The organism is Burkholderia sp. MSMB1498 (assembly GCF_001526245.1).
In the GTDB taxonomy this organism is placed as follows: domain Bacteria; phylum Pseudomonadota; class Gammaproteobacteria; order Burkholderiales; family Burkholderiaceae; genus Burkholderia; species Burkholderia savannae.
Window position 1 is genome coordinate 1 of the sequence record NZ_LOYJ01000066.1, and the last position, 57,671, is coordinate 57,671.

Below are 57,671 nucleotides of genomic sequence, written 5' to 3' on the forward strand. Positions count from 1 at the left end.
GCGTCCAACGCGTCCAACGCGTCCAACGCGTCCAACGCGTCCAACGCGTCCAACGCGTCCAACGCGTCCAACGCGTCGACAGCGGCGGCCGCAAAGAATTTCGCGTCCGCGCAAATTCCCGGCAAGCGCGGCGCGCTCGCCGCATCGGCCGCAAGCGCGCCGCACGCGTGCACCGCCGCCCGGCGCGATGCGTTCTGGCTCGTCTTGCTCTACGGCCTGCCCGGCTTCGGCTACATCATCACCGCGACCTTCCTGCCGGTGATCGCCCGCGCCGCGTTGCCCGCGCACTCGCCGTGGCCCGATCTGTTCTGGCCGACGTTCGGCGCGGCGCTGATCGTCGGCGCGCTGGTCGGCGCGCGGCTGCCGAGCCGCTGGGACAATCGCCTGCTGCTCGCGGTTTGCTGCGCGGTGCAGGCGGCCGGCGTCGCGCTCGGCATCGTCTGGCCGACGGCGCCCGGATTCGCGTTCGGCAGCGCGCTCGTCGGCTTGCCGTTCACCGCGATCACGCTGTTCGCGATGCGCGAAGCGCGCCGCTTGCGCGGCGAGCGCGCGGCGGGCCTGATGGGGTATGCGACCGCGTCGTATGGCGTCGGACAGATTGCCGGGCCGCTGGCGGCCGCGCCGCTCGCCGCGCGCGCGGGAACCTTTTCGCCGGCGCTCTGGCTCGCGTCGGCGGTGCTGCTCGTCGGGGCGGCGGGGTTTGCAGCGGTAGCGGCGAGTTCGCGCGCGACGACGCACGGCCGCGACGTCGCATGAGCGCGCGACTGGCGATGGCGCGATGAAGCGGTTGCGGGCGTTCGAGCACGCCTGCTGCATCGACGCGCTCGACGTGCTCGACGTGCATCGTGCGTTGCGTCGTTGGGAGCGCGCGCCGCGTGCATTGCCGAGCGTCGCCTTTCCCGCGTCGAATGCGCGGCCTCCGCCTCTGCCGCCTCTGCCGCCTCCTCCGCCTCCTCCGTCTCCTCCGTCTCCGCCGCCTCTGCCGCCTCCTCCGTCTCCTCCGTCTCCTCCGTCTCCTCCGTCTCCTCCGTCTCCGCCGCCGCGCCGCGGTGCTGCACGATTTTTTGTCGAGCCGCGTCGCGACGGTCCGTGTTGAGGCATCGTCGCTTGCCGCTTGCCGCTTGCCGCTTGCCGCTTGCCGCTTGCCGCTTGCCGCGCATGGCGCGCGCATCCTGCGCATCGACCGGAGCGCGCCGCGCGCGCCGAATGACCGCCGCAATCGATCGTCATCGAGCTTGCGCGCCCACGCGGCGCGTTCCGCCGCTTCCACTTTTCTCGATGCGCTCGCCGCGCATCCAACGAGCATCCGACGCGCATCCGACGAACGTGCGTCGCAGGCCGCGGCGAATTGCGAATATCGTGAAAGCACGGACTGCCGGCCGTCGGCCGCTATGCAATAATCAATTCACCAGTGCGTGCTAGTCCTTTGCGCGCCGCGCAACGGGCCCCTGGCATAACGACTGCCTTGGAGGTGCACTGTGTCTCGTCAAACGCTTGGCCGCGCCCTGATTCACGCTGCAGCGATCGGGGCGGTGCTTGCGGGCTTTGCCTGCCTGCAGCCGACGGAGATCGCAGCGGGCACGTTGCCGCAAACCCTGAAGGCGAAGCGGATCGCGCAGACGGGCCCTGCGGGGCCGATCGATTTCCCCACGCTCGTCGAGCGTTACGGGCCCGCCGTCGTGAACGTGAGCGTGCCGGCGCAGGAGCCGCAGATGTCGGCGTCCGGCCTCGAGGCGCTCGACCCCGACGATCCGTTCTTCGCGTACTTCAAGCTCTCCGCGATGCAACCGCCGACGTCCCAGGACAACGCGCCGCGCGCGATGGCGGGCGCGGGGTCCGGTTTCATCGTCAGCCCGGACGGCATCATCCTCACGACCGCCTACGTGGTCGGGCAGGCGACCGAGGTGACGGTCCGCCTCGTCGATCGGCGCGAGTTCAAGGCGCGCGTGGTGGCGCTCGACGACCAGAGCGACGTGGCCGTGCTGCAGATCGATGCGACGAAGCTGCCGACGGTGCGGCTCGGCGACTCGTCGCGGGTGCGCGTCGGCGAGCCGGTGCTGACGATCGGCGCGCCGGACGGCGCCGCGAACACGGTGACGACGGGCATCGTCAGCGCGACGTCGCGCACGCTGCCGGACGGCGGCAGCTTCCCGTTCTTTCAGACCGACGTGACCGGCAATCTCGACAATTCGGGCGGCCCGGTGTTCAACCGCGCCGGCGAGGTGATCGGCATCGATGTGCAGATCTACGGGAGCGGCGACCGCAATCCGGGCGTGACGTTTGCGATTCCGATCAATCTGGCGGTGAAGGTGCGCACGCAGGCGATGCAGGCGCAACAACAGGCTCAGCTGCAGGCGCGGCAACAGGCCCAGCAGCAGGCCCAGCAGCAGGCCCAGCAGCCGCAGTACGCGGCGCAGCAGAACGGGCTCGGCGTCGACGTGCAGGACGTCGGCCCGGGGCTCGCGGCGGCGTTCGGTTTGCCGCGGTCGGCGGGCGCGCTCGTCAACGCGGTCGAGCCGGGGTCGCCCGGGGCGGCGATCGGTTTGAAGCCGGGCGACGTGATCGTGCAGGTTGGCGACAGGCCGGTCGGCCGTTCGTCCGAGTTCGCCGGCGACGTGGCGGCGCTGCCGCCCGGCGCAAGCACGCCGATCAGGCTGGTGCGCAACCGCGCGCCGATGACGCTGAGGCTCGGATCGGGCCCGGCGGCGGGCGCGGCGGCCGCCGGTTCGTCGGGCAGCGCGAGCGCCGGCCGAAGCGAAGCGGGCGGCGCGGATCGCCTCGGCCTGACGATGCATCCGCTGACGGACGACGAGCGCCGCTCGACGGGGTTGCCGGTCGGGATGGTGGTCGACGCGGTGCGCGGACCGGCGGCGAACGCGGGCATCCAGCCGGGCGACGTCGTGCTGGAGTTCAACGACACGCTGATCGAGACGCCGGACATGGTGCCTGCGTTGGAGGCGAAGGCGGGAAAGGTGGTCGCGGTGCTGATACAGCGCGGCGGCGAGCGCAAATTCGTGTCGGTCAAGGCGAGGTAGCGCCGATGCGGGGAGTGCGTGCCGCGCCGGGCGCGTCTCGATCGTCCAAACTCGCTAGAATTGGGCCTTCCCGACCCAAAAAAACGGCAGGACTCGCGCGCCGCGCCCGACGTATCCGAGCGAGCGGGCAAAGCCGCCGGCCGATCCCCGACAAATGACCACCGCAGACTACCGATTCTGTCCTCGCTGCGCGCGAGCGCTCACCGAGCGCGTCGATTCCATCGAGGAGGGCGGCCGCGTGCGCCGCGCGTGTCCCGACGAAACCTGCGGCTATGTCCATTGGAACAATCCGGTGCCCGTCGTCGCGGCGATCGTCGAATACGAAGGCAAGATCCTGCTCGCGCGCAACGCCGCGTGGCCCGAAGGCGTGTTCGCGCTCATCACCGGCTTCCTCGAGCGCGGCGAAACGCCCGAGGCGGGCATCGCCCGCGAAGTGCGCGAGGAGACGTCGCTCGACGCGGAATCGGTGAAGCTCGTCGGCGTTTATGAGTTCATTCGCAAGAACGAATTGATCATCGCGTATCACGTGCGCGCGAATGGGACGATTCGCCTGTCGCCGGAGTTGCTCGAATACCGGCTCGTCGATCCGCCGATGCTGCGGCCGTGGCGCGCCGGCACCGGCCAGGCGCTCGCCGACTGGATGCGCGCGCGCGGCCTCGACTTCGAAATCGTCGAGTTCCCCGGCCAGTAACGAAGCACGGAAACGGATTGGGCGCCGCGGCGGGCAAGCGGGGGCAGGCGACGAACAAGCCACGGACAAGCGGGGAACAAGCCACGAACAAGCCACGAACAAGCGGGCCGCGCCGGCGCGGCCCGCCGCCCCGGGCGGTCGGCGTCAGCCGGCGCGCGCCGCCTGCACCGCCGTGCCGTAGCACAGCACCTCGGTCACGCCCGACGCGATCTCGGTCGCGTCGTAGCGCATCCCGATGATCGCGTTGCCGCCCATCTGCCGCGCTTCTTCGACCATCCGCTCGTAGGCCTCCCGCCGCGCGCGCTCGCACAGCGACGTGTAGAGCGAGATGTTGCCGCCGAACAGCGTTTGAATCGACGCGCCGAACGTGCCGACGATCGAGCGCGAGCGCACGACGATGCCGCGCGCGACGCCGAGCGAGCGTTCGATCCGGTAGCCCGGAATGTCGAAAGCGGTCGTGATGAGCTGCGGATCTGCCATGATGTTTCCTCTTCGATGTGAAAATAACCTTGCGCCGCGCCTCTTGGAATTTGCCGCAATCTATGCTTTTCTGTGCGGCACGCCCCGCGTGCGCCGCGCCCGGCGTCGCATGTTCGCCCGGACGAAGGCCGCTTGTCCAGCGCCGGGCGGCGCATCGGCCGCGCGCGAACGTGCCGCCCGGCGATTCGAACGAGCGCGACCGAAGGAGACTTCCCGTGGCCTACATTTATTACCTGACGCACATTCATCTCGGCGACGACGCGCTCGCGATGCTCAAGGCCGAATGCGCGCGAAGCGGCATCGCGCGCCCGCTCGTCGTGACGGACAAGGGCGTCGCGGCGGCGGGGCTCGTCGATCGCGCGCTGGACGCGCTCGGGGCGGGCGCGCTGCCCGTGTTCGACGATACTCCGTCGAATCCGACCGAAGCCGCCGTGCTCGCCGCCGCGGCGCGCTACCGCGACGAAGGCTGCGACGGGCTCGTCGCGGTCGGCGGCGGCTCGGCGATCGATCTCGCGAAAGGCGTCGCGATCGCGGCGACGCATCCGCTGCCGCTCGCGCGATACGCGACGATCGAAGGCGGCAGCGAGCGGATCACCGCGGCCGTCGCGCCCCTCGTCGCGGTGCCGACGACCTCGGGCACGGGCAGCGAGGTCGCGCGCGGCGCGATCCTGATCCTCACCGACGGCCGCAAGCTCGGTTTCCATTCGTGGCACCTGCTGCCGAAGGCGGCGATCTGCGATCCGTCGCTGACGCTCGGCCTGCCGCCCGGCCTCACGGCCGCGACCGGCATGGACGCGATCGCGCACTGCATCGAAACGTTCCTCGCGCCGGCGTTCAACCCGCCCGCCGACGGCATCGCGCTCGACGGCCTCGAGCGCGCGTGGGCGCACATCGAGCGCGCGACGCACGACGGCGGCGACCGCGCCGCGCGTCTTGCGATGATGAGCGCGTCGATGCAGGGCGCGATGGCGTTCCAGAAGGGGCTCGGCTGCGTGCATTCGCTGTCGCACCCGTTGGGCGGCGTGAAGGTGAACGGCAAGACGTCGCTGCATCACGGCACGCTGAACGCGGTCGTGCTGCCCGCGGTGCTGCGTTTCAACGAAAGCGCGGCGAGCGTGGTCGCCGAGCGCCGCTATGCGCGGATGCGCCGCGTGATGAATCTGCCCGAGCGCGCGGATCTGCCGCAGGCGCTGCACGACATGACCGCGCGCCTCGGCCTGCCGACGGGACTCCGGCAAATGGGCGTCGACGAGCGCGTGTTCGAGCAGGTGATCGAAGGCGCGCTCGTCGATCATTGCCACAAGACGAATCCGCGCGTCGCGACGGCGGACGACTACCGGCGCATGCTCGTCGAATCGCTGTGACGGCGCCGCGCGCGGTTTCGCCGGCATCTTCTGCGGCGTGTCCGCGGTTGCGTTCGTCAGCGCGTTCGTCAGCGCGTTCACCGGCGATTCCGGGCGACGCGGCGACGCCGCCCGATCGCGCAGCCGCCGCCTCGCCGTCGCGCCGCCTCGCCGCCTCGCCGTCGCGCCGCCGTGCGGCCATCCTCAACCCATCGTCAAGCAACCGTCCTTTCGCATCGCGCCGACATGTCCTCAGCCAAACCCGTTCCGCTGCCGCGCAGCGCCTACCGCCATTTCCTGCCGATCACGACGCGCTGGATGGACAACGACGTCTACGGGCACGTGAACAACGTCGTCTACTACAGCTACTTCGACACGGTCGTCAACGAATACCTGATCCGCCGCGGCGTGCTTGACGTCGAGCACGGCGAGACGATCGGCCTCGTGGTCGAGACGCAGTGCAACTACTTCGCGCCGCTCGTGTTTCCGCAGCGCGTCGAAGCGGGGCTGCGGGTCGCGCGGCTCGGCTCGTCGAGCGTGCGCTACGAGGTCGGCCTGTTCGCCGACGGCGACGCGTCGGCCGCCGCGCAAGGGCATTTCGTGCACGTGTACGTCGATCGCGCGACGCGCCGTCCGGTGCCGCTGCCCGAGCCGTTGCGCGCCGCGCTCGCGCCGCTTGCCGCGCCGCAGGCGGCCTGACGCGGTGCAGTCGATCGTCGTCAATCTGCTGAACGGCCTGAGCTACGGGCTGTTGCTGTTCATGCTGTGCGCGGGGCTCACGCTGATCTTCAGCATGCTGGGCGTGCTGAACTTCGCGCATGCGAGCTTCTACATGCTCGGCGCGTATGCCGGCTACGCGATTGCCGCGCGCACGAGTTTCTGGGTCGCGCTCGTCGCCGCGCCGCTCGTCGTCGGCGCGCTCGGCGCGTTGTGCGAACGCGCGCTGCTGCGGCGGGTGAGGGCGAGCGGCCATCTCGACGAATTGCTGCTCACGTTCGGGCTCGCGTATCTGATCGCCGAGGGCGTGAAGCTCGTCTGGGGGCTCGCGCCGCTCGCCGCGCCCGTGCCCGCCGCGCTCGACGGCGCCGCGTTCGCCGTCGACGGCGCGGTGTTTCCGCGCTATCGCGTGTTCATGATGATCGTGTCGGTCGCGATGCTCGGCGCGTCGTGGGCGATGCTGCGCGTGTCGCAGACGGGGCTCGTCGTGCGCGCGGCGCTCACGCATCGTGCGGCGGTCGAGGCGCTCGGCCACGACGTGCCGCGCGTGATGACGCTCGTGTTCGGCGCGGGCACGGCGCTCGCCGCGCTCGCGGGCGTGATCGGCGCGCCGCTCGCGGTGATCGAGCCCGCGATGGCGCAGACGCTCGGCTCGGTCGTGTTCGCGGTGATCGTGATCGGCGGGCTCGGCTCGCTCGCGGGCGCGCTCGTCGCGTCGCTCGCGGTCGGTTGCGCGCAGACGTTCGCGACGGCGAGCCGCGCGTCGCTCGGCGACGCGGGCGAATGGGCGGGCATCGCGTTGCCCGACGCGTGGCGCGCGCTGACGCTCGCGCCGCTCGCGCCGCTGATTCCGTATCTGCTGCTCGTCGCGGTGCTCGCGTGCCGCGCGCGCGGCCTGCTCGGCGAGCGCGACGATGTCTAGCGCGGCCGTGCGAAGCCGTCTGGCCGCCGCGCTGCCGTGGCTCGCGCTCGTCGCGCTGCTCGCCGCGCCCGCGCTCGCGTGGCCGCGCGGCTGGGTGCTCGGCTATCTCGCGCAGACGGCCGCGATGATCGTGCTCGCGCTGTCGTACAACCTGCTGCTCGGCACGACGGGACTGCTGTCGTTCGGGCATGCGGCGTTCGCCGGGCTCGGCGCGTTCGCCGCCGCGCACGGGTTCAATCGCTACGGCCTGCCGCTGCCGCTCGTGCCGCTCGCCGGCGGCGTCGCGGGCGCGGGCTTCGGCGCGCTGTTCGGCTTCATCGCGACGCGGCGCGCGGGCACCGCGTTCGCGATGATCACGCTCGGGCTCGGCGAGCTCGTCGCGGCCGCCGCGTGGAGCGTGCCCGACTGGTTCGGCGGCGCGGGCGGCGTGTCGATCGACCGGGCGAGCGGCCCCGCGCTCGGCGCGTGGGATTTCGGCAAGCCGGCGCAGGCGTATGCGCTGATCGCGATCTGGTGCGTCGTCGCGGCGGCCGCGATGCGCGCGCTCGTGCGCACGCCGCTCGCGCGGCTCGCGAACGCGGTGCGCGACAACCCGGCGCGCGTCGCCGCGCTCGGCACCGATCCGCGCCGCGTACGCTACGCGATGGCGATCGCGGCGGCGTTTTTCGCGGGCGTGTCGGGCGCGCTGACGCTGATCGACGTCGAGGTCGCCACGTCGGAGAGCGTCGGCATGCTGCGCTCGGGCGCGGTGCTGTTCGCGGCCGTGATCGGCGGTGCGACGAGCTTCTTCGGGCCCGCCGTCGGCGCGGTGCTGCTGACGTTCTTCAGCGTGTTCGTCGCGAGCGTGTCGCGCGCGTGGCTGCTGTATCTGGGGCTGCTGTTCGTCGCGGTCGTGCTGGCGGCGCCGGGCGGCGCGAGCGGCTGGCCGCGCGCGCGGCGCGAGGCGCGGCGGCGCGGCGGCGCGCGCTTCGACTGGCGGCGCGAGCTGCTCGGCGCGCTCGCGGCGCTCGCGGGCGGCGTCGCGATCGTGTTCGTCGTCGAGCTCGCGTATGCGCTGCGGTTCGCGCAAGACGACGCACGGCGCGCCGTCATCGGGCTCTGGCGGTTCGATGCAGGCGCGCCGCTCGGCTGGGCGGTCGCGGCGGCCGCGGCGGCGATCGGCGCGGGGTTCGCGCAGGCGGCGCGGCGGCGCGGCGCGAATCGTGCTCGTGCGGATCTCGCGGATCGCTCCGATCGCGTGATTCGCGCGAATGCCTCGGATGATTCGAATGCTCGGGACATCGATGCGGCCGGCGCGCCCGGCATGCCGTACGCGAGCGGCGCAGCCGGCGCAGGCGGCAAGGCGAGCGCGCTTGCGCCCCGTGCGGCGGTTGCCTCCGACGACGCAGCCGCGCTCGCAGCCCGCGCCTCGGCCGCCGCGGCCGATCCCGAGCGCGCGAGCGCCCACGCGGCGACCGCGCCTGCCGCGTTGCGCCTGACGAACGTCGGCAAGTCGTTCGGCGCGACGCCGGTTCTCGTCGGCGTCGATCTGACGATCCGCGCCGGCGAGCGCCATGCGTTGATCGGCCCGAACGGCGCCGGCAAGTCGACGCTCTTCAACCTGATCGCGGGCGCGCTCGCGCCGACGCATGGCCGCATCGAGCTGAACGGCACCGATCTCGGGCGGCGCGGCCCGCATGCGGTCGCGCGCCTCGGGCTCGCGCGCAGCTTCCAGCAGACGAGCGTGTTCGCGCGGATGAGCGTCTACGACAACCTGCGCTGCGCGGCGCTCCACGCGCCGCGGCAGCGCCGCCGCTGGCGCAACCGGCTCGCGGGCGCCGCCGAGATCGATCGCGCCGCCGACGCCGCGCTCGCGTCGATCGGCCTCGCCGCGCACCGCGACGCGCTCGCGGGCAGCCTGAGCTACGCGGAGCAGCGCGCGCTCGACGTGGGCCTCGCGCTCGCGAGCGGCGCGTCGGTGTTCCTGTTCGACGAGCCGACGGCCGGCATGAGCCGCGAGCAGGCGCGGCGCACGATCGCGCTGATCCGGCGCGCGACGGCGGGCAGGACGGTGCTGATGATCGAGCACGACATGGACGCGGTGTTCGGCTTCGCCGATCGCGTATCGGTGCTCGTGCGCGGCGAGCTCGTCGCGACCGGCGCGCCCGCGGCGATTCGCGCGAACGCGGCCGTGCGCGCCGCGTATCTCGGCGAGGCGTTCGAGCGATGAGCGCGCTGCTCGAACTGCGCGGCGTGCGTGCCGGATACGGCGCGCTGCCGGTGCTCGACGGCGTCGACCTGCGGATCGCGGCGGGCGAGGCCGTCGCGCTCGTCGGCCGCAACGGCTCGGGCCGCTCGACGCTCGCGAAGGCGGTCATCGGAATCGTGCGGGCGGCGGGGACGGTGCGCGTCGACGGCGTCGACGTCGCGGGCGCGCCGCCGTTCGAGATCGCGCGGCGCGGCGTCGGCTACGTCGCCGAGAGCCGCGACGTGTTTGCGTTGCTGAGCGTCGAGGACAATCTGCGGCTCGGCTTGCGCGGCATGTCCGGCGCGGCTGCGCGCGCGGCGCTCGCCGACGCGCGCCGGCGCTATCCGATGCTCGCCGAGCGCTGGCGGACGAAGGCGGGCGTGCTGTCGGGCGGCGAGCAGCAGATGCTCGCGCTCGCGCGCGCGCTGATCGGCGCGCCGCGCGTGCTGATCGTCGACGAGCCGGCCGAAGGGCTCGCGCCGCTCGCGGTCGAGCAGGTGCGCGCGTGTCTTGCCGACGCGAAGGCGCAAGGCGTCGCGCTGCTCCTGATCGAGCAGCGGATGCAGCTCGCGCCCGCGCTCGCGTCGCGCGTCGCGGTGATGGGGCGGGGGAGAATCGTCTACGACGGCGCGGCGAATGCGCTCGATGCGGGAATCGTCGAGCGTTGGCTGAGCGTCGGTTGACGGGCGGCGGGGCGGACGGCCGCGTCGAACTCGCGAGCGGTGCGCCGATCTTGCGGCGCGGGCGGCGATCGCGCGCCGGCTGGCCGCCAAATGGTCGCCGATTGGCCGCTGATTGGTCGCCGATTGGTCGCCGATTGGTCTCCGGCCGGCCACCGAATGTCCACCGAATGGCCGCCCGGCAGCCGCCGCGGTTTCGCCGTCACCGCCCGCCGCTCAGCAGCCACTCGTGCGCCGGATCGTTCTTGAAGTGCCACACGCGGCTCGGCCCGGCCATCACGTTCAGGTAGTACGACTCGTACCCGTATGGCACGACGACCGGGTGATAGCCGCGCGGCACCAGCACGACGTCGTGATCGCAGACGGCCATCGATTCGTCGATGTCGCGCGAATCGGTGTACACGCGCTGGAACACGAAGCCCTGCGGCGGATGCACGCGGTGGTAGTACGTCTCTTCGAGCGCGCTTTCGGCGGGCGCGTTGTCGGTGTCGTGCTTGTGCGGCGGATAGCTCGACGAATGCCCGGACGGCGTGCGCACCTCGACGACGAGGAGCGACTCGGCGGGCTCGGTCTGCGGCAGGATATCGCAGACGTAGCGCGTGTTCGCGCCGCTGCCGCGCACCGAGCGCCGCATCTGCGACGGCTTGATGAGCCGCGCCGGATAGCGTCCGGCCGCGGGCGCGCTCGCGACGCCGAGCTCCGCGTCGCGCGACGCGCGCACGGCGACGGATCGCATCGGCGGCAGGTACAGCGCGTACGGCGCGACGCCGTCGAACACGCTGTCGCGCGAGCCGAGCCCGGTCCAGCGGGTGCCGTCGTCCGCCTCGACGTCGACGGTGCCCGTCAGCACGACGATGCACATCTCGCGCGCGGCCTCGGCGAGCGCGAGCGCCTCGCCCGCCTTCAGCCGATACGCGGCGAAGCCGACGTGCTTCCAGTGCGCCGATTCCGGCGTGACGCGCGCGATCGACGCGCCGTCGGCCGCGCCCTTCACGAGCAGACTCATTTAAGCGGCCTCCTGGTCGACGGGATCGACGGGATCGACGGGCGGGAGCGGCGCGTCCACGAGCGCGCGCAGCGTCCGATAGCCCTTTTGCGCGTACGCGTAGCTCGGCGCGACGGCCGGGTCCTGCTCGGCCTCGACGACGAGCCAGCCGCGATAGCCGTGGCGCTTCAGCATGCCGACGATCGTCGGGAAATCGATCGCGCCGTCGCCCGGCACCGTGAACGCGCCGGCGATCACCGCGTCGAGGAAGCTCCAGTCGCGGTTGCGCGCGAGCCTGATCACGGCCGGGCGCACGTCCTTGCAATGGACGTGGCACACGCGGCCGATGTGCTTCGCGAGCTCGGCGACCGGATCGCCGCCGCCGAACGTCATGTGCCCGGCGTCGAACAGGAGGCCCACCGCGTCGCTCGTGCTCGCCATCAGCCGGTCGACGTCGGCCGGGGATTCGACGTATGCGCCCATGTGATGGTGATAGCCGAGCCGCACGCCCTGCGAGCGCGTGTAGCGCGCGAACGCGTCGACGCGTTCGGCGTACGCGTCCCAGCGCGCGTCGTCGACGAAGCGCGGGCGCTGGTAGAGCGGCGCGGGCGAGCCCTGGATCGTGCCCGCCACTTCGCCGTAGACCATCACGCTCGCGCCGTTTTTCGCGAGCAGCTCCAGGTGCGGGCCGACCGCGTCGATCTCTTCCTGCACGCCGCGCTCGGCGAGCCGGCCCGAATGCCAGCCGGACACGAGCGACAGATCGTACTGCGCGAGCAGCGCCTTCAGCGCCTGCGGCTCGCGCGGAAACTTGTTGCCGAGCTCGAAGCCTTCATAGCCGATCTCGCGGCCCTCGGTCAGCGCGACGGACAGCGGCGTCTCGCCGCCGAGCGACGGCAAGTCGTCGTTCATCCACGACAGCGGATTGATGCCGATACGGATCTCGGGTGTGCTCATGTCGATGATTCCGGGGTAGAGGTCGAAGGCGAAGCGGGGGCCACGCCGGCGCGCGCGGCGAGCCGCCGCTCGTAGTTCGCGCGCGCGTCGCGCACCGCGTCGCGCGGCGACACTTCGGGCACCGCGACTTCCCACCACCAGCCGCCGTCGGGCGTCGTGCGGGCGGGGTCGGTGTCGATGCAGATCACGTATGTGCGATCGGACGCGCGGGCGCGCGCCATCGCCGCTTCGAGCGCGGCGACGTCCGCGACGTGCTCCGCGTGCGCGCCCAACGCGCGCGCGTGCGCGGCGAAATCGATGCGCGGCGCGCCGAGCGGGCCCTGCACGCAGTCGTCGAACAGGTTGTTGAACGGCGCGCCGCCGCACGCTTGCTGCAGCCGGTTGATGCAGCCGTAGCCGCGGTTGTCGAGCACGACGACGACGAGCTTCGCGCCGAGCATCACCGACGTCGCGATCTCGCTGTTCATCATCAGATAGCTGCCGTCGCCGACCATCACGATCACTTCGCGCGCGGGTCTGGCGAGCTTCGCGCCGAGGCCGCCCGCGATCTCGTAACCCATGCACGAATAGCCGTATTCGACGTGATAGCCGCCCGGCGCCGCCGCGCGCCAGAGCTTGTGCAGCTCGGCGGGCAGCGTGCCCGCGGCGCACACGGCGATGTCGCGCACGGCCGAGTCGGGCGCCGAGCGCTGCACCGCGCCGATCACGTCGGCGTCGTACGGCAGCGCGCCCGCGCGCTGCGGCGCGTGCGTGAGCGCGTTCACCGCGTCGCGCCATTCGCTCGCGAGCGAGCGCGCGCGGGCCGTCCACGCGGCGTCGGCGCGCCAGCCTTCGAGGCGCGCGCCGAGCGCGTCGAGCGCGAGCCGCGCGTCGGCCTGCACGATCGACGCGCGGTGTTTCAGCGCATCGAATGCGTTCGCGTTGATGCCGACGACGCGCGCCTGCGCGAACAGCGTGTTCGAGCCCGTCGTGAAATCCTGCAGCCGCGTGCCGAGCGCGATCACGCAGTCGGCATCGTTCGCGAGCGCGTTCGCGGCGGGCGAGCCCGTCACGCCGACGGCGCCCGCGTTCAGCGGATGATCCCACGGCAGCGCGCTCTTGCCGGCCTGCGTCTCGCCCACCGGAATGCCGTGCCGCTCGGCGAACGCGGCGAGCGCGGCCGCGCCGCCCTCGCTGTACAGCGCGCCGCCGCCCGCGACGATGAACGGGCGCTTCGCCGCGCGCAATTGCGCGAGCGCCGCGTCGAGCTCCGCTTCGACGGGCGCGGGCGCATGGAACGTGACGACGCGCGGCGCGAAGAACTCGGCCGGATAGTCATACGCCATCGCCTGCACGTCCTGCGGCAACGCGAGCGTGACCGGGCCGCAGAGCGCCGCGTCGGTCAGCACGCGCAGCGCGCGCGGCAGCGCGCTCAGCAACTGGGCCGGGTGCACGATCCGGTCGAAATAGCGCGACACGGCCTTGAACGCGTCGTTCGCCGAAAGCCCGCCGTCGTGGAAATCCTCGATCTGCTGCAGCACCGGGTCCGGCGCGCGCGACACGAACACGTCGCCCGGCAGCAGCAGCACCGGCAGCCGGTTCACGTGCGCGAGCGCCGCCGCCGTGACGAGGTTCGTCGCGCCGGGGCCGATCGACGTCGTCACGGCCATCATCCGGCGGCGCAAGTGCGCCTTCGCGTAGGCGATCGCGCTGTGCGCCATCGCCTGCTCGTTGTGCGCGCGGTAGGTCGGCAACGCGTCGCGGTGCTGATGGAGCGCCTCGCCGAGGCCGGCGACGTTGCCGTGCCCGAAGATCGCGAACACGCCGCCGAAGAGGGGCGCGCCGCCGTCGGCCAGGCCGCCGCCGCCGCCGCCGTCGTCGTTCGCCGCGACGCGCTGCGCGGCCAGATACCGCACGAGCGCCTGCGCGGCGGTCAGCCGGATCGTGCCGCGCGCGTTCGCGGCCGGATCGCCGATGATGTCGTTCACGCTGGAATCCCGTCGGGTTTCGTCATCCGTTGCTCTGCGATTCATGCGCAGGCTCCTAGGCGGCCGCGCGCCGCGCGGCCGCGTGCCCGTCGCGCGCGCCGCTTTGCGCGCGCGCCGCGCGCCACGCGCCGATCAGCGTCTCGAACGTCCGCCGCACGCGCGCGATCAGCTCGGCGTCGCCGATCTCGCCGGCGAGCCACGCGCGGCTCGGCTCGTGGAAGATCGTGCGGCCGACCGTGAAGCCGCGGCACGTGGCGGACGCGGCCGCCGCCTTGAAGCCGTCGACGAGCTCGTCGACGGGCGCGGACAGGCCGAGCAGCACGACGCCGCGGCAGTGCGGATCGCGCTCGGCGATCAGCGCGTCGATCGCCTGCCATTGCGCGGCGTCGAGCGGCGCGAGCTTCCACCATTCCGGCTGGATGCCGAGGTTGTACAGGCGCTTGAGCGCGCGGTGCACGGTGTCGGCCGCCTGCGGCAGATCCGCGCGGCGCGGCGGGATCACTTCGAGCAGCAGCTCGTGGCCGCTCGCCTGCACCGCGTCGTACAGCGCGCGCAGCTGCGTTTCCTGCTCGATCCGCTGCTCGGCGGTTTCGTCCGGATGGTATTGAACGAGGCACTTCGCGACGTGCTCCTGCGGCCACGACACGAGCGTCGTGCCGATCGAGCGGCCGTGATCGAATTCGAGCGGCAGCGATCCGGGCAGCTCGACCGGGCGGCCGATCCACCAGCCGCGGCCCGTCGCGTCGTTGAGCGCGTCCTGGCCGTAGCGGTCGTCGATCAGCACGCCGATCCGGCCGGCGAGCCCGAGCTGCGCCTGCGTCTGCGCGACCGCCTCGACGAACAGGCGCTTGAGCGCTTCGATGCGCGCGACGCTCGCGCCCGTTTGCCGCGCGAGCTCGAAGAACTGATTGCGATGATCGAACGCGAAGCCGAGCACCTCGTCGCGCGGCGTGCGCGCGGGCGTCACGCGGTGCAGCCGCGCGAGCGTCGGATCGAGGTCGGGGCGGCGCATCCGCGCCGGATCGCGCTTCGCCTCGCCGAGGAAATGCGCGAGCTCGGCGGGCGTCGGCATCGCGGGCGAGCAGCCGTGCCGGGACACGACGAGCGCGCCGCACGCGTTCGCCGCGCGCGCCGCCTCGGCGAACGGCCGCCCGCGCAGCCATTGCGACAGGAAGCCCGACGCGAACGCGTCGCCCGCGCCGAGCACGTTCATCACCTCGACTTCGACGCCGCGGATGATCGGCAGCGCGTCGAGCGTCGCGGGCACGTCGCCGTCGACGATCGAGCAGCCGAGCGGCCCGCGCTTGACGACGAGCGCAGCGCACGTCACCGCGCGCACCATCGCGAGCGCGTCGAGCAGCGCGTCCTTGCCGCCCGCGATGCGGAATTCCTCCTCGGTGCCGATCACGACGTCGAACAGCGGCAAGATCCGCTGCAGGTGCGCGGTCACGCCTTCGTTCGCGACGAAGCGCGTCTCGCCGTCGGCCTTGTCCGTCAGGCCCCACAGCACGGGGCGATAGTCGATGTCGAGCACCGTGCGCACCTGGTTGCGGCGTGCGTAGTCGAGCGCGCGGCGGCTCGCGCGCATCACCCGCTCGGTCGAGAAGTGCGTGCCGGTGATGAGAAGCGCCTTCGACGACGCGATGAACGCCTCGTCGAAGTCGCTTTCGTCGAGCGCCATGTCCGCGCAGTTCTCGCGATGGAAAATGAGCGGAAACGTGTCGCGATCTTTCAGGCCGAGCAGCACGAGCGCGGTGAGGCGCTCGGGATCGGTGCGCAGGCGGCTCGTGTCGCAGCCTTCGCGCGCGAGCGTCTCGAGCACGAAACGGCCCAGGTGATCGTGGCCCACGCGCGAGAGCATCGCCGATTTGAGGCCGAGCCGCGCGCAGCCGAACGCGATGTTGCCCGACGAGCCGCCGAGATATTTCGCGAAGCTCGACGCATCCTCGAGCCGCGCGCCGATCTGCTGCGCGTAGAGATCGACGGCGACGCGGCCGATGCAGATCACGTCGAGCGGGCGATTCTGCGAAAGGGGGAGAGTAGGGAAAGTCATCGCGAGTCCTGGATCAAATGGTCGCGCCGTCGAGTTCGGCGATCATCTTCTGCATCTCGGCGCCGCCCGCCATCATGTCGAGCACCTCGTTCTTGCTGATCGTGTCCTTCGTGAACGTGCCGAGCGAGCGGCCGCGGTTGAGCAGCGTGAACGAATCGCCGATCGGGTACGCGTGATGCACGTTGTGCGTGATGAAGATCACCGAGATCCCTTTCGCGCGCGCGGTGTGGATCAGCTTCAGCACGTTGAAGCTCTGCTTGACGCCGAGCGCGGCGGTCGGCTCGTCGAGGATCAGCACGCGCGCGCCGAAGTGGATCGCGCGCGCGATCGCGAGACACTGCCGCTCGCCGCCCGACATCGTGCCGATCGGCTGATGCGCGTCGCGCACGTTGATGCCCATTTCGGCGAGCTTCGCGCGGGCGATCTGCGCGCTCGCATCGAGATCCATCACGTTGACGAAGCCGAACAGCTTCTTCCGCGGCTCGCGGCCCATGAAGAAGTTGCGCGCGACCGACAGCAGCGGCACGAGCGCGAGATCCTGATAGACGGTCGCGATGCCGAGATCGAGCGCGTCCTTCGGCGATGCGAAGCGCACCGGCTCGCCGTCGACGAGGTACTGCCCGTCGGACGGCTGGTGCACGCCCGCGAGCGTCTTGATGAGCGTCGACTTGCCGGCGCCGTTGTCGCCGAGCAGGCAATGCACCTCGCCGCGTTTCAAGCGCAGCGTGACGCCCGACAGCGCGATCACCTTGCCGAAATACTTGCTGACGTTCTCGAGCGAGAGAATCGTTTCGTTGGATGCTGACGTGGACATGCTTGAACTCCGTTACGATTGCGACACGCGGCGGCGCACGTAGTGGTTGAACAGCACGGCGACGAGCAGCATCACGCCGAGGAACACGCGGAACCAGTCCGAGCTGATGTTCGTGTAGGTGATGCCGATCTGCACGACGCCGAAGATGAGCGCGCCGAACGCCGCGCCGATCACCGATCCGTAGCCGCCCGTGAGCAGCGTGCCGCCGATCACCGCGGCGATGATCGCCTCGAACTCCTTCTGCAGCCCGCGGTCGGCCGCGGCCGAACCGATGTCGGCCACCTGCAGCACCGCGAACAGGCACGCGCAGAACGCGGTGAGCACGAACAGCGAGATCTTCACGCGGCGCACCGGCACGCCGACGTTCTTCGCCGCGTGCGCGTCGCCGCCCGACGCGAGTATCCAGTTGCCGTAGCGCGTCTTCGCGAGCACGAACGCGCCGATCGCGGTGACGGCGAGCCACCACAGCAGCACCTTCGGCACGCCGGGCACGAGCGGCTCGCCGTTGTCGAGCACCTGGCCGACGCCTGCGTGCGCGAGCCAGCGGAACAGGTCGTGGAACGCGACGCCCTGGAACAGCAGGTGCACGACGGGGTCCGCATGCGCGTAGTCGCCGAGGCCCGAGACGATCGTGCGGTCGGCGAACATGATCGAGAGCGCGAGCGTCAAGCCGCGCAGGATGAACAGGAACGCGAGCGTGACGATGAACGAAGGCAGCTTCGTGCGCATCACGAGATAGCCGTTCAGCGCGCCGAGCGCCATCGAGCCCGCGAACGCGAACAGCACCGCGAGCCAGATCGGCCAGTGGAAGTAGACGGTCGGAATCGCGACCATCATCCCGGCGAAGCCGATCATCGAGCCGATCGACAGGTCGAACTCGCCCGCGACCATCAGCAGGCACGCGCCGACGGCGAGAATGCCGAGGTAGGCCGCGACCTGCGACCAGTTCATGATGCCGTCGAGATTGAACATCCCGGAGCCGCCCGCGCCGAACGCGAACACCGTGAACACGAGCGCGGCGCCGGAAATCGCGGCGAACTCGGGGCGATTGAGAAAGCGCTGGAACCACGCCTCGCCGCGCAGCCGCTCGTCGGACGCCGCGCCCGGCTGCTGTTTCTCGTGTGCATGCGCTGACATGTGCTTGCCGACTACACCCATGATGTCTCCTTGATGCCCGGCGGGCGCTCGGCGCGTTCGGCCCCGCTTCGCCGGTAAAGCGCGCGGGCGAGCGCCGCGCGTCGTACGACTCGATGCGATGGACGTTAGCGGTACTGGCCCGCGTACTTGAGCACCTTGTCGATGTTTTCCTTCGTGATGAAGCCCGGGCCCGAGCGGATGTTCTTCGGCCCGTACGACGGCTGCAGCCCGTAAGTCGAAAGCCGCGCCTGGAACTTCGGGTTCGCCTCGAGGATCTGGCGGATCTTCGCGGGATCGGCCGTCTTGTTCTGCTTGGCGATCGCGAGCACGGCGACCGGGATGTAGCCCTGCAGGTACGGCTGCTGGTCGATCGCGAACTTGATCGCGCCGCTCTGGATCGCCTTCGCGATGTCGTCGGAGAAATCGAACGTCGCGAAGAACAGCTTGTTCGCGAGGCCCATCTGCTGGACCGCCTTCAGCGTCGCCGCGGCGGGCACCGGGCCGAGCGTGAGGATCGCCTGCGTGTCCGGATGGTTGCGCAGATAGGCGCTCACCTTCGACTGGATTTCGGTCGGGTCCTGGCCGGAGTCGATCGTCGAGCGCTTGTAGTCGGCGCCGATCGCGTCCGCGAAGCCGCGGCAGCGGTCGAACGACACGCTGTTGGTCGCGATGTGGTTCACGCAGACGAAGCGCTTCACGCCCGCGGCCTTCGCCTTTTCGCCCGCCGCGCGGCCCGCGACGTACTCGGGCTGGCCGACGTGCATGATCGCGCCCAGTTGCGCGCTCTGCTCCTCGGTGCCGGAGTTGATCGTCACGAGCGGGATCTTCTTCGCGGCGACCTTCTTGATCGAGTTCTTCAGCACGTCGTAGTCGGCGATCGTCGTGATCACGCCGTCGTAGTCGCGCGCGGCCGATTGTTCGACCAGGCGCGCCATGTCGGCGATGTCGCCGTTCGGCGGATTGCGGTAGTCGGTCGTGACGTTGAAGTCCTCGTCCGCCTGCTTGATCGCGTTCTTGATCGTGTTCCACCACGAATCGGAATCCGGCGCGTGGCTGATCAGCACGAACCGGGCGTCCGCCGCGTGGGCGGCCGGGGCCGCGGCGAGCGCGCCCGCCGCGACGGCGATCGCGGCGACGCACGCGCGCAGGACGGCCTTGCCGGTGCAAAGTCTCATGTCTCCACCTTTCTCTGTGTGTCGTTATCGGGCGAACGCCGCTCGGGCCGCGTTCACGAGCAAGGTTAGGTCAACTCGCGGCCGATTGCAAAGAAAAGTTTATTAATTTTCTTGATGGAAAATTTGTTCCATTTTGCATCCGAAGTGCCTATACTCGGTTCACGACAAGACAAGGCGCCGGCTGCCTGTCGCGCCGCGCGCGATGCGCGGCGCGGAGCAGCGCCCGCCGGCCGGAACGGACATGGACGACACGACACAACCGGAGACGCCCGCCGTCGACGAGCTCCTGCAGCGGATCGCCGACGCGTACGACGCGCTGCCGCGCCAACTGAAGAGCATCGCCTCGTATATCGACGAGCACCGCTCGAGCGTGATGATGGATCGCACGGGCGACATCGCCGAGCGCTGCGGCGTGCATCCGTCCGCCGTCGTGCGCTTCGCGCAGCGCTTCGGCTTCTCCGGCTTCTCCGATCTGCAGGCCGTGTTCAAGGACGCGTACACGGGCCAGAACCCGAGCGTGCAGAGCTACCAGCAGCGAATCCGCAACCTGATCGACGGCAAGGCGGGCCCGATGACGGGCGGCGCGGTCGCGCGGCAGTTCATCGACGCGTCGCGCGCGGGGCTCGACGAGCTCGCGGCGGGCCTCGACGACGACCAGTTCGACGCGGCTGTCACGATGCTCGAGCGCGCCGAGAACATCTACGTGGTCGGCGTGCGCCGGTCGTTCCCGGTCGCGAGCTACATCGTATATGCGCTGCAGCACACGGCCAAGCGCGTGCACCTCGTGTCCGGCCTCGGCGGCATGTACCGCGAGCAGATCCGCAGCGTGAAGAAGGGCGACGTCGTGATCGCGATCAGCTTCGCGCCGTACGGCAAGGAAACGCAGTACTGCCTGCGCGCCGCGCGCCACAACCATGCGCAGACGCTCGTCATCACCGACAGCCGCCTGTCGCCGCTCGCGCGCGACGCGAGCGCCCATTTGCTCGTGAAGGAGGGCAGTGCGTTCGCGTTCCGCTCGCTGACAAGCACGATCTGCCTGTGCCAGGCGCTTTTCATCGCGCTCGCGTACCGGCTGGAATTGAACGTCGAGGAAGTCAAGGACACTGGAGGATACGATGACTAATGCAGCACGGACGATCGCAGCGCCGACGATCGACGTCGCCGTGTTCGGCGCGGGGCGGATCGGCCGCATCCACGCGGGCAATCTCGCGCGCCGGCCCGGCGTGCGCCTGAAGTACGTGGTCGACGTGAACCGCGACGCGGCGGCCGCGCTCGCCGCGCAGCACGGCGCGCGGGTTGCCGACGTCGACGGCGCGCTCGGCGACGCGTCGGTCGGCGCAACGGTGATCTGCTCGAGCACCGACACGCACGCCGACCTGATCGCGGGCTCCGCGCGCGCGGGCAAGCACGTGTTCTGCGAGAAGCCCGTGGACCTGACGCTCGCGCGGGCGCGCGCGTGCGAGGCGGCCGTCGCGCACGCGAACGTCGTCTGCATGATCGGCTTCCAGCGCCGCTTCGATCCGACCTTCGAGGCGGCGAAGCGCCGCATCGACGCGGGCGAGATCGGCACGCCGGAGATGCTCGTCGTGACGAGCCGCGATCCGGGCGCGCCGGGCGTCGATTACATCAGGCGCTCGGGCGGGATCTTCAAGGACATGCTGATCCACGATTTCGACATCTTCCGCTGGATCTTGGGCGACGACGCCGACACGCTGCACGCGACGGGCAGCTGCCTGACCGATCCGGCGATCGCCGACGCGGGCGACATCGATTCGACCGCGGTCACGATCCGCACGAAGCGCGGCCGGCTTTGCCAGATCAACACGTCGCGCCGCGCCGCGTACGGCTACGACCAGCGCTTCGAGGTGCTCGGCAGCGACGGGATGCTGCAGGCGGGCAACCTGCGGCCGACCGAGGTGACGGGTTATTCGGCGAAGGCGGTGTCGACCGATCTGCCCGAGGCGTTCTTCCTCGAACGCTATCGCGCCGCGTACGCGCGCGAGATCGAGCATTTCTTCGCGGCGGTGACGAACGGCGAGCCCGTGCGCACGACGGTCGCCGACGGCGTGAAGGCGCTCGAGCTCGCCGAGGCGGCGACGCTGTCGTGGCGCGAAGGGCGCGCCGTGAAGCTCGGCGAAACGGCGGCCTGAAGGAGCGGCGCGATGACAGTCAGCCACAGCGCCGCGCGCGTGCGCATCGGCATCGCGGGGCTCGGCCGGCTCGGCCGGCGCCATGCGGAGAACCTCGCGCGCCGCGTCGCGGGCGCTGAGCTCGCGGCCGCGTGCAGCCCTATCGCCGACGAATGCGCGTGGGCGCGCGACGCGCTCGGCGTGCCGCGCGTCTACGAGGATTTCGACGCGCTCGCGGCCGATCCGGGGCTCGATGCGCTGTGGCTCGTCACGCCGTCGGCGTTGCACGCGGACCAGATCGTCGCGGCGCTCGCCGCGGGCAAGCACGTGTTCTGCGAGAAGCCGCTGTCGCTCGATCTCGCCGAGTGCGAACGGGTGCTCGCCGAGGCGCGCGCGCGGCCGCATCTCGTCGCGACGATCGGCTTCATGCGCCGCTTCGATCCGAGCTACCGCGACGCTTACGCGCGCGTCGCGGCGGGCGCGATCGGCCGGCCGTTCCTCGTGCGCTCGCAGACCTGCGACCGGAACGATCCGGAAGGCTTCTTCGTGCGCTTCGCGCCGACCTCGGGCGGCATCTTCCTCGACTGCACGGTGCACGACATCGACGTCGCGCGGTGGCTGCTCGGCGCGCCGCGCGCGACGCGCGCGTACGCGGCGGGCGCGGTGGCGCTGCACGAGGGGCTGCGCGCGTGCGGCGACGTCGACAACGGCGTGGCGATCTGCGAGTTCGAAGGCGGCCGGCTCGCGATGTTCTACGCGTCGCGCACGATGGCGCACGGCAACGACACGCATTCGGAGGTGATCGGCACGGCGGGCGCGCTCGCGATCGGCCGCAACCCGCGCGCGAACCGCGTCGAGATCTACGACGCGGCGGGCATCCGCAACACCTGCACGCCGACATTCTTCGACCGTTTCGAAGAAGCGTTCCTGATCGAGGCGCAGGCGTTCGTCGCCGCGGTGCGGGGCGAGGGCGGCTCGGGCGGCGCAACGCTCGCGGATGCGCTCGAGGCGACGCGAATCGGCCATGCGTTGCGCGAGTCGCTGCAGACCGGGCGGGCGATCGAGCTGTAGCCCGGCGCGCGCGCCGCCGCCGTGCGCCGCGCGCATAGTCGCTCGTTCGCTCGTTCGCTCGCGCGCGGATGCGGATGGGGGCGCATGCGGTAGAATCTGTCGTTCCGACAGCGCCGCGACGGCGCGCCATTCGAAGGTCGAAAGCCGATGCTCATTCACAAGGAAGTGGACGCGCGCGGGCTCAATTGCCCGCTGCCGATCCTGCGCGCGAAGAAAGCGCTCGCCGATATGGAAAGCGGCCAGATTCTGAAGGTGCTCGCCACCGATCCCGGCTCGCAGCGCGACTTCGCCGCGTTCGCGAAACAGACGGGCAACGAGATCGTCGAATCGTCGACGACGCAGGACAAGACGTTCGTTTTCCTGATGCGCCGCCGCTGACGCGCGCGGCCGCGACGCCATGTCGTTCCGATGCCGCGCGGGCGTGCCCGGCGCGGCATTTTTCTTCGCGCTTCGTCGCACGTCGTCGCACGTCGTCGCACGTCGTCGCATGTCGTCGCGCGCCGGCCGAGCGAGCGCGGCTGGCGGCCGCCGGCGGGCCTCGGGCGGCGCATCCGTCTAACAATCCTTAAACCAAGTTTCGCCGCGCGGTGCCTATACTGCGCTGTCGAGTCTCGTCTGCGGAATCGTGCCGTGCGTACGGCGGCCGCGGCCGGGACGCATCGCGAAGGACATGCCCCGTGCGTGTCGTTGCGGCAAACAGGGGGAGGTCATGCTGTTCAGATCGGGAACGATTCGGATACCGTTCGAGCCGAACGGCAGGGCGCGCGAGCGGGGGCGGCCGATCCAGCGCGTCGAGCTCGATCCCGAGCATGACCGCCACGCGCGCGCGGCGCTGGAAGCGTACGCGGATTCGAGCGCGGCCGAGATGCCGTGGCTCGCCGAATGGATGCGCGAAGCGCTCGGCGGTCCGCAGCCAGACCTGACGCGCTGCGCGGCGACCGTCGAGCGCGTGTTCGACCTCGCGCAAGCGTGGGCAGCCGGTCAGCCAGACTACGCGGGCGCCGCCTGGGAGCACGTGCGGGCGAGTCTGCATGACGCATTGCAACACGTGCCGCGCGCGGTCGCACGTGACGCTCTCGAGACCGATCCGGTCTGACGGGCGTTTTCACCACCGCGCCCGCCGGGCACAAAGCCGGCGGCGCGGCGTGCGATCCGGTCGCCGTTGACATAATTACGCGGCGATACGCACATTTCTCCGGCCGTTTTCATACTACCATCATGAAAACGCCGATCAGGCGTGCCCCGTTTTTGAGATATGGGGCCATCGATCACATAGAATACCGGTACGCGCAGGCGCGCCGGACAACCTTCACCATTCGGCCGATAATGGCGAGTGATGCGAATCGGGGGCTCGTGCAGGCCTGCCCATCGCCGCCCGGCAGGCGTGGGTGCCCGAATGGATTTCGTTTTGCGGGGTGCTATGAGAATTGCTGTACTGGATGACGATCAGGCCCAGACGGATTTTGTCAGTCAGACGCTGACGGCCGCAGGCCATACGTGCTATGCGTTCAAGGAAGGCAAGGCGCTGAAGAAGCGGCTGCAGCGCGAGACGTTCGATTTGCTGGTGCTCGACTGGAACGTGCCGGACATGTCCGGCGAGGAAGTATTGAAGTGGGTGCGGGCGAACCAGGTCGAGCATCGCCTGCCGATCATCTTCATGACGAGCCGCGACGACGAGGCGGGCATCACGCAGATCCTGAACGCGGGCGCCGACGACTACGTCGTGAAGCCCGTGTCCGGCCCGATCCTGCGCGCGCGGATCGGTTCGCTGCTGCGCCGCGCGTATCCCGTCAACGCCGAGTCGTCGATCCGCGAGTTCGACAACTACAAGTTCGACGCGAACCTGAAGCAGGCATACGTCGGCGACAAGCCGGTGAGCCTCACGCAGAAGGAGTTCGAGCTCGCGCTGCTGTTGTTCCAGCACCTCGACCGACCGCTGTCGCGCGCGCACATTCTCGATCTCGTATGGAAGCAGGCCACCGACATTCCGTCGCGCACGATGGACACGCACATCTCGATGCTGCGCACGAAGCTCGGTCTGCGCCCGGAGAACGGCTATCGCCTCGCGCCGATCTACGGCTACGGCTATCGCCTCGAGCGCGTGATGCAGGGGGATGCCGAGTGAGTGCCAGCGGGATCGTGACGAAGTACGTGCTGACGGCGTGCTGCGCCGCGGCAGCGGCTCTCGCGGCGCAGCACGCCGCCGCGCAGCCGTCGAAGACGAAGAATCCGTCCGGGCAGACCGTCGACTACACGACGCGCAACGGCGACACGCTGTACGACGTCGCGGCCCGCTATCTGCAGGGCTCGGACGACTGGCCGCTCGTCGCGCAACTGAACGACGTGCCGGTGCCGAAGCACCTGCAACCGGGCATCGCGTTGAAGCTGCCCGCAGCGCGGCTGCGCAAGGAGCGGCTGTCGGCGCGCGTGATCGCCGCGCACGGGCCGGTCGAGAGCGCGGGGCGCGGCTCGACGCAGTTCTCGCCCGTCGCCGTCGACACGACGCTGACGGAAGGCGATCGCCTGCGCACGGGCGCGAACGCGTTCGTCACGCTCGAGCTCACGGACGGCACCCACCTGAGCCTGCCGCCCGACAGCCAGATCGACCTCGCGACGCTGCGCCGCACGGTGCTGACGGGCACGCTCGAGCGCGTGATCGATCTGCGCCGCGGCTCGGTCGACAGCGAAGTCACCCATCTGAAGAAGAAGGACGACCGCTTCCAGATCCGCTCGCCGTCGGTCGTCGCCGGCGTGCGCGGCACGCGCTTTCGCGTGAATTACGACAAGGACGGCCGCGCGTCGACGACGGTCGAAGTGCTCGACGGCACGGTCGGCGTCGCGCCGAGCGCGAAGCGCGCGACCGACACGCTCGTCCACGCGAACTTCGGCAACGTGACGAGCGCGAGCGGCGTCGTCGGCAGCCCGATCGAGCTGCTCGGCGCGCCGCAGCTCGTCAATCCGGCGAAGGTCCAGGACGACCCGCAGGTGGCGTTCGATCTCGTGCCGCTCGACGGCGCGCAGAACTACCATGTGCAGATCGCGCGCGACGCGGGCCTGTACGATCTCTTCAAGGAAGTGCGCGCGAACACGCCGCACGCCGCTTTCGCGGACGTGCCGGACGGCACCTATTTCGTCCGGATCTCGGCGATCGATTCGCACGGCCTCGAAGGCCAGCCGCGCATCTACGCGTTCGAGCGGCGGCGCTTCGGCGTCGATGTGTCGGCGGCGCCCGCCGACGGCGGCTACGCGTTCCGCTGGTCGACGACGGAAGGCGGCCCGGCCGCCGGCCCGACGCGCTTTCGCTTCGTGCTGTCGGGATCGAAGGACCTGAGCAACCCGATCGTCGACCAGGTCGACGCGCAGGGCGGGCGCATCGTCGTATCGAACCTGAAGCCGGGCGACTACTACTGGACCGTGATCGCGGAGCGCTACGAAGGCGGCCGTTTCTACGAGAAGGCCAGCGCGGTCAACGCGTTCACGATCGCGCGTTGATGGGCGGCGGATGAGATTCGACCGCACGCAACGGCGGCGGCTGCTCGGCCGCCGCTTTCTCGTCGAGTGGATCGCGATCGGCTGCCTCGGGGTCGCGGTGATCCTCGGGGGCGTCGCGGGCCGGATGACGGCGAGCGTCGACCGGATCATCTACGACCGCTTGCTGACGCTGCGCAAGGTGCCGATCGAGTCGAACATCGCGATCGTCGAGATCGACAATCGCAGCCTCGACACGCTCGGCCGCTGGCCGTGGCAGCGCAGCGTGCATGCGGAGTTCCTCGGCGCGCTCGCGAAGATGCATCCCGCGGCCGTCGTCTACGACGTGCTGTTTACCGAGCCTTCCGCCGACGACAAGGCGCTCGCGAAGTCGCTCGACCTCGCGCCGACGTTCCTGCCGGTGCTGCTGAGCTCCGAGGAGAGCGACGGCACGCGCACCGTCAATCTGCCCGTGCCGGTGCTCGCGGAGCACGTCGCGGGCGCGGGCCACATCAATCTCGAAGTCGACCCGGACGGCATCGTGCGCAGCGTCGCGCTGTTCGAGAGCGACGGCCGGCACCGCTGGCCGCAACTGATGGTGCCCGTGTTCCACGCGCTCGAGAGCGGCCAGCTGAAGCTCGCGCAGCCCGTGTCCGTCGCGCGGCGCGCGCACGACATCGCGCAGGACGACAACGGCGAGGCGCGCTATTTCATTCCGTTCAGCCGCGCGTCGCAGAACTATCCGGCGATCTCGTTCGTCGACGTGCTCGCGGGCCGCGTGAATCCCGAGCAGTTGCGCGGCAAGATCGTGATCGTCGGCGCGACCGCGTCGGGGCTCTACGACCGCTTCGCGACGCCGATCTCGGGCGAGTTCGGTCCGCTGCCCGGCGTCTACATCCATGCGAACGTGCTCGACACGCTGATGACGGGGCGCGCGATCTCGCCCGTTTCCGGCTGGCTCGTGTTCAGCGCGTCGCTGCTGCCGCTCGTCGTGCTGCTGGCCGGCTTCCTGATGCTGTCGCCGTGGCGCTCGCTGCTGCTCACGCTGAGCCTTGCCGCGCTCGCGGTCGCGTCGAGCGCGGCGCTCCTCTACGAGGCGCGGCTGTGGCTGTCGCCCGCGCCGGCGATCTTCGGGCTGATCGCGGCCTACCCGATCTGGAACTGGCGGCGCCTCGAGATGACGATGTCGTACCTGCGCTACGAACTGCAGCGGCTCGCCGACGAGCCGCACCTGCTGCCCGAGGCGCCGCGCGAGGGCAGCGAATTCGGCGGCGACGTGCTCGAGCGGCAGATGGCGCTGATGGCGCAGGCCGCGCAGCGCGTGCAGGACATGAAGCGCTTCGTCTGGGACAGCCTCGACAGCATGCCGGAGCCCGTCGTCGTCACCGATCTCGCGGGCACGGTGCTGATCGCGAACCACGCGGCGAAGCGCTACTGCGCGCGCCTGAACGCGCCGGCGCCGGAAGGGCGGCCGCTGCGCGTCGCGTTCGGCGAGCTGTCGTTCACGAAGACGGTCGACGGCAACGCCGAGCAGGACGTCGAGCTTCGCGCGCACTGGCCCGCCGCGCTCGATCCGACGCGCGACTACGCGAACGACGTGATGGAGCGCGGCATCGAAGTTCGCGACCTGAGCGGCCTCGATCATCTGTTACGCTACGCGCCGTGCACGAACGCGCAGGGCAGCGTGACGGGCTGGATCGCGAGCCTCGTCGACGTGACCGCGCTGCACGCGGCCGAGCGGCAGCGCGAGGAGGCGCTGCATCTGCTGTCGCACGACATGCGCTCGCCGCAGTCGTCGATCCTCGCGCTCGTCGAGATCGAGCGGCAGCGGGCCGAATCCGAGCACACGCGCGGGCTGCTCGGGCGGATCGAGCGCTACGCGCAGCGCGCGCTGATGCTCGCCGACGAGTTCGTGCAGCTCGCGCGCGCGGAGTCGCAGACGTATCAGCTCGAGGCGGTGAGCTTCGCCGATCTGCTGATCGACGCGAGCGACGAAGTGTGGCCGCAGGCGCAGGCGAAGCGGATTCGCATCGACACGTCGCTTGGCGACGAGCCGTGCTGGATCGGCGCCGACCGCTCGCTGATGACCCGCGCGCTCGTGAATCTGTTGAACAATGCGGTTAAATACAGCCCGACGGACACGGTGATCACGTGTACGCTATCGGTCGAGCCGGGCACGAAGCGCATGCATTGCACGATCCGCGATCAGGGCTACGGCATTTCGCCGGAGGATCAGCGGCATCTGTTCGAGCGCTTCAAGCGGTTTCACACGAACGAGCGGCCGGAAGTCGCCGGGTCCGGGCTCGGGATGGCGTTCGTCAAGACCGTGGTCGTGCGCCATGGCGGCTGCGTCGGCGTGGACAGCACGCTGGGCGTGGGCACGGCGATCACGGTGTCGCTGCCGACGCTCGACGAGCCGTCAGCGTGACGCCGGCAGGATTCGATCGTCCGGCGCGGGTGGGGCCCGCGCACGAGCGAATGGCTAGGACGGGGGCGAACAGCGATATGGGAGAAGCTATGAAAATCTTGTGGGCGGGGGCGGCGCTGGCGGTGGCGTTGTTGTCCGGATGCGCGTCGGTGACGACGGGCGTCAGCGCATCGGGCGCACCCGATGCGCTCGCGGGCGCGCGGACCTACGATTTCGCGCGCACGGCCGCGCAGGCCGACAACGCCGACTACGGGCAAGTGGAGGCGCTCGTGCGCCGCGAGCTCGCGCAGCGCGGCTTCGACGAAGCGGCCGACGCGCAGGCGCGCTACCGCGTGTCGATCGCCTATGCGACGCAGCCGGCGTCCGTCGCGCTGACGATGCCGGGCTGCGGCGGCGCGCAGCAGCCGGCGTGCGTCGCGGTCGACGGGCCCGCGCCGTTCGGGCTGCCGTTCGCGGGCACGGTCTACCGGCACGTGCTGACGCTGCGCTTCGTCGAGCGCAGTAGCGGCCGCGACGCGTATCGCGTGTCGGCGGCCGTGCAGGACCGTCGCCCCGATGCGCTGCAGGCGGCGCCCGTGCTCGTGCGCAGCGCGCTTGCGCGCGTGCCGTTTGCGGACGGAAATGGGTGGCTCGTGGAAACGAAGAAGGCCGACGCGAGCGCGCTTCCCGGCGTCGTATCGGTGAAGCCCGCCCGCTCGAACTGAGCGGCAGCGGGGCGCGCGGCGCGTGAAGCGCGGCGACGGCGCACGTGGCCGCCCGCCGCGCCTGACTGGGGTTACGGCTGCCGGGTTTCGCTGCGCGAGCGCAGATAGGCTTCGAACTCGGTCTTCACCTCGGGGTGACGGAGCGCGAACTCGACCGTCGCCTTCAGATAGCCGAGCTTGCTGCCGCAATCGAAGCGGGTGCCGCGATACTTGTACGCGAGCACCTGCTCGTCCGCGAGAAGCGCCTGGATCGCGTCCGTCAGCTGCAGCTCGCCGCCCGCGCCGGGCTTGAGCGCGCGCAGATGATCGAAGATCCGCGGCTTCAGCACGTAGCGGCCGACGACGCCGAGATTGGACGGCGCGACTTCGGGCGCGGGCTTCTCGACGATCGCCGACATCTTGATGATCGAGTCTTCCCATTCCTTGCCGTCGACGATCCCGTAGGACTTCGTGTCCTCGGGCGGGATCTCCTCGACGCCGATCACCGAGCTGTGATAGTGGTCGAACACGTCGACCATCTGCTTCATCACGGGCGGCTCGCCGTCGAGCAGGTCGTCGGCGAGGATCACCGCGAACGGGTTGTCCGCGACGAGCTTCTCCGCGCACAGCACCGCGTGGCCGAGGCCGAGCGCTTCGGGCTGGCGCACGTAGAAGCAATCGACGTGGCTCGGCTTGATGTTGCGCACGAGGTCGAGCAGCTTTTCCTTGCCGCGCGCCTCGAGCTCCGCTTCGATCTCATACGACTTGTCGAAATGGTCCTCGATTGCGCGCTTGCTGCGGCCCGTCACGAAGATCATCTCGGTGATGCCCGCTGCAATCGCTTCTTCCACCGCGTACTGGATCAACGGTTTGTCGACGACGGGCAGCATTTCCTTCGGGCTCGCCTTGGTGGCGGGCAGGAACCGCGTGCCCAGGCCCGCGACCGGGAAGACCGCCTTGGTGACTTTCAACATGATTGAACCCTTGCTCCTCGTATCGATTCGGTCGAATCGAATGGTGATTGCAGCATTATAGTGAACGCAAGATTCCTTACGGATTGTTACGCCGGCAGCCGGGCGAGCTGCGCGCCGAGTTTCGTCAACGTATTCTGAAACTCCGCGAGCCGCTTTTGCTCCTGTTCGACCACTGCGGGCGGCGCTTTCGCGACGAACGCCTCGTTGCCGAGCTTCGCGTTGCACTTCACGACTTCGCCTTCGAGGCGCGCGATCTCCTTCGACAGGCGCTCGCGTTCCGCCGCGATGTCGATCTCGACCTTCAGCACCAGCTTGTTGTCGCCGACGATCGCGATCGGCGCGCCGTGCGCGTCCGCGTCGAGCGCCGCTTCGCTTGCGAGCACGCGCACTTCGGACAGGCGCGCGAGCGCCTGCACGTACGGTGCGAACGCCTGCAACTGCGCGGCGTCGCCGGCCGCGAGGAGCGGCACTTTGGTGGCCGGAGACAAGTTCATCTCGCCACGCAGATTACGACATGCATCGACCACCGCCTTCAGTTCGGCCGCCCACTGTTCGGCCGCCTCGTCGAGCTTCTTCGGCTCGGCGATCGGATACGCCTGCACCATCAGCGACGCTTCGCCTGGCGCGGTGCCCGCCGGATGGCGGCCGGCGAGCGGCGCGACCTTCTGCCAAAGCGCCTCGGTGATGAACGGGATGATCGGGTGCGCGAGACGCAGCACCGTCTCGAGCACGCGCAAAAGCGTGCGGCGCGTCGCGCGCTGCTGCTCGGGCGTGCCGTTCTGGATCTGCACCTTCGCGAGCTCGAGATACCAGTCGCAGTACTCGTCCCAGACGAACTTGTAGATCGCGTTCGCGATGTTGTCGAAGCGGTAGTCGGCGAAGCCCTTCGCGATGTCCGCCTCGACGCGCTGCAGCAGCGATACGATCCAGCGGTCGGCCGCGGAGAAGTCGAGATAGCCGCCCGGGCCGCAGTCGCCCGCGCCGCAGGTTTGCGGCTTGTCGAAGCCGCAGTCGTGGCCTTCGCAGTTCATCAGCACGAAGCGCGTCGCGTTCCATAGCTTGTTGCAGAAGTTGCGATAGCCTTCGCAGCGCGCGAGATCGAAGTTCACGTTGCGCCCGAGCGTCGCCATCGACGCCATCGTGAAGCGCAGCGCGTCGGCGCCGAACGCGGGGATGCCTTCCGGGAATTCCTTGCGCGTCTTTTTCTCGATCGTGGCGGCCTGCTTCGGATTCATCAGGCCCGTCGTGCGTTTCGCGACGAGCGCGTCGAGCGCGATGCCGTCGACGATGTCGATCGGGTCGAGCGTGTTGCCCTTGCTCTTCGACATCTTCTGGCCCTCGGCGTCGCGCACGAGGCCGTGCACGTACACCGTGTCGAACGGCACCTTGCCGGTGAAGTGCGTCGTCATCATCACCATCCGGGCGACCCAGAAGAAGATGATGTCGAAGCCCGTCACGAGCACCGACGACGGCAGGAAGTGCTTCAGTTCCGGCGTGTCGTTCGGCCAGCCGAGCGACGAGAACGGCACGAGCGCCGACGAGAACCACGTGTCGAGCACGTCGTCGTCGCGCTCGAGCGCGCCCGTGTAGCCCTTCGCGGCGGCCTGCGCGCGCGCGTCGTCCTCGCTGCGCGCGACGAAGATCTCGCCGTTCTCGCCGTACCACGCGGGAATCTGATGGCCCCACCACAGCTGGCGCGAGATGCACCAGTCCTGGATGTTCTCGAGCCACTGGTAGTAGGTGCTCGTCCAGTTCTCCGGCACGAACTTGATCTGGCCGCCGCGCACGACGTCGAGCGACACCTCGGTGATCGACTTGCCCGGATGGAACGTGCCTTCCGGCGCGGGCTTGGTCATCGCGACGAACCACTGATCGGTGAGCATCGGCTCGATCACGACGCCCGTGCGGTCGCCGCGCGGCACCATCAGCTTGTGCGGCTTCACCGATTCGAGCAGGCCTTGCGCGTCGAGCTCGTCGACGATCGCGCGGCGCGCGTCGAAGCGGTCGAGGCCGCGGTAGGGTGCGGGCGCGTTGTCGTTGATCTTCGCGTCGAGCGTGAGGATCTCGATCGGCTCGAGCTTGTGGCGCAGGCCGACCTGGTAGTCGTTGAAGTCGTGCGCGGGCGTGACTTTCACGACGCCCGTGCCGAATTCGCGGTCGACGTAGTCGTCGGCGATGATCGGAATCTCGCGCCCGCAAAGCGGCAGCTTCACGTGCTGGCCGATCAGGTGCCGGTAGCGCTCGTCTTCCGGATGGACCATCACCGCGACGTCGCCGAGCATCGTCTCGGGGCGCGTCGTCGCGACGGTCAGGTGGCCCGAGCCGTGCGCGAGCGGGTACCGGATGTGCCACAGATGGCCGTTTTCCTCTTCGCTCGCGACTTCGAGATCGGACACGGCGGTGAGCAGCACGGGGTCCCAGTTGACGAGGCGCTTGCCGCGATAGATGAGACCTTGTTCGTAGAGGCGCACGAACACTTCGCGCACGACGTCGGACATCTTGTCGTTCATCGTGAAGTATTCGCGCGACCAGTCGGGCGACGCGCCGATCCGGCGAACCTGCCGCGTGATCGTCGAGCCGGATTGCTCCTTCCATTCCCATACGCGCTCGACGAACTTCTCGCGGCCGAGATCGTGGCGCGACACGCCTTGCGCGTCGAGCTGGCGCTCGACGACGATCTGCGTCGCGATGCCGGCATGGTCGGTGCCGGGCACCCACAGCGTGTTGTGGCCGAGCATCCGGTGGTAGCGCACGAGCCCGTCCATGATAGTCTGATTGAACGCGTGGCCCATGTGCAGCGTGCCCGTCACGTTGGGCGGCGGCAACTGGATCGAGAAATCAGGCCGGCTCGGGTCGAGCGCAGGGGTGGCATAGCCGCGCTTTTCCCATTCCGGCCCCCATTGGGATTCGATGGTGTGGGGCTCGAAACTCTTCGCAAGCGTGGTGTCGCTCATGGTAGGAAATTCGCCGAAAGATGGGGTGATTGATGCGGAAACCATCAATTATAAATGGATGCGCATCCGCCGGGCGGCGCGGGCCGCGCGCGATTTATAATGTCGGGCCCGCGTCCACCCGCTCGACCGCTTTTTCTCCATGCCCGATCTGCTCGCGAACCTGAACCCCGAACAACTCGCCGCCGTTACGCTGCCCAACGAGCCGGCGCTGATCCTCGCCGGGGCGGGCAGCGGCAAGACCCGCGTGCTCATCACGCGGATCGCGTGGCTGATCCAGCAGGGCTATGCGTCGCCGCCCACCGTGCTCGCCGTCACGTTCACGAACAAGGCCGCGCGCGAGATGATGGCGCGCCTGTCCGCGATGATGCCGATCGACACGCGCGGCATGTGGATCGGCACGTTCCACGGCCTTTGCAACCGAATGCTGCGCACGCACTGGCGCGACGCCGGTCTGCCGCAGACTTTCCAGATCCTTGATACCGCCGACCAGTTGTCCGCGATCAAGCGGCTGATGAAGGCGGCGAACGTCGACGACGAGAAGTATCCGCCGAAGAACGTCCAGTACTTCATCAACAACGCGAAGGAGCAGGGGCTGCGCCCGGACAAGGTCGACGCGACCGACCACTTCAACCGCAAGTTCGTCGAGCTGTATCAGGCGTACGAGCAGCAGTGCCAGCGCGAGGGCGTCGTCGATTTCCCCGAGCTGCTCTTGCGCTGCTACGAGCTGCTCGCGCACAACCCGCCGTTGCGCGCGCATTATCAGGCGCGCTTCAAGCACATCCTCGTCGACGAGTTCCAGGACACGAACAAGCTGCAGTACGCGTGGCTCAAGCTCCTCGCGGGCGGCCAAAACGCGATCTTCGCGGTCGGCGACGACGACCAGTCGATCTACGCGTTCCGCGGCGCGAACGTCGGCAACATGCGCGACTTCGAGCACGAGTTCCGCGTGCGCAACCTGATCAAGCTCGAGCAGAACTACCGGTCGCACGGCAACATCCTCGACGCGGCGAACCATCTGATCGCGAACAACGCGCACCGGCTCGGCAAGAACCTGCGCACCGACGCGGGCCACGGCGAGCCGGTGCGCGTCTACGAAGCGGCCACCGACGCGCAGGAAGCGGCGTGGATCGTCGAGGAGATCCGCTCGCTCGTGAACTCGGGGCTCGCGCGCAGCGAGGTCGCGGTGCTGTACCGGAGCAACGCGCAGTCGCGTTCGATCGAGCACACGCTGATGACGGCGGGCATCCCGTATCGCGTGTACGGCGGCCTGCGCTTCTTCGAGCGCAAGGAAGTGAAGCACGCGCTCGCATATCTGCGGCTCATCGACAATCCGAACGACGACACCGCGTTCGCGCGCGTCGTCAATTTTCCGACGCGCGGGATCGGCGCGCGCTCGATCGAGCAGCTCGCCGACGCCGCGCGCCTGTACGACTGCGCGATGGCGGCCGCGATCCCGTACGTGGCGGGCAAGGCGGGCTCGAGCCTTTCCGCGTTCGCGAACCTGATCGCGAAGATGCGCGCCGAAACGGCGCAGATGAGCCTGCCCGAGACGGTCGAGTACGTCGTTCGCGCGAGCGGCCTCGCCGATTTCTATCAAGGCGAGCGCGAAGGGCAGGATCGCCTCGAGAACTTGCAGGAACTGGTGAACGCGGCCACCGCGTTCGTCTCCGAGGAAGGCTACGGGCTCGACACGCCCGCCCGCTCGATTCCGCTGCACGCCCGCGCGAGCGCGGCGCCCGAGCTCGCCGCGGGCGACGCCGATCCGTCCGACGCGGTGCTCGCGCCCGCGAATCTCGCCGATCCCGCGCAGAACCCCGATGCGATGACGCCGCTCGCGGGCTTTCTGTCGCACGCGTCGCTCGAGGCGGGCGACAATCAGGCGCAGGCGGGCCAGGACGCGGTGCAACTGATGACGGTTCACGCGGCGAAGGGGCTCGAGTTCACCGCGGTGTTCATCACCGGGCTCGAAGAGGGGCTTTTCCCGCACGAAAACAGCGCGATCGAATCCGACGGCCTCGAGGAAGAGCGCCGGCTGATGTACGTCGCGATCACGCGCGCGAAGGAGCGCCTCTACCTGTCGTTCGCGCAGAGCCGGATGCTGCACGGCCAGACCCGCTACAACATCCGCTCGCGCTTCTTCGACGAGCTGCCGCAGCACGTGCTCAAGTGGCTTACGCCGAAGGTCGAGGCGGGCGCCCGCTGGGGCGGCCGATCGGACAACGCCGGCTGGGGGCGCGACTGGTTCGGGCGGCCGGGCGGGGGCGCGCGAGAGAGCGTCGTCGACGCGGCGGTGTCCGCGCCGCTGCCCGCGTTCGCGAACCAGCAGCGCGAGGCCGAGAACGGCTTGCGGATCGGTCAGCAGGTGTTCCACACGAAATTCGGCGAAGGCACCGTGACGGCGCTCGAAGGCAGCGGCACCGACGCGAAGGCGCAAGTCAAATTCAAGCGGCACGGCGAGAAGTGGCTCGCGCTCGCGGTCGCGAAACTGCAGGCGGTCGAATGAATCAGCAGACGTTTTCGAGCCGGCCGCTCGGCATTCTCGCCGCGCTGCCCGAGGAGCTGGGCGACCTCGTCGCCGCGATGCGCGACGAGGGGCCTGTCGACACGGTCACGCTCGGCCAGCGCGATTACCACGCCGGCGTCGCGTACGGCGTGCGATGCGTCGTCACGCTCGCGCGGATCGGCAAGGTCGCGGCCGCCGCGACGGCGAGCGCGCTCATTCATCGCTTCGACGTGCGCGCGGTCGTGTTCACGGGCGTCGCGGGCGGCGTCGCGAGCGACGTGAGCGTCGGCGACGTCGTCGTCGCGGATGCGCTGTTGCAGCACGATCTCGACGCGTCGCCGCTCTTTCCGCGCTTCGAGGTGCCGCTGCTCGGGCGCACGCGCTTTTCCGCGGACGCCGCGCTCGCGTCGCAGTTGAAGGCCGCGTGCGCGCGCTTCGTCGAGGACGAGGGCGGAGCGCTGAACGCGCGCTTCCGGCTGCGCGGCGCGCGCGTGCGCGAGGGGCTCATCGTCAGCGGCGACCGCTTCGTGTCGAGCGAGCGCGAAGTGACCGCGTTGCGCGACGCGCTGCCGGACGCCCTGGCCGTGGAGATGGAAGGCGCGGCCCTCGCGCAGGTATGCCACGAGTACGGCGTGCCGTGCGCGATCGTCCGGACGATTTCCGACACCGCCGACGATCACGCGAGCGCGTCGTTCACGACGTTCCTGACCGATATCGCCGGCACGTATTCGTCGGGCATTCTGAAGCGGTTTCTCGCCGCGCACGCGAAGGCGGCCTGATTCGAAGGCGAAGGCGGCGCGCCGCTACTTGGCGCTGCTCGCCGCTGCTCGCCGCGAGGCGGCGGCTCGGTCTACCCGCGCGAGCAGCGGGGGTAGGGCGATGTCGGGCCGCTCGCGGCGGCGCTTTTTCGTCGCGTATGGGGCGCCGCGCGGCGGTCGTTTCGACTCGACCCGACCCGACCCGACTCGATCCGACTCGATCCGACTCGATCCGACTCGATCGGCGTCGGCCGCCGCTGCCGCAACGCAGGTTTCGCAACGCTCGGTTGAATTGGCGCGTGAATCGCACATCATCCGCCGAGCCGAGCCGAGCCGAGCCGAGCCGAGCCGAGCCCAGAGGTGTGCGCGAATCGACGTGGATTCGACGCCGATTCGCCGCCGACCGACTCAGACGACTCAGACGACTCAGACGACTCAGACGACTCAGACGACTCAGACGACTCAGACGACTCAGACGACCGCGCGCCGCCAACTTGGCGGCCGTCGCTCCGCGCGCACCTTCGCAACCGCCCGCCGATCGCCTCCGTCGCGGGCGATTTCCCTAGTCGGGCCGATCCGTCAGGCCGCCTGCTTCCCGAGCTTCCCCTTGCTTTCGAGATTCGGCAGGAACACCGTCAGCACGCCGATGAGCGGCAGGAACGAGCAAACCTTGTAGACGAACGCGATGTTCGTCGCGTCGGCGAGCTGGCCGAGCACCGCCGCGCCGACGCCGCCGAGGCCGAACGACAGGCCGAAGAAGAGGCCCGCGACCGTGCCGACCTTGCCCGGAATCAGCTCCTGCCCGTAGACGATGATCGCCGCGAACGCCGATGCGAGCACGACGCCGATCACGATGGTGAGCACCGTCGTCCAGAAGAGATTCGCGTACGGCAGCAGCAGCGTGAACGGCGCGACGCCGAGGATCGACGTCCAGATCACGTACTTGCGCCCGATCCGGTCGCCGATCGGCCCGCCGACGATCGTGCCCGCCGCGACGGCCGCGAGGAACACGAACAGATGGATCTGCGCGGCCTGCACCGACAGATGGAACTTGTCGATCAGATAGAACGTGAAATAGCTGTTGATGCTCGCGAGATAGAAGTACTTCGAGAACACGAGCAGCACGAGCACGCCGAGCGCGAGCATGACCTGCCGGCGCGACAGCGTCGGATGCGCGATGCGCGCGGCCTTCTTCTTCGCGGCCGGATGGCGCTGATACCAGCGGCCGATCTGCACGAGCACCAGAATCGCGACGAGCGCCGCGACGGAGAACCATGCGATGCTGCGCTGGCCGTGCGGGATCACGATCAGCGCGGCGAGGAGCGGCCCGAGCGACGAGCCGGCGTTGCCGCCGACCTGGAACAGCGACTGCGCGAGCCCGTGCTGGCCGCCCGACGCCATGCGCGCGACACGCGACGATTCGGGGTGAAACACCGACGAGCCGCAGCCGACAAGCGCCGCCGCGACGAGCAGGAGCGGGAACGTCGGCGCGAACGACATCAGCAGCAGGCCCGTGAGCGTGAAGCCCATGCCGACGGGCAGCGAGTACGGCTGCGGACGCCTGTCGGTATAGAGGCCGATCACCGGCTGCAGGAGCGACGCGGTGATCTGGTAAGTGAGCGTGATGAGGCCGATCTGCGCGAACGACAGCGCGAATTCCGACTTCAGCATCGGATAGATCGCGAGGATCAGCGACTGGATCATGTCGTTGAGCAGATGCGAGAAGCTGATCGCGCCGAGCACCGGATAGATGGTGCGCGAGGCGGTGGTCGGTGCGGGCGGCGCGGCGGGGCGGGCAACGGACGGGCGGTTGTCGAGGCTGGTTTCCATAGGAATGCGAGTGTCTCGGAAGGGGCGCTGCGTGCTTGAAAGGGCACGACACTGTTTTTCTTTGATGCGTCAACGAAGTCTAAAGTGGCGAGTCGGCAATGTCCGGCCAACTTTTGTCGCGAATCGGACAATTCTGACGCCTACTGTTGCGTGATTTTGCGCGTCTGCGCGTGTTTAGCGTTTGCGCCGCCGCCCGCCGTGCGTCGTGCGTGAAACGGCGGGTTTCACCCCACTCAAGAAAAAAAAGCGCCTGCCGTAGATTCCGGCGAGACGTACCGCGCGAGCGCCGACGGTCATGCCGAAACCGCCTTTTCGGCTGCAGCATCAGAACGGGGACCCATCAATGAAAGGAGTATCGCTGCACGGCAAGCAATTCCTGCCCGACGGCCCGGCCGGGAGCCCGAGGCGCGCGCCCGGGCCCGGCAGGCCGCGTCGCGCGCGCCGCGCGTGGTCGGTGAAGGCGACGCTGCGCGCGGCGTTCGCCGTGCTGCTCGCGGGCACGCTCGCCGTCGGCCTGTTCTCGCTCGCGCAGATCAGCCGGCTCAACAGCTCGATCAAGTCGGTGTACGAGCAGGGGCACGTCGCGAGTCGCGCGGCCGAGGAAGTGCGCGCGTCGGTGCTGCGCGCGAGCCGTGCGCAGAAGATGCTGATCACCGCGACGACCGCGAAGGAGCGCGACGAGCTCGGCGCGGACATCGACAAGGGGCTCGCCGCGATCGGCAACGATCTCGCGACGCTGCAGCGGCACGCGGACGGCGCGGCCGACGCCGCCGCGCGGCTCAAGGCGTTCGGCACGGCCGTCGCCGCGTGGAGCGGGCATCTGCGCGACTTCGTGAAGCTCGTGCGCGAGCAGCCGCTCGACCTGTCGCAGATGAGCTGGCAGGTCGGCTCGCAGGACGTATCGCTGCTCGTCGAGACGGGCAAGCTCGAGAAGCTCGTCGACGCGCTCGTCGACGCGCGCGGCGACGCGTCGAAGGCGACCCTCGACGCGTCGGGCGCGATCTATCGCGAGTCGTTCGCGATGCTCGCCGCGATGACGGCCGCGCTCGTCGTGCTCGCGTTCGCGATCGCCGCGTGGGTCGTGCGCAGGCTCGGCGCGCAGCTGGGCGGCGAGCCCGCGTATGCGAAGGAGATCGCGGTCAGCATCTCGCGCGGCGATTTGTCGAACGCGATCCGGCTCGACACGCGCGATCGCGACAGCATGCTGCACGCGCTGCGCGACATGCAGGAGGGCTTGGCCGGCACCGTGCGCGAGATTTCGGCGAGCGCCGAGGCGATCGCGTCGGCGGCGGGCGAGATCGCGATGGGCAATCTCGATCTGTCTCAGCGCACCGAGCAGCAGGCGGTCGCGCTCGAACGCACCGCGACGAGCGTGGGGCAACTGACGTCGACCGTCCACCAGAACGCGGAGAACGCGCGGCAGGCGAGCGCGCTTGCGGCGAACGCTTCGTCGGTCGCCGAGGAGGGCGGCACGGTCGTCGGCCGAGTGGTCGTGACGATGAACGAAATCGACGAGAGCGCGAAGAGCATCCGCGACATCATCGGCGTGATCGAGAGCATCGCGTTCCAGACCAACATTCTCGCGCTGAACGCGGCCGTCGAGGCGGCGCGCGCGGGCGAGGAAGGGCGCGGATTCTCGGTCGTCGCGAGCGAAGTGCGCTCGCTTGCGCAGCGCTCGGCGACGGCCGCGAAAGAGATCAAGGCGCTGATCGGCGCGTCGGTCGAGCGGGTCGCGAACGGCGCGGTGCTCGCGCAGGACGCCGGGCGCACGATGGACGAGGTCGTGCGCGCGGTGAAGCGCGTGACCGACATCATGGGCGAGATCTCGGCCGCGTCGAACGAGCAGAGCGCGGGCATCGACGCGATCGAGCGCGCGGTCACGCAGATGGATGCGGGCACGCAGCAGAACGCGGCGCTCGTCGAGGAGGCGGCCGCGGCCGCGCGCTCGCTCGACGAGCAGGCGCAGATGCTCAAGGCGATGGTCGGGCGCTTCCATTTGCCCGCGCACGCGGTGGGTTGAGCGGCGCGCGTTTCGGCGGGCGCGCCGTTTCGCGCGCGCTTGCGCGTGGCTTGCTCCGGCTTACGGTTTACGGCTGGCTACTTGCCGGCTCACGGCTCACGGCTCACGGCTCACGGCTCACGACTCACGGCTCACGACTTACGACTCACGACTCACGACTTACGACTTACGCTTGCCGCCGTCGTCCGGCTCGACGATCACCGTGCACGTCGTGCCCGCCGACAGCACGAGATCCTTCGGCACCTCGTCGATATGGATGCGCACCGGCACGCGCTGCGCGAGCCGCACCCAGTTGAACGTCGGGTTCACGTCGGCGACGAGATCACGGCTTTGCGGATTGTCGCGGTCGTAGATGCCGCGCGAGATGCTCTCGACGTGGCCCTTCAGCACGCCGCCGCTCATCAGCCGCATCTGCGCCTTCGCGCCGATCTTCACGCGCGGCAGCTTCGTTTCCTCGAAGTAGCCGTACACCCAGAACGAATGGCTGTCGACGATCGCGAGCTTCGCCTGGCCGGCGCTCGCGTAGTCGCCCCTGAACACGCTCAGGTTCGTGACGTAGCCGTCGACGGGCGCGACAACGCGCGTGCGCTCGAGATTGAGCTTCGCGGCGTCGAGCGCGGCGAGCGCCTGCTGGTATTGCGCCTCGGCGCTCGACGCGGTCTGCGCCGAGTTCTCGCGGCTTTCCTTCGACACGACGAGCGCGTCGAGGTCCGCGCGGCGCGCGGCGTCGGCGCGGCGCATCTGCAGCTCGGCGCGGCGGGCGGCGACGGCCGCCTGCGCCTGCTCCACCGCGATCTGATAGTGCGACGGATCGATCTGCATGATCAGGTCGCCCTTCTTCACGAGCTGGTTGTCGCGCACCGGCAGCTCGACGACCGCGCCCGACACGTCCGGCGCGACGTTGACGATCTCCGCGCGCACGCGGCCGTCGCGGGTCCAGGGCTCGTCCATGTAATGGACCCACAGGGTGCGCCCGATCAGGATCGCGACGATCAGGATGGCGGCTGTCGCGACGAAGCCGAAGAGTTTTCGCAAGAGCATGGTTCGACTCATATCAACGGTAGACGGCGAGGCTGAGCCCGCCGCAAATGCAGACGAGCAGGCTCGCCCGGAACAGCGACGGGTGCCAGACGACGCGATAGAGGCCCGTGTACGCGAGCAGGCGGTCGATCAGCCAGGTCGCGAACGCGCCGATGACGAACATCAGCACGACGGTCGGCACGTAGGCGTCGAGGATCGCGAGGTCGCGCGGCATCATGGTGAAACTCCTTGTCGGTCGGGCGGCACGCGCGCGCCGTTGAGCGCGGCGAGCGGCGATTCGGGATCGAGCAGCGCGGTGCGCACGAAATGCAGGTGCGACAGGATTCGCTGCATCTGGTGGCGTTCCTCGCGCGGCGGCGCGAACGTGACGAGCGCCTGCTGGGTCGCCGCGATCGCGTCGACGGCGGCGGCGAGCGCCGCGTCGAAGCGCGCGGGCGCCGGCTTGCCGAACAGCGCGGCGAGCGCGTCGCGCGCCGCCTCGATCGCGCGCCGCCACGGCATCGTCGCCGCGTAACGCGGATCGCGCGGCAGCGTCGCGATCTCGTGGCGCAGGTCGATCACCGCGTTGCCGGTCTCGAGCACCGCGAACATCCAGCGCAACGCGTCGCGCTGCGCGTCGGGCTGATCGGCCGACAATCCGTGCGCCTGGAACATCAGGTCGCGCGCGCCGCTCTCGAAGCGCGTGCGCAACCCCGGCAGACGCGCGTGGCATGCGGCGACCGCCTGATGGCGCAGATCGGCGAACAGGCGCTTCTTGAGCCACGGCGCGCTCGGCGGGAACAGCACCGCGAACGCGATCGCCGACACGATCATCGACAGCAGCAGCGCGAGCGCGTCGTTCATGAAGCCGGCGGGATCGTAGTGCGTGACGTTCTCGGGGCCGGCGAGCGTGCAGAAGAAAATCAGGTAGCCCGCGCCGCAGCCCGCGTACTTCGGCCTGAGCGACATGAACACGCCGGGCGCGAGAAACGGCGCGAGCGCCGCGCACAGCAGCACGAAGCCGTCGATGTGCGGATAGACGCCGAACATCAGCACGAAACCCGTGACGACCGCGAACGCGGTGCCGAGCGCCATCTGCGCGGCCATCTTGGTCGGTTGCGGCGACGACGACGCGAGCGCGCACACGGCCGCCGCGTTCAGCACGAGCATCACGCCGCTCGGCCACGCGCTGTAGATCCAGAACACGCTCAGCAGCAGCATCACGCTCGCCGTGCGGATGCCCGCGATCAGCGCGGCCGTCGCGTTGGTGCGCGGCTCGTAGCGCTCGATCCAGCGCTCGCGCTCGTGCGTGCTCGCGGCGAGCGACGCGTAGGTGGCCGCGTACGCGTGCAGATCGGTGATGAAGCGGTACAGCAGCTCGGACGCGGTGTCGAAGTCGAGGAGCGGGAAGCCGGGCTGCGTCTCGTGCTCGGCGCGCGTCGCGCGGATGCGGCGCGGCAGCGCGTCGCGATACGCGAGCAACTGCTCGGCGGCGTACGCGGCGTCGGCTGAGGTGCGCACGTACTCGCCGTCCTTCGACAAGAGCGGCGCGATCTCGCGGAAGTACGGCTCGAGCGCGTCGACTGCCTGCGCGCTCGTCGCGTGCAGCCGGTTCATCAGCTGATGCAGCGCGTGGAAGCGGCTCGACGCGGTCATGAACTCGCTGTTCAGGCGCGACAGCCGGCCGCTGCGCATCCGCGTGTCCGGATTCTCGAACACGGCCATGCTGCGCGCGGCCTCGAAGCCGACCACGTCCGCGACGAAGCGCGTGTGGACGCTCTCGATCTTCGAGCGGTCGAGCGTGCCGGCGAGCGCGGACGCGACGTAGTCGACGAACGCGCCGAAGCGCCGGCGCACCGTCGTGCGCATCTGCTCGCCCGTGTACTGCGGGAAGATCAGCGCGCTCACGATGCCCGCGGACAGGATGCCGACCGATATCTCGGACACCCGCGTCATCGCGGTCATGAACGCGCCGCCGGGGTTCTGCGACGCGGGCAGGCCGATCAGCGCGGCCGTGTAGCCGGCGAGCAGGAAGCCGTAGCTGCGGAAATTGCGGTTGCGCGCGGCGCCCGCCGTGCATACGGCAACCCACAGCGCGACCGCGAGCAGGAACAGCACCGGCTGCTGCGGGAACAGGCCGACGAGCGCGAGCGTCGCGCTCAGGCCGACGAAGGTGCCGATGAGCCGGTAGAAGCTCTTCGCGAACACCGCGCCGCTTTGCGGTTGCATCACGATGAAGACGGTCGTCATCGCGGTCTTCGGCGCGGGCAGGTCGAGCACCATCGATACGCCGAGCGCGAGAAACGCGGCGGCGAGCGCCTTCGCGAGATAGAGCCACGCGGCGCCGTCGGTGCGCGCCCAGTCGCTCATCGACGCGACGAGCGCGGCGCCGGCCGATCGCGGCGGCGGGGCGGAAGCGGGAGGGGCGGCTGACATGATCGGCTCCTTGCGTGGGTTAGCGCGCGGCGGGGGCGGCGGTCGCCGACGCGCTCGTCGCGGCGGACGTCGGCGCCGACGCGCCGGCGACGGCGGCGGTGAGGCCGCTCGCCGTTGCGGCGGCGGCTGTGGCCGATGCGCGAGAGGCGGCGGCAGCGCGGCCGCCGGCCGACGAAGCCGAAGCCGAAGCCGAAGCCGAAGCGCCGAAGCCCGCCGGGGCGTCGGCCGCGGCCGGCGCGCCGGACTTGGTCGAAGCGGATGCGTCGGCCGAAGCGGCGGGCGGGTTCGGCGCGCTCGCCCGCCGCGCATCGCCCGCCGGCGCGTCATGCGGCGCGTCGCCCGCGGTTTCGAGCCCGCCGCCGAGCGCGATCATCAGCGACGCGTGCGCGGCGAGCCGCGCGGCTTCGACGCGCGCCTGGTTCTCCTGCGCGGTCAGCAACTGGCTCTGCGCGAGCAGCACGTTCACGTAGTCGGTGAGCCCGCGGCTGAAGCCGGTATGCGACAGATCGTACGAGCGGCGCGTGAGCGCAACCGCGCGCGCGGCGTCCTTCTGTTGCGAGTCGAGCGAATGCAGCCGCACGACGTTGTCCGCGATGTCCTTCAGCGCGCCGACGATCGTCTGGTTGTATCGCTCGACGGCCTCGTCGTAGCCGGCCGATGCGACGCCCAGTTGCGCGCGCAGCCGGCCGCCTTCGAAGATCGGCAGCGTGAGCGCGGGGCCCGCCGACCAGCCGCCGTTCATCGCGCGCAGGAACGTCGCGAACGGCGCGCTGACCGCGAAGCCGCCGAGCGACGCGATCAGGTCGACGTTCGGATAGAACGCGGCCTTCGCGACGTCGATGCCGCGCGCCTGCGCGTCGACCGTCCAGCGTGCGGCGACGACGTCCGGCCGCCGGCCGATCAGCTCGGCGGGCAGCGCGGACGGCAGGCTCGCGTCGGCGTCGAGCGCGAGCTTCGGCCGCGCGAGCGGCGCGCCCGCGCCCGGCCCCTTGCCCGCGAGCGCGGCGAGCTGATGGCGGCCGAGCTGGATCGCTTCCTCGTACGAATCGATCTGCCGCGCATAATCGGGCAGCGGCGCCTCGGCCTGGCTCACTTCGAGCTGCGTGCCGATGCCCGCGCGAAGGCGCTTGCGCGCGAGTTCGGCGAGCTCGTTCTGGCGGTCGTAGGTCGCGTGCGCGATGTCGAGGAGCGCGTAATCCTTCGCGAAGTCGACGTACGCGCGCACGACGTTCGCTTCGAGCTCGAGCTGCGCCGCGCGCGCGTCGGCCGCGCTGGCGCGCGCCGTATCGAGCGCGCGCCGGGCGTTGTTCTTGTCCTTGCCCCACAGGTCGAGGTGGTACGACAGGCTCAGCGCGCCCGTGTTGTTCCAGGTGTCGGCGTTGGCGAGCGGGCCGGGGCCGTAGTAGACGTTGTCCGGCCAGTGCTGGCGCATCAGCGAGAGGCTGCCGTTCAACTGCGGGAGCTCCTCGGCGTGCGCGATGCGAGCGAGCGACTGCGCTTCGCGCACGCGCGCCTGCGCGGCCGCGAGCGACGGATTGCCGGCGAGCGACGCGGCGATCCACGCGTCGAGCTGCGGATCGCGATACGCGCGCCACCAGTCTGACGCGGGCCAGCCGGCGTCGCGGTCGGCTGCCGCGATCGCCGCGCCCGCATCGAGCGAGGCCGGGTCGATCTGCTTTGCTTGCGGTGCAACATCGCCCATGCTTGCACATCCGGCCATTATTAATGAGATTGCAAGAACCGCGAGTGCAAGCGTCCCTCTTGTTGCCGGAGACTGCACGATTTTCTCCCTTTCGGATAAAGATGAGTCGGATGCGATTATATTTTTTTGCGGATTGCCAAATAAACCGACAATGGTGCAACGCATTCTTACGGACATTGAGATAATATTGTTGAATATTTATGCAACAATCCTCCCGGATTCAATAGGGAATTAGCATGGATACGCTCCAAAACATGCGTGTGTTCGTCCGCGTGGTCGATGCGGGCAGCTTTACGGCGGCGGCGCAGCAGCTCAATTCGACGACCGCGTACGCGTCGCGAGCGGTGTCCGATCTCGAGGCGCACCTGCGCACGCGTCTGCTGAACCGCACGACGCGCCGCATCGCGCTCACCGAGGCAGGCGAGCGCTATCTGCAGCGCTGCGAGCAGATCCTCGCGTACGTCGAGCAGGCGGAGGCGGAGGCGAGCGACGCGCACGCGCGCCCGTCCGGCAAGCTGAAGGTGCACTGCATGACGAGCCTCGGCCAGCATTACACGGTGCCCGCGGTGTCGCGCTACCGGCAGCGCTACCCGGAAGTCCAGGTCGACCTGACGCTCGCGCAGCGGCTGCCGGACCTGCTCGACGAAGGGTTCGACGTGTCGCTCGTCGTCGGGCGCGAGCTGCCCGATTCGGGGCTCGTGTCGCAGCGGCTCGGCGAGACGTTCAGCGTCGTCTGCGCGTCGCGCGGCTACATCGAGCAGCACGGCGCGCCGCAGCGCCCGCACGATCTCGCGAATCACATATGCCTCGGGATGGTCGCGCCGGGCCTGTACTGGGACGAATGGAAGCTGGTGGGCCCGCACGGCGAGGAGAGCGTGACGCTCGCGCCGCCGCCGTTTCGCGTGAACGTCGCCGAGGCGCTCGCGGCCGGCATCCGCGAGGGCATGGGCATCGGCGTGCTGCCGCTCTATTCGGCGATCGCCGGCCTGCGCAACGGCGACTTCGTGCGCGTGATGCCCGAATACCGGTCGCACGCGATGAACATCTACGCGCTCTATGCGTCGCGCCAGTATCTCGACGCGAAGATCCGCACGTGGGTCGATTTTCTGCGCGACGAGCTGCCGTCGATCCTCGAGGCCGACGAAGCGGCGCTCGAGCGCTTCACCGTGCAGACCTGAGGCCGCGCGGCGGAATTGACGCATTTTGACGCTGTCGCAACACTTTCTTACGTTCACGCCGCGCCGGGTTTGCTACTGTCTTCTCATGTATTCGCTTAACGCAATCGACGGATCGGGGAGAAATCGATGAATACGCCTCTGCTGATGGGTTTCGGCGCGCTCGCGCTCTTCGGCGCGATCGGGATCGCGGCGTCGCGCGAGTTGCTGCGCGCGATCGACGCGCAAAAGCGCTGCGCTCCGGTTCCGGTGCGCGTGCGTTCGCATCGCCCACATCGGGACGGCCGCCGCACCGTCCTCTGAATGCCGCGGGCGCGGCGGTTCCTTCGCGCTTCTGCTTCTTCGTCTCGCGCTCGCGTCACGCGAGCGTGACGATCTTGCCCCATTCGAACGACGGATTTTCGCGCTCGCCGGTGCGCCGGCGAATGTAGCCGTGCGGATTGCAGACGACGCGCGTGCCTTCGGCCGTCGTGTAGTCGAACGACGTGTGCGTGTGCCCGTGAATCCATAGCGAGACGGGCGGCCGCACGAGCGCGCTCAAATCGCTGATGAAGCCGGCCGACGCGAGATCGTCGGCGTAGCGCGCGGCGAGGCTCGCGCGGTGCGGCGCGTGGTGCGTGACGACGATCGTTCGGCCCGCCCACGGCTTCGCGAGCTCGCGCTCGAGCCACGCACGGGCGGTGCGATGCAGCGCGAGGGCGTCGCGCGGCGCGAAATCGCGCGGGCTCGGCGCCGCCGCCGAGTCGGGCGCCTGCCCCGCGGGCGCACGCGAGGCGGCGGCGTGTCTCGCCTGCGCCGTTGCATCGGCGATATCGGCGGCTCCGTCGGCGGCTGCATCGGCCGCTTTGCCCGCGCCCGCGTCGCCCGGCCAATCCACCTGAATCAAGCCCTTGAAATCGAGCATCACGCGCTCGCACTCGGCGATCGACTGCGCGAGCGCAGCCTCGTCGCCGCCGAACAGCTCGAAATCGGTCCAGAGCGTCGTGCCGAGCACGCGAAAGCGTCCGGCCGGATCGACATACGCGGCGTTGTTCAGGTAGTGGACGTGGTCGAGCGTCGCGGCGGCGTCGCGCATCGCCGCTTCGAGCGCGCCGAACTCGCCGTCGTAATACTCGTGATTGCCGGGCACGTAGACGATGGGCACGTCGGGATCGAACGTCTGCGCCGCCCAGCGCAAGCCTTCCGCATGATTGTGAATGTCGCCCGCGAGCACGACGAGATCCGCGCGCGCGTACGGGATCGCGTCAGGCTCGTTGCATTCGAGATGCAGATCGGACAGCACGCGAATCTTCACGGACGGCTCCTTCGTGGCGCGGGTTGCGGCGTCAGTGCAGCACCTTGCCGGGGTTCATCAGGCCGAGCGGATCGAGCGCCGCCTTCAGCGCGCGCATGAGGCCGATCTCGACGGCGGACTTGTAGCGCTGCGCGTCGTCGATCTTCAATTGCCCGATGCCGTGCTCGGCGCTGATCGTGCCGCGGTGCTTGTGGACGTTGTCGTAGACGATCCGGTTGATGGGCGCCTGGTGCGCCGCGAGGAACGCCTTCGGATCGCCGCCTTCGGGCATCTGCACGTTGTAGTGCAGGTTGCCGTCGCCGAGGTGGCCGAACGTCACCATCCGCGCGCCGGGCGCGGCGGCCTGGATCGCCGCGTCGGTCTCGTCGATGAAGCGCGCGATCGAGGAGATCGGCACCGCGATGTCGTGCTTGATGTTGAGCCCTTCGTCCGCCTGCGCGAGCGGGATGTGTTCGCGCAGATCCCAGAGCGCGCGCGACTGCGCGAGATTCTCGGCGACGACCGCGTCGACGACGAGCCCCGCCTCGAACGCCTGTTCCATCATCGTCTCGAAGAGCGCGCGCGCGTGGGCCTCGCTTTCGTTGTCGGACAATTCGAGCAGCACGGTCTGCGGATGCGCCGCGTCGAACGGGTAGCGCAACTGCGGATAGTGCTTGCCGACGAGCTTCATGCAAAAATCCGACATCAGCTCGAAGCCCGTCAGCAGCGGGCCGGCCGCGCGCTGCGCGAGCGACAGGAAATCGAGCGCCGCGTGCGGCGATTCGAGCGCGGCGAGCGCCGTCACCTTCGCGGCGGGGCGCGGGTGCAGCTTCATCACCGCGGCCGTGATGATGCCGAGCGTGCCCTCGGCGCCGATGAAGAGATCGCGCAGATCGTAGCCGGTGTTGTCCTTGCGCAGCCCGCGCAGGCCGTCCCAGATCTCGCCTTGCGGCGTGACGACCTCGAGGCCGAGGCACAGCTCGCGTGCGTTGCCGTAACGCAGCACCGCGGTGCCGCCCGCGTTCGTCGCGAGATTGCCGCCGATCGTGCAGCTGCCTTCGGCGGCGAGGCTGAGCGCGAAAAGCCGGTCCGCTTCCTGCGCGCGCGCCTGCACATCGGCGAGGATCACGCCCGCTTCGACGGTGATCGTGTTGTTGTGCGCATCGAGCGCGCGCACGCGGTTCAGGCGCGCGAGGCTCAGCACCGCCTGCGCGCCGCTCGCGTCGGGCGTCGCGCCGCCCGCGAGGCCCGTGTTGCCGCCTTGTGGCACGAGCGCGACGCGATATTCGAGCGCGAGCTTCACGAGCGCCGCGACCTCTTCGGTGTTCGCGGGCCTGAGCACCGCGCAGGCGGCGCCCTGATAGCGGCGGCGCCAGTCGGTCACAAACGGGGCCGTGTCGTGGGGATCGGTCAGCACGTGGGCGGCGCCGATCGCTTGGCGGCACGCGTCGACGAAAGCGGGGGAGGAGGTCATGGCGTTCGTTCGGAGGTCAGGCAATCGAAAAAATCAGGAGCGGGGGCGGCCGGACGCGGGCGGACGGTCTTGCGCGCGCTTCGCCGTCTGCTTCGCCGTTTGCTTTGCCGCTTGCTTCGCCGCTTGCTTCGCGGCGCGCTTGAACGGCGCGACGTAGGCGAGCGCGGCGCCGAAGACGCCGAGCGCGAGCGCGGCCTCGAGCCAGCCGAGTCGCGCGGACAGCCCGCCGTCCGTCATGCCGCGCACGATGCCTTCTGCAAGATAAATCAAAATCAGCATCGACGCCCACTGCAGCGTGTAGACGCTGCGCCGCCACACGCCGGGCAGTGCCAGCGCGAGCGGCACGGCCTTCAGGATCAGCGCGGAGCCGCCCGGCCGCAGCGGCGCGAGCCAGGCTTCCCACGCAACGCAAAGCGCGATTAGCGCGACGAGGCCAAGCGCGGCCGCGCGTGCGGCGAGCGGCTTCGGGCAGGCGGGCGCGCTCATTCGGACGCGGCCGCGAGGCGCGACGCGGTGCGCGCGAGCCGCGCGCCGAGCGCGTGCGCGAGCGCCTTCTCGTCGGCGGAAATGCGCTCGTGCGCCGCGTCGGCGACGCGCGCGAAGTGCGACGCGCCGTAAGGCGTGCCGCCCGTCTGCGTGACGGACAACGCGGTTTCGGTGTAAGGAATTCCGACGATCAGCATGCCGTGGTGCAACAGCGGCAGCATCATCGACAGCAGCGTCGATTCCTGGCCGCCGTGCAGGCTGCCCGTCGACGTGAACACGCACGCCGGCTTGCCCGCGAGCGCGCCCGACAGCCATTGCGGCGTCGTGCCGTCGAGAAAATACTTGAGCGGCGCGGCCATGTTGCCGAAGCGGGTGGGCGAGCCGAGCGCGACGCCCGCGCATTCGTCGAGGTCGCGCGGCTCCGCGTACGGCGGGCCGTCGTCGGGGATGTCGGGCTGCGTCGCCTCGCAGACGGTCGACACGGCCGGCACCGTGCGGATGCGCGCCTGCATGCCGGGCACGCTGTCGATGCCCGCCGCGATCGCGAGCGCGAGTTCGCGCGTCGCGCCGTGGCGGCTGTAATAGAGCACGAGGATGTCTTTCATAGGCCTCTTGAGTGAGCGGCTATTATAGGGGCTGAAGCCGCCGCGAAGCGTCGCGGCTCGACCTGTCGCGCGGCGCGCGACATGCGCAGCAAAAGGAGAAAGCCGTTGCCGAAGTTGAGCGTCGATCTCGACACCATCAAGCGCCTCGCGCGCTTCGCCGCGAAGCGCAGCGCGGAGGACCGCATCCCGCAGGTCGCGGGCAGCCTCACGTTCACGACGATGCTCGCGCTCGTGCCGCTCGTGACGGTCGCCTTCGCGCTGTTCACCGCGTTCCCGATGTTCGCGTCGTTCCAGAATTCGCTGCAGGGCTTCCTCGCCGATCACCTGATGCCCGCGCAGTTCAACAGCCAGATATTCAAGTACCTGAACCAGTTCGCGTCGAAGGCGAAGGGGCTGACGACGGCGGGCCTCATCGTGCTCGTCTTCACCGCGGTGATGACGATGATGACGGTCGAATCCGCGTTCAACCTGATCTGGCGCGTGCGCAAGCCGCGGCCGTTCGCGCAGCGCGTGCTCGCGTACTGGGCGCTCATCACGCTCGGGCCGCTCCTGTTCGGCGTGAGCCTGTCGATGTCGTCGTATCTGTTCACGAAATCGCTCGCGTTCGCCGGGTCGACGAGCACGCCGCCGATCTTCGAATGGCTGCTGACGGCCGCGTCGCTGCCGCTCACGGTGCTCGCGTTCACGCTGCTCTACGTGTATCTGCCGAACTGCACGGTCGCCTGGCGCGACGCGGCGGTGGGCGGCGTGTGCGCGGCGATCGCGTTCGAGCTCGCGAAGCGCGGCTTCGGGTATTACGTGCGGCGCATTCCCACCTATACGGCGGTGTACGGCGCGTTCGCGACCGTGCCGATGTTCCTGCTGTGGATGTACCTGAGCTGGTTCGTCACGCTCGCGGGCGCGATGATCGCATCGGCGCTGCCGGCGATCCGGGTCGGGCAGTTCCACAGGATTCACTATCCGGGCAGCGATCTGCTCGACTCGCTCGAGCTGCTCGCGCGGCTCGCCGAGGCGCAGGACGCGGGCAAGCCGGGCTACACGGCCGCGCGGCTCGCGCTGATGGCGCGCTGCGACATGGAGACCGCGCAGCGGCTCCTGTCGACGCTCGAGGAGCGCGAATGGGTCGCGCGGCTGCAAAGCGGCGGCGACGCCGCGCCGCGCTACGTGATGCTCGCGAACCCGGAGCGCCTGACGATCGCGAATCTGTTCGACGTGCTCGTGATCGACCGGACGGAGCTCGTCTACCAGGCGCAGCGCGGCAAGACTGAGGTGGACTGCGGGGCGCTGCTCGACGCGTTCGCGAGCGAGAAGCTCGAGCTGTCGCTCGCGGAGCTGATCGCGCGCCGCAAGGCGGGCGCGCCGCGCGGCGCGCAGGACGCGGGGCGGCCGACGTCGGCGCTGCCGCCGCGCACTGCCTGACGCGAGAACGAAGCCGACGAAGCAAGCCGACGAGCCGACGAGCCGACGAGCCCGTGTCATCACGGTGTCACGTTGACGAGAAGGCGCCGCCGGGAAGCCCGAGCGGGCGGCGTATGGATGCGATGCGCGGGCCCGCGCAGGCGTTGGTCGCGCGTCGCGCGATTGCGGTTCCGGCCCGGTTCGCCGGCAATCCGTCCGAGCGGGTCAGATCGAAATCTTGCCGGTGCAGATGTCCTTGAACATCACCCAGTCGCCCATGAAGCTGTAGATCGGGTGCCGGAACGTCGCGGGGCGGTTCTTTTCGAAGAAGAAGTGCCCGATCCACGCGAATCCGTAGCCGCAGACGACGGCGGCGGGCAGCCACCACCAGAGGCCCGTGGCGAGCGCCATCGCGACGCAGCCGATCACGCCGAGCGAGCCGATGAAGTGCAGCCGCCGCGACACCAGGTTGCGGTGCTCGTCGAGATAGAACGGATAAAACTCGGCGAAACTGGAGAAATGCTCGGTGTGCGCGGAATGTGCCATGACAGTCTCCTCGAGCGCCGGCGGCGGCCGCGCGGCGCGTCATCGCTTCCATTGTGCGGCGGGGCGCCGCCCGCCGCAACCGGGGCGGGCGCCCGCCGCCGCGCGCTTTCCTTTTGCGGGGCTTTCCGTTAGGATCGAAAGCCGATTATGCACGAGTTGCAACAGGGGACAACGATGCGCGTCAGCGATATTCTGAAAGTCAAGGGCAATACGCTGTTTACCGTGACGCCCGACATGCCGCTGCGTAATGCGGTCGACACGATGGCGGAACACGACATCGGCTCGCTCGTCGTGATGGAGTACGGCGATCTCGTCGGGATTCTGACGTTCCGCGAGATCATCCTGCGCCTGAAGGCGAACGGCGGCAGCATCGGCGAGGTGCTCGTGCGCACCGTGATGGACGAGCCGCTCACGTGCACGCCGGAAACCGACATCGACGAAGTGCGCCGGATGATGCTCGAGCGGCACGCGCGCTACATGCCGGTGCTCGACAAGAAGGTGCTGATGGGCGTGATCTCGTTCTACGACGTCGCGAAGACGGTCGTCGAGGCGCAGAGCTTCGAGAACCGGATGCTGAAGGCGTATATCCGCGACTGGCCGGAACCCGACAGCGAAGAGCGCAAGCCGCTCGCGAGCTAAAGGCCGCGCGCGGCCGCGCGTGCAGGCCGCCGGGCGGGCGGCCGTCCCGGCGATCTTCGTCATTTCTTCTTTCGCCTGCGTGTGCGATCGTGCCGACGCGACGCGCGGGCGCCCTCACGCATGAGCGATCCTTCCCTCACTTCGACCGCGCGGCGCGAGAAGCGCCACGCCCATCCGTCGCAGTTCGACCTGTTGCGCGAGCGCCGCTTCGCGCCGTTCTTCGCGACGCAGTTCATGGGCGCGCTGAACGACAACGTTTTCAAGATCGGCTTCACGTCGCTCGTCACCTACCAGGCGGCGAAATTCAGCGGCGTCGATCCGAAGACGGCCGCGTTCCTGATCTCGGCGATCTTCATTCTGCCGTTCGTGCTGTTCTCGGCGACGGCGGGACAGCTCGCCGACAAGTACGACAAGGCGCGCCTCACGCGCTTCGTGAAGAGCTTCGAGATCGTGCTGATGACCATCGGCGCGGCGGGTTTCGTCACGCACGGCGCGCCGCTGCTGTATCTGTGCACGTTCATGATGGGCATGCACTCGACGCTCTTCGGGCCCGTCAAGTATTCGTACCTGCCGCAGCATCTGAACGATCACGAGCTCGTCGGCGGCAACGGGCTCGTCGAGATGGGCACGTTCGTCGCGATCCTGATCGGCACGATCATCGGCGGCGCGGCGGCGGGCATTTCGGGACGCGGCGAGCTGCTGCTCGCCGTCTGCTGCGTCGGCATCGCGCTCGTCGGGCGCGTCGCGGCGGCGGGCGTGCCGGCGACGCCCGCGCCGCAGCCGAATCTCGCGATCAACTGGAACCCGTTCTCGGAGACATGGCGCAACCTGAAGCTCGCGCGCGAGAACCGGACGGTGTTCCTGAGCCTGCTCGGCATTTCGTGGCTGTGGTTCGTCGGCGCGACGTTCCTCACGTCGTTTTTCGGCTTCGCGAAGGACGTGCTGTCGGCGAATCCGGACGTCGTCACCGTGCTGCTCGCGACGTTCTCGTTCGGCATCGGCCTCGGCTCGCTGCTGTGCGAGCGGCTGTCGCGGCGGCGCGTCGAGATCGGGCTCGTGCCGCTCGGCTCGCTCGGCATCAGCGCGTTCGCGATCGAGCTGTACTTCGCGAGCCACGCGCTTCCGGCGCAGACGCATCTGCTTGCCGTGGGCGAGTTTCTCGGCCACGCGGCGCACTGGCGGATACTCGCCGACCTGTTCCTGCTCGCGATGTTCGGCGGCTTCTACAGCGTGCCGCTCTACGCGCTGATCCAGAGCCGCAGCGCGCCGACGCACCGCGCGCGGATCATCGCCGCGAACAACATCCTGAACGCGCTCTTCATGATCGTGTCGGCGCTGATGGCGATGCTGCTCACGAAGGCGGGCGTCAGCATTCCGGGGATCTTCCTCGTGACCGCGCTGCTGAACGTCGTCGTCGCGTCGTACATCTATTCGCTCGTGCCGGAGTTCCTGCTGCGCTTCGTCGCGTGGGCGCTCGTGCACACGTTCTACCGGATTCGCCTCGTGCACGCGGAGCGGATTCCCGACGAAGGCGCGGCGCTCCTCGTCTGCAATCACGTGAGCTACGTCGACGCGCTCGTGCTCGCGGCGGCGAGCCCGCGGCCGATTCGCTTCGTGATGGACCACCGGATCTTCAACGCGCGTTTCGCGAACTGGGCGTTCCGCCATGCGAAGGCGATCCCGATCGCGCCGCGCCACGAAGACCCCGAGATGCTCGCGCGCGCGTACGACGCGTGCGAGGCCGCGCTGCGCGAAGGGGAGCTCGTCTGCGTGTTCCCGGAAGGCAAGCTGACGAAGACGGGCGACGTCAACGGGTTCCACCACGGCGTCACCGAAATCCTGACGCGCACGAGCGTGCCCGTCGTGCCGATGGCGCTGCGCGGGCTGTGGGGCAGCGTGTTCTCGCGGCACGAGGATGCGCGCTGGCCGCGGCCGGTGAAGCGCGGGGTGACGAGCCGTCTCACGCTCGCGGTCGGCGAGCCGATCCCGGCCGTGGCGGCGACGCCGGAGGCGCTGCAGGCCGCCGTGACGGAGCTGCGCGGCGCGCGGAAGTAGGCGGCGCGAGCGGGGCGGGTGGGGCGAGTCGGGCGAGCTGGACGGCCGCCAGCGGGTGAGGCCGTCTGCGTCGGGCGGCGCTCGACGCGGGGCGGCGCGCGCCGATCGTGACTTCAAGCGCGGGTCGCGCAGCCCGCTCGCCCATCGGCGGTCCGTCGGCGTGGCTCGCGCTCGCCGATTGTCCCGCACGCCGCTTTCCCGCCGTTCGCGTCGAAGCGGATCGCGACGGCACCGGCCGCCGCCCCCGGCATGCGCCGCCCACCGCACGGCGTCGCGCCATATCGCACGACATCGCCCGATCACGCGCCATATCGCCGCACCGCTCAAAACGGGCTGGCATAATATCGGTTTCCTCGACTGACTTTTTCTTGGACGGTCCTATGTCCGGCAACACCCTCGGCACGCTTTTCACTGTCACGACCTTCGGCGAGTCGCACGGCCCCGCGATCGGCTGCGTGATCGATGGCTGCCCGCCGGGCATGGCGCTCACGGAAGCCGACGTCCAGCTCGAGCTCGACCGCCGCAAGCCCGGCACGTCGCGCCACGTCACGCAGCGCCAGGAGCCCGACCAGGTCGAGATCCTGTCCGGCGTGTTCGAAGGCGTGACGACGGGCGCGCCGATCGCGCTCCTGATCCGCAACACCGACCAGCGCAGCAAGGACTACGGCAACATCGCCGACACGTTCCGCCCGGGCCATGCCGACTACACGTACTGGCAGAAGTACGGCGTGCGAGACTATCGCGGCGGCGGCCGGTCGTCGGCGCGGCTGACGGCGCCCGTCGTCGGCGCGGGCGCGATCGCGAAGAAGTGGCTGCGCGAGCGCTTCGGCGTCGAGGTGCGCGGCTACATGAGCGCGCTCGGCGAGATCGAGATCCCGTTCGTCGACTGGTCGCACGTGCGCGAGAATCCGTTCTTCGCGCCGAACGCCGACATCGTCCCGCAGCTCGAAGGCTACATGGATGCGCTGCGCAAGGACGGCGATTCGATCGGCGCGCGGATCGACGTCGTCGCGTCGGGCGTGCCGGCCGGCTGGGGCGAGCCGCTCTTCGACCGCCTCGACGCGGACATCGCGCACGCGATGATGGGGATCAACGCGGTGAAGGGCGTCGAGATCGGCGCGGGCTTCGCGAGCGTCGCGCAGCGCGGCTCCGTGCACGGCGACGAGCTGACGCCGGACGGCTTCGTCGGCAATCACGCGGGCGGCGTGCTCGGCGGCATCTCGACGGGGCAGGACATCACGGTGTCGATCGCGATCAAGCCGACGTCGAGCATCCGCACGCCGCGCCGCTCGATCACGAAGGCGGGCGAGCCCGCCGTCGTCGAGACGTTCGGCCGCCACGATCCGTGCGTCGGAATTCGCGCGACGCCGATCGCCGAATCGATGCTCGCGCTCGTGCTGATCGATCACGCGCTGCGCCATCGCGCGCAGTGCGGCGACGTGTCGACCGCGACGCCGAGGATCGCTGCGAGCGCGCCGGAAGCGAAGTGATCATCGCCCGATAACGGTGCGTTTCGTGCCGCTATCGGGCGCGTGCCGGTGCGCCGCGGGCAGCGACCACGAAACGATAGAACGACAACGGGCGCCGAGGCGCCCGTTTCGCTTTGCCGCATTCGCCGCGCGATGCGACCGACTCGCCCGCGCGACGCGCGGGCGCGCGCTCACATGTTCGGATAGTTCGGCCCGCCGCCGCCTTCCGGCGTGACCCACACGATGTTCTGCGTCGGGTCCTTGATGTCGCAGGTCTTGCAGTGCACGCAGTTCTGCGCATTGATCACGAGGCGGTCGCTGCCGTCGTCGTTCTTCACGAACTCGTAGACGGCGGCCGGGCAGAAGCGCGCTTCCGGCCCCGCATACGTGCGCAGATTGACGCTCACCGGCACGCTCGCGTCCTTCAGCGTCAGGTGCGCCGGCTGGTTCTCCTCGTGATTCGTGTTCGAGATGAACACCGACGACAGGCGATCGAACGTCAGCTTGCCGTCCGGCTTCGGATAGTCGATCGGCTGGCACTGCGACGCGGGCTTCAGCATCTCGTGGTCGCCGTGCTGGTGATGCAGCGTCCACGGCACGTTGCCGTTCATCAGCTTCTGCTCGACGCCGACCATCAGCGTGCCCAGATACAGGCCCTTGCTCATCCACTGCTTGAAGTTGCGCGCGCGGTAGAGCTCCGTGTACAGCCACGACGTCTTGAACGCGTCCGGGTACGCGGTCAGCTCGTCGGCCTGGCGGCCCGCCTGCACCGCGTCGAACGCGGCTTCGGCGGCGAGCATGCCGGTCTTGATCGCCGCGTGGCTGCCCTTGATTCGCGACGCGTTCAAAAAGCCCGCGTCGTCGCCGACGAGCGCGCCGCCCGGGAACACCGTCTTCGGCAGCGACGTCAGGCCGCCCGCCGTGATCGCGCGCGCGCCGTACGACACGCGCTTGCCGCCTTCGAGGAACGGCCGGATCGACGGATGCGTCTTGTAGCGCTGGAACTCCTCGAACGGCGACAGATACGGGTTCGAGTACGCGAGCCCGATGACGAAGCCGACGACGACCTGGTTGTTGTCCATGTGATACAGGAACGAGCCGCCGTACGTGTCCGACGACAACGGCCAGCCGGCCGTGTGGATCACGAGGCCCGGCTTGTGCTTGACGGGATCGATCTCCCACAGCTCCTTGATGCCGATGCCGTACGCCTGCGGATCGCTGTTCGCGTTCAGCTTGAACCGGTCCATCAGCTGGCGGCCGAGGTGGCCGCGCGCGCCTTCGCAGAAGAGCGTGTACTTCGCGTGCAGCTCCATGCCGAGCTGGAAATTCTCGGTCGGCTCGCCATCCTTGCCGACGCCCATGTTGCCGGTGGCGACGCCCTTGACCGAGCCG

Annotated in this window: 47 protein-coding genes (1 of these 47 running past the window's edge); 26 read left to right on the forward strand and 21 right to left on the reverse strand. The window is 69.6% G+C overall.

From position 1 onward, the window contains the following. The 3 genes from WS91_RS12265 to WS91_RS12280 all read left to right on the forward strand — a co-directional run. Nucleotides 1–756 (forward strand): YbfB/YjiJ family MFS transporter (locus tag WS91_RS12265; RefSeq protein ID WP_156432361.1); only part of this gene is annotated, 756 nt, incomplete at its 5' end. Nucleotides 757–1,478: 722 nt separating this feature from the next. Next, on the forward strand, nt 1,479–3,035 hold the full coding sequence (locus WS91_RS12275) for a trypsin-like peptidase domain-containing protein (protein ID WP_059670344.1): 1,557 nt from the start codon (nt 1,479–1,481) through the stop codon (nt 3,033–3,035). Between the two features lie 154 nt (nt 3,036–3,189). Next, nucleotides 3,190–3,726, forward strand: coding sequence for an NUDIX domain-containing protein (locus WS91_RS12280; protein WP_038751328.1), 537 nt, complete (start codon nt 3,190–3,192; stop codon nt 3,724–3,726). Between the two features lie 144 nt (nt 3,727–3,870). Here the strand turns inward: WS91_RS12280 and WS91_RS12285 are convergent, their stop codons facing one another. Further along, a complete protein-coding gene (locus tag WS91_RS12285) occupies nt 3,871–4,206 on the reverse strand; it encodes a YbjQ family protein (protein WP_038751326.1) in 336 nt (111 codons plus the stop codon). Between the two features lie 215 nt (nt 4,207–4,421). Here WS91_RS12285 and WS91_RS12290 point away from each other — a divergent pair, with 215 nt between their 5' ends. The 5 genes from WS91_RS12290 (at nt 4,422) to WS91_RS12310 (ending at nt 10,098) form a co-directional block, all read left to right on the forward strand. Next, a complete protein-coding gene (locus tag WS91_RS12290) occupies nt 4,422–5,570 on the forward strand; it encodes an iron-containing alcohol dehydrogenase (protein WP_059670345.1) in 1,149 nt (382 codons plus the stop codon). 225 nt (nt 5,571–5,795) lie between these two features. Continuing rightward, nucleotides 5,796–6,248 carry an acyl-CoA thioesterase gene (locus WS91_RS12295; protein WP_038751323.1) on the forward strand — a complete coding sequence of 151 codons (453 nt, stop codon included), beginning with the start codon at nt 5,796–5,798 and terminating at the stop codon, nt 6,246–6,248. A 4-nt stretch (nt 6,249–6,252) separates the two neighbouring features. Continuing rightward, nucleotides 6,253–7,188 (forward strand): branched-chain amino acid ABC transporter permease, encoded by a 936-nt coding sequence (locus WS91_RS12300; protein ID WP_059670421.1) that lies wholly within the window; start codon nt 6,253–6,255, stop codon nt 7,186–7,188. Beyond that, nucleotides 7,181–9,397 (forward strand): branched-chain amino acid ABC transporter ATP-binding protein/permease, encoded by a 2,217-nt coding sequence (locus tag WS91_RS12305; RefSeq protein WP_059670346.1) that lies wholly within the window; start codon nt 7,181–7,183, stop codon nt 9,395–9,397. The genes WS91_RS12300 and WS91_RS12305 overlap by 8 nt, the downstream gene beginning before the upstream one ends. After that, complete coding sequence (locus WS91_RS12310) at nt 9,394–10,098, forward strand: ABC transporter ATP-binding protein (protein ID WP_059583064.1); 705 nt, start codon at nt 9,394–9,396, stop codon at nt 10,096–10,098. The genes WS91_RS12305 and WS91_RS12310 overlap by 4 nt, the downstream gene beginning before the upstream one ends. A gap of 199 nt (nt 10,099–10,297) precedes the next feature. On the opposite strand, the gene iolB is transcribed toward WS91_RS12310, so the two are convergent. The 7 genes from iolB to WS91_RS12345 form a co-directional block, all read right to left on the reverse strand. Beyond that, nucleotides 10,298–11,101 carry a 5-deoxy-glucuronate isomerase gene (iolB, locus tag WS91_RS12315; RefSeq protein WP_038751315.1) on the reverse strand — a complete coding sequence of 268 codons (804 nt, stop codon included), beginning with the start codon at nt 11,099–11,101 and terminating at the stop codon, nt 10,298–10,300. After that, nucleotides 11,102–12,037 carry a myo-inosose-2 dehydratase gene (gene iolE / locus WS91_RS12320; RefSeq protein WP_059645679.1) on the reverse strand — a complete coding sequence of 312 codons (936 nt, stop codon included), beginning with the start codon at nt 12,035–12,037 and terminating at the stop codon, nt 11,102–11,104. Then, nucleotides 12,034–14,049: a 3D-(3,5/4)-trihydroxycyclohexane-1,2-dione acylhydrolase (decyclizing) gene (gene iolD, locus WS91_RS12325; RefSeq protein WP_059670347.1), complete on the reverse strand. Its 2,016-nt coding sequence runs from the start codon at nt 14,047–14,049 to the stop codon at nt 12,034–12,036. Before iolD ends, iolE begins: the two co-directional genes overlap by 4 nt. Nucleotides 14,050–14,059: 10 nt before the next feature. Continuing rightward, nucleotides 14,060–16,057, reverse strand: a complete 1,998-nt coding sequence (locus WS91_RS12330; protein WP_059670348.1) for a bifunctional 5-dehydro-2-deoxygluconokinase/5-dehydro-2-deoxyphosphogluconate aldolase — start codon at nt 16,055–16,057, stop codon at nt 14,060–14,062. Between the two features lie 13 nt (nt 16,058–16,070). Continuing rightward, on the reverse strand, nt 16,071–16,871 hold the full coding sequence (locus WS91_RS12335; protein ID WP_059670349.1) for an ATP-binding cassette domain-containing protein: 801 nt from the start codon (nt 16,869–16,871) through the stop codon (nt 16,071–16,073). A 12-nt stretch (nt 16,872–16,883) separates the two neighbouring features. After that, nucleotides 16,884–18,029: an ABC transporter permease gene (locus tag WS91_RS12340; RefSeq protein WP_059670350.1), complete on the reverse strand. Its 1,146-nt coding sequence runs from the start codon at nt 18,027–18,029 to the stop codon at nt 16,884–16,886. Nucleotides 18,030–18,133: 104 nt separating this feature from the next. Continuing rightward, a complete protein-coding gene (locus WS91_RS12345) occupies nt 18,134–19,183 on the reverse strand; it encodes a sugar ABC transporter substrate-binding protein (RefSeq protein WP_038751306.1) in 1,050 nt (349 codons plus the stop codon). 241 nt (nt 19,184–19,424) lie between these two features. On the opposite strand from WS91_RS12345, the gene WS91_RS12350 reads away from it, so the two are divergent. The 9 genes from WS91_RS12350 to WS91_RS12390 all read left to right on the forward strand — a co-directional run bounded on the left by WS91_RS12350 (nt 19,425) and on the right by WS91_RS12390 (nt 28,983). Then, nucleotides 19,425–20,306, forward strand: a complete 882-nt coding sequence (locus WS91_RS12350; protein ID WP_038751425.1) for a MurR/RpiR family transcriptional regulator — start codon at nt 19,425–19,427, stop codon at nt 20,304–20,306. Continuing rightward, nucleotides 20,299–21,333 carry an inositol 2-dehydrogenase gene (gene iolG, locus WS91_RS12355; RefSeq protein WP_038751304.1) on the forward strand — a complete coding sequence of 345 codons (1,035 nt, stop codon included), beginning with the start codon at nt 20,299–20,301 and terminating at the stop codon, nt 21,331–21,333. Before WS91_RS12350 ends, iolG begins: the two co-directional genes overlap by 8 nt. A 12-nt stretch (nt 21,334–21,345) precedes the next feature. Continuing rightward, entirely contained in the window at nt 21,346–22,383 is a 1,038-nt protein-coding gene (locus WS91_RS12360) for a Gfo/Idh/MocA family oxidoreductase (protein WP_059583083.1), read from the forward strand. A gap of 147 nt (nt 22,384–22,530) precedes the next feature. Continuing rightward, the gene (locus WS91_RS12365) at nt 22,531–22,761 is read left to right on the forward strand and encodes a sulfurtransferase TusA family protein (RefSeq protein WP_004193727.1); all 231 of its coding nucleotides are present in this window, start codon (nt 22,531–22,533) and stop codon (nt 22,759–22,761) included. A gap of 331 nt (nt 22,762–23,092) precedes the next feature. Beyond that, the gene (locus WS91_RS12370) at nt 23,093–23,479 is read left to right on the forward strand and encodes a hypothetical protein (RefSeq protein WP_038751300.1); all 387 of its coding nucleotides are present in this window, start codon (nt 23,093–23,095) and stop codon (nt 23,477–23,479) included. Nucleotides 23,480–23,803: 324 nt separating this feature from the next. Next, complete coding sequence (locus WS91_RS12375; protein ID WP_004193573.1) at nt 23,804–24,508, forward strand: response regulator transcription factor; 705 nt, start codon at nt 23,804–23,806, stop codon at nt 24,506–24,508. Continuing rightward, nucleotides 24,505–25,875: a FecR domain-containing protein gene (locus tag WS91_RS12380; RefSeq protein ID WP_059583086.1), complete on the forward strand. Its 1,371-nt coding sequence runs from the start codon at nt 24,505–24,507 to the stop codon at nt 25,873–25,875. Before WS91_RS12375 ends, WS91_RS12380 begins: the two co-directional genes overlap by 4 nt. 10 nt (nt 25,876–25,885) lie before the next feature. Next, a complete protein-coding gene (locus tag WS91_RS12385) occupies nt 25,886–28,279 on the forward strand; it encodes a CHASE2 domain-containing protein (RefSeq protein ID WP_059670351.1) in 2,394 nt (797 codons plus the stop codon). A gap of 89 nt (nt 28,280–28,368) precedes the next feature. Continuing rightward, the gene (locus WS91_RS12390) at nt 28,369–28,983 is read left to right on the forward strand and encodes a DUF4136 domain-containing protein (protein ID WP_038751295.1); all 615 of its coding nucleotides are present in this window, start codon (nt 28,369–28,371) and stop codon (nt 28,981–28,983) included. Between the two features lie 71 nt (nt 28,984–29,054). On the opposite strand, the gene galU is transcribed toward WS91_RS12390, so the two are convergent. After that, entirely contained in the window at nt 29,055–29,936 is an 882-nt protein-coding gene (galU, locus tag WS91_RS12395) for a UTP--glucose-1-phosphate uridylyltransferase GalU (protein ID WP_038751293.1), read from the reverse strand. Between the two features lie 86 nt (nt 29,937–30,022). Further along, a complete protein-coding gene (locus WS91_RS12400; protein WP_059670352.1) occupies nt 30,023–32,890 on the reverse strand; it encodes a valine--tRNA ligase in 2,868 nt (955 codons plus the stop codon). 139 nt (nt 32,891–33,029) lie between these two features. On the opposite strand from WS91_RS12400, the gene WS91_RS12405 reads away from it, so the two are divergent. Further along, a complete protein-coding gene (locus WS91_RS12405; RefSeq protein WP_059670353.1) occupies nt 33,030–35,393 on the forward strand; it encodes a UvrD-helicase domain-containing protein in 2,364 nt (787 codons plus the stop codon). Beyond that, on the forward strand, nt 35,390–36,172 hold the full coding sequence (locus tag WS91_RS12410; protein WP_038751287.1) for a 5'-methylthioadenosine/adenosylhomocysteine nucleosidase: 783 nt from the start codon (nt 35,390–35,392) through the stop codon (nt 36,170–36,172). Before WS91_RS12405 ends, WS91_RS12410 begins: the two co-directional genes overlap by 4 nt. A gap of 558 nt (nt 36,173–36,730) precedes the next feature. On the opposite strand, the gene WS91_RS12415 is transcribed toward WS91_RS12410, so the two are convergent. Continuing rightward, nucleotides 36,731–37,981 carry an MFS transporter gene (locus WS91_RS12415; RefSeq protein WP_038751285.1) on the reverse strand — a complete coding sequence of 417 codons (1,251 nt, stop codon included), beginning with the start codon at nt 37,979–37,981 and terminating at the stop codon, nt 36,731–36,733. A gap of 343 nt (nt 37,982–38,324) precedes the next feature. Here WS91_RS12415 and WS91_RS12420 point away from each other — a divergent pair, with 343 nt between their 5' ends. Next, nucleotides 38,325–40,001 carry a methyl-accepting chemotaxis protein gene (locus WS91_RS12420; protein WP_059670354.1) on the forward strand — a complete coding sequence of 559 codons (1,677 nt, stop codon included), beginning with the start codon at nt 38,325–38,327 and terminating at the stop codon, nt 39,999–40,001. 159 nt (nt 40,002–40,160) lie between these two features. Here the strand turns inward: WS91_RS12420 and WS91_RS12425 are convergent, their stop codons facing one another. Genes WS91_RS12425 through WS91_RS12440 form a run of 4 tightly spaced genes read right to left on the reverse strand, consistent with a single transcriptional unit; the run spans nt 40,161 to nt 45,177 of the window. Further along, entirely contained in the window at nt 40,161–41,042 is an 882-nt protein-coding gene (locus WS91_RS12425; RefSeq protein ID WP_038751281.1) for an efflux RND transporter periplasmic adaptor subunit, read from the reverse strand. 13 nt (nt 41,043–41,055) lie between these two features. Continuing rightward, nucleotides 41,056–41,259 (reverse strand): DUF1656 domain-containing protein, encoded by a 204-nt coding sequence (locus WS91_RS12430; protein ID WP_004191885.1) that lies wholly within the window; start codon nt 41,257–41,259, stop codon nt 41,056–41,058. Then, the gene (locus tag WS91_RS12435) at nt 41,256–43,457 is read right to left on the reverse strand and encodes an FUSC family protein (protein WP_059670355.1); all 2,202 of its coding nucleotides are present in this window, start codon (nt 43,455–43,457) and stop codon (nt 41,256–41,258) included. The genes WS91_RS12430 and WS91_RS12435 overlap by 4 nt, the downstream gene beginning before the upstream one ends. 19 nt (nt 43,458–43,476) lie before the next feature. After that, nucleotides 43,477–45,177, reverse strand: coding sequence for an efflux transporter outer membrane subunit (locus WS91_RS12440; protein ID WP_059670356.1), 1,701 nt, complete (start codon nt 45,175–45,177; stop codon nt 43,477–43,479). Between the two features lie 218 nt (nt 45,178–45,395). On the opposite strand from WS91_RS12440, the gene WS91_RS12445 reads away from it, so the two are divergent. Together WS91_RS12445 and WS91_RS36800 are read left to right on the forward strand one after the other, a co-directional pair. Beyond that, nucleotides 45,396–46,337 carry a LysR family transcriptional regulator gene (locus tag WS91_RS12445; protein WP_038751275.1) on the forward strand — a complete coding sequence of 314 codons (942 nt, stop codon included), beginning with the start codon at nt 45,396–45,398 and terminating at the stop codon, nt 46,335–46,337. Nucleotides 46,338–46,463: 126 nt separating this feature from the next. Next, nucleotides 46,464–46,637: a hypothetical protein gene (locus tag WS91_RS36800; RefSeq protein WP_038751273.1), complete on the forward strand. Its 174-nt coding sequence runs from the start codon at nt 46,464–46,466 to the stop codon at nt 46,635–46,637. A 55-nt stretch (nt 46,638–46,692) separates the two neighbouring features. On the opposite strand, the gene WS91_RS12450 is transcribed toward WS91_RS36800, so the two are convergent. From WS91_RS12450 to wrbA, 4 genes are read right to left on the reverse strand one after another with little or no spacing between them, the layout of a single operon-like run. Further along, complete coding sequence (locus WS91_RS12450) at nt 46,693–47,628, reverse strand: metallophosphoesterase (RefSeq protein ID WP_059670357.1); 936 nt, start codon at nt 47,626–47,628, stop codon at nt 46,693–46,695. 31 nt (nt 47,629–47,659) lie between these two features. Beyond that, complete coding sequence (locus WS91_RS12455; RefSeq protein WP_038751269.1) at nt 47,660–49,081, reverse strand: FAD-binding oxidoreductase; 1,422 nt, start codon at nt 49,079–49,081, stop codon at nt 47,660–47,662. A 33-nt stretch (nt 49,082–49,114) separates the two neighbouring features. Next, the gene (locus WS91_RS12460) at nt 49,115–49,567 is read right to left on the reverse strand and encodes a DUF2069 domain-containing protein (protein WP_059583116.1); all 453 of its coding nucleotides are present in this window, start codon (nt 49,565–49,567) and stop codon (nt 49,115–49,117) included. Further along, nucleotides 49,564–50,172 (reverse strand): NAD(P)H:quinone oxidoreductase, encoded by a 609-nt coding sequence (wrbA, locus tag WS91_RS12465; protein ID WP_038751265.1) that lies wholly within the window; start codon nt 50,170–50,172, stop codon nt 49,564–49,566. Before wrbA ends, WS91_RS12460 begins: the two co-directional genes overlap by 4 nt. A 105-nt stretch (nt 50,173–50,277) precedes the next feature. On the opposite strand from wrbA, the gene WS91_RS12470 reads away from it, so the two are divergent. After that, nucleotides 50,278–51,591, forward strand: coding sequence for a YihY family inner membrane protein (locus WS91_RS12470; protein WP_059583119.1), 1,314 nt, complete (start codon nt 50,278–50,280; stop codon nt 51,589–51,591). A 204-nt stretch (nt 51,592–51,795) separates the two neighbouring features. On the opposite strand, the gene WS91_RS12475 is transcribed toward WS91_RS12470, so the two are convergent. Continuing rightward, on the reverse strand, nt 51,796–52,116 hold the full coding sequence (locus tag WS91_RS12475) for an Mpo1-like protein (RefSeq protein WP_038751261.1): 321 nt from the start codon (nt 52,114–52,116) through the stop codon (nt 51,796–51,798). 174 nt (nt 52,117–52,290) lie between these two features. Here WS91_RS12475 and WS91_RS12480 point away from each other — a divergent pair, with 174 nt between their 5' ends. The 3 genes from WS91_RS12480 (at nt 52,291) to aroC (ending at nt 56,300) form a co-directional block, all read left to right on the forward strand. Next, a complete protein-coding gene (locus WS91_RS12480; RefSeq protein ID WP_038751422.1) occupies nt 52,291–52,755 on the forward strand; it encodes a CBS domain-containing protein in 465 nt (154 codons plus the stop codon). Nucleotides 52,756–52,875: 120 nt separating this feature from the next. Beyond that, nucleotides 52,876–54,810: an MFS transporter gene (locus tag WS91_RS12485; RefSeq protein WP_059670358.1), complete on the forward strand. Its 1,935-nt coding sequence runs from the start codon at nt 52,876–52,878 to the stop codon at nt 54,808–54,810. A 380-nt stretch (nt 54,811–55,190) separates the two neighbouring features. After that, on the forward strand, nt 55,191–56,300 hold the full coding sequence (aroC, locus tag WS91_RS12490; protein WP_059670359.1) for a chorismate synthase: 1,110 nt from the start codon (nt 55,191–55,193) through the stop codon (nt 56,298–56,300). A gap of 170 nt (nt 56,301–56,470) precedes the next feature. Here aroC and WS91_RS12495 read toward each other — a convergent pair whose 3' ends face one another. Then, nucleotides 56,471–57,671, reverse strand: partial view of an electron transfer flavoprotein-ubiquinone oxidoreductase gene (locus WS91_RS12495; RefSeq protein ID WP_059583127.1) — the 3' portion only. The gene runs 473 nt beyond the window's last position; only the last 1,201 of its 1,674 coding nucleotides appear in the window; the start codon falls outside the window, past its right edge; the stop codon is at nt 56,471–56,473.

Excerpts from the sequence above, each read along its gene's own strand:
- WS91_RS12280 (WP_038751328.1), top strand. The coding sequence starts at position 3,190 with ATGACCACCGCAGACTACCGATTCTGTCCTCGCTGCGCGCGAGCGCTC.
- WS91_RS12285 (WP_038751326.1), bottom strand. The coding sequence starts at position 4,206 with ATGGCAGATCCGCAGCTCATCACGACCGCTTTCGACATTCCGGGCTAC.
- WS91_RS12295 (WP_038751323.1), top strand. The coding sequence starts at position 5,796 with ATGTCCTCAGCCAAACCCGTTCCGCTGCCGCGCAGCGCCTACCGCCAT.
- WS91_RS12305 (WP_059670346.1), top strand. The coding sequence starts at position 7,181 with ATGTCTAGCGCGGCCGTGCGAAGCCGTCTGGCCGCCGCGCTGCCGTGG.
- WS91_RS12310 (WP_059583064.1), top strand. The coding sequence starts at position 9,394 with ATGAGCGCGCTGCTCGAACTGCGCGGCGTGCGTGCCGGATACGGCGCG.
- iolB (WP_038751315.1), bottom strand. The coding sequence starts at position 11,101 with ATGAGTCTGCTCGTGAAGGGCGCGGCCGACGGCGCGTCGATCGCGCGC.
- iolE (WP_059645679.1), bottom strand. The coding sequence starts at position 12,037 with ATGAGCACACCCGAGATCCGTATCGGCATCAATCCGCTGTCGTGGATG.
- iolD (WP_059670347.1), bottom strand. The coding sequence starts at position 14,049 with ATGAATCGCAGAGCAACGGATGACGAAACCCGACGGGATTCCAGCGTG.
- WS91_RS12330 (WP_059670348.1), bottom strand. The coding sequence starts at position 16,057 with ATGACTTTCCCTACTCTCCCCCTTTCGCAGAATCGCCCGCTCGACGTG.
- WS91_RS12335 (WP_059670349.1), bottom strand. The coding sequence starts at position 16,871 with ATGTCCACGTCAGCATCCAACGAAACGATTCTCTCGCTCGAGAACGTC.
- WS91_RS12340 (WP_059670350.1), bottom strand. The coding sequence starts at position 18,029 with ATGGGTGTAGTCGGCAAGCACATGTCAGCGCATGCACACGAGAAACAG.
- WS91_RS12345 (WP_038751306.1), bottom strand. The coding sequence starts at position 19,183 with ATGAGACTTTGCACCGGCAAGGCCGTCCTGCGCGCGTGCGTCGCCGCG.
- WS91_RS12350 (WP_038751425.1), top strand. The coding sequence starts at position 19,425 with ATGGACGACACGACACAACCGGAGACGCCCGCCGTCGACGAGCTCCTG.
- iolG (WP_038751304.1), top strand. The coding sequence starts at position 20,299 with ATGACTAATGCAGCACGGACGATCGCAGCGCCGACGATCGACGTCGCC.
- WS91_RS12360 (WP_059583083.1), top strand. The coding sequence starts at position 21,346 with ATGACAGTCAGCCACAGCGCCGCGCGCGTGCGCATCGGCATCGCGGGG.
- WS91_RS12365 (WP_004193727.1), top strand. The coding sequence starts at position 22,531 with ATGCTCATTCACAAGGAAGTGGACGCGCGCGGGCTCAATTGCCCGCTG.
- WS91_RS12370 (WP_038751300.1), top strand. The coding sequence starts at position 23,093 with ATGCTGTTCAGATCGGGAACGATTCGGATACCGTTCGAGCCGAACGGC.
- WS91_RS12375 (WP_004193573.1), top strand. The coding sequence starts at position 23,804 with ATGAGAATTGCTGTACTGGATGACGATCAGGCCCAGACGGATTTTGTC.
- WS91_RS12385 (WP_059670351.1), top strand. The coding sequence starts at position 25,886 with ATGAGATTCGACCGCACGCAACGGCGGCGGCTGCTCGGCCGCCGCTTT.
- WS91_RS12390 (WP_038751295.1), top strand. The coding sequence starts at position 28,369 with ATGAAAATCTTGTGGGCGGGGGCGGCGCTGGCGGTGGCGTTGTTGTCC.
- galU (WP_038751293.1), bottom strand. The coding sequence starts at position 29,936 with ATGTTGAAAGTCACCAAGGCGGTCTTCCCGGTCGCGGGCCTGGGCACG.
- WS91_RS12400 (WP_059670352.1), bottom strand. The coding sequence starts at position 32,890 with ATGAGCGACACCACGCTTGCGAAGAGTTTCGAGCCCCACACCATCGAA.
- WS91_RS12405 (WP_059670353.1), top strand. The coding sequence starts at position 33,030 with ATGCCCGATCTGCTCGCGAACCTGAACCCCGAACAACTCGCCGCCGTT.
- WS91_RS12410 (WP_038751287.1), top strand. The coding sequence starts at position 35,390 with ATGAATCAGCAGACGTTTTCGAGCCGGCCGCTCGGCATTCTCGCCGCG.
- WS91_RS12415 (WP_038751285.1), bottom strand. The coding sequence starts at position 37,981 with ATGGAAACCAGCCTCGACAACCGCCCGTCCGTTGCCCGCCCCGCCGCG.
- WS91_RS12420 (WP_059670354.1), top strand. The coding sequence starts at position 38,325 with ATGAAAGGAGTATCGCTGCACGGCAAGCAATTCCTGCCCGACGGCCCG.
- WS91_RS12425 (WP_038751281.1), bottom strand. The coding sequence starts at position 41,042 with ATGCTCTTGCGAAAACTCTTCGGCTTCGTCGCGACAGCCGCCATCCTG.
- WS91_RS12430 (WP_004191885.1), bottom strand. The coding sequence starts at position 41,259 with ATGATGCCGCGCGACCTCGCGATCCTCGACGCCTACGTGCCGACCGTC.
- WS91_RS12435 (WP_059670355.1), bottom strand. The coding sequence starts at position 43,457 with ATGTCAGCCGCCCCTCCCGCTTCCGCCCCGCCGCCGCGATCGGCCGGC.
- WS91_RS12440 (WP_059670356.1), bottom strand. The coding sequence starts at position 45,177 with ATGGCCGGATGTGCAAGCATGGGCGATGTTGCACCGCAAGCAAAGCAG.
- WS91_RS12445 (WP_038751275.1), top strand. The coding sequence starts at position 45,396 with ATGGATACGCTCCAAAACATGCGTGTGTTCGTCCGCGTGGTCGATGCG.
- WS91_RS36800 (WP_038751273.1), top strand. The coding sequence starts at position 46,464 with ATGAATACGCCTCTGCTGATGGGTTTCGGCGCGCTCGCGCTCTTCGGC.
- WS91_RS12455 (WP_038751269.1), bottom strand. The coding sequence starts at position 49,081 with ATGACCTCCTCCCCCGCTTTCGTCGACGCGTGCCGCCAAGCGATCGGC.
- WS91_RS12460 (WP_059583116.1), bottom strand. The coding sequence starts at position 49,567 with ATGAGCGCGCCCGCCTGCCCGAAGCCGCTCGCCGCACGCGCGGCCGCG.
- wrbA (WP_038751265.1), bottom strand. The coding sequence starts at position 50,172 with ATGAAAGACATCCTCGTGCTCTATTACAGCCGCCACGGCGCGACGCGC.
- WS91_RS12475 (WP_038751261.1), bottom strand. The coding sequence starts at position 52,116 with ATGGCACATTCCGCGCACACCGAGCATTTCTCCAGTTTCGCCGAGTTT.
- WS91_RS12480 (WP_038751422.1), top strand. The coding sequence starts at position 52,291 with ATGCGCGTCAGCGATATTCTGAAAGTCAAGGGCAATACGCTGTTTACC.
- WS91_RS12485 (WP_059670358.1), top strand. The coding sequence starts at position 52,876 with ATGAGCGATCCTTCCCTCACTTCGACCGCGCGGCGCGAGAAGCGCCAC.
- aroC (WP_059670359.1), top strand. The coding sequence starts at position 55,191 with ATGTCCGGCAACACCCTCGGCACGCTTTTCACTGTCACGACCTTCGGC.